Origin of the sequence: Kitasatospora sp. NPDC004669 (assembly GCF_040609455.1) — a bacterium.
GTDB lineage: Bacteria > Actinomycetota > Actinomycetes > Streptomycetales > Streptomycetaceae > Kitasatospora.
Genome location: NZ_JBEXKB010000071.1, coordinates 1 through 41,159 on the forward strand (window position 1 = coordinate 1; position 41,159 = coordinate 41,159).

Annotated in this window: 37 protein-coding genes and 2 pseudogenes; 24 read left to right on the forward strand and 15 right to left on the reverse strand. The window is 72.9% G+C overall.

Features of this window, described 5'->3' with window-relative positions:
- From ABZW30_RS37930 to ABZW30_RS37940, 3 genes are all read left to right on the forward strand, one after another.
- Nucleotides 1-83: acyl-CoA dehydrogenase family protein (locus ABZW30_RS37930; protein WP_157882129.1), on the forward strand; the 83-nt coding region annotated here is incomplete at its 5' end.
- A gap of 154 nt (nucleotides 84-237) precedes the next feature.
- Nucleotides 238-1,095 carry an oxidoreductase gene (locus ABZW30_RS37935; protein WP_355675838.1) on the forward strand — a complete coding sequence of 286 codons (858 nt, stop codon included), beginning with the start codon at nucleotides 238-240 and terminating at the stop codon, nucleotides 1,093-1,095.
- A gap of 69 nt (nucleotides 1,096-1,164) precedes the next feature.
- Nucleotides 1,165-1,632, forward strand: coding sequence for a GNAT family N-acetyltransferase (locus tag ABZW30_RS37940; protein WP_355675839.1), 468 nt, complete (start codon nucleotides 1,165-1,167; stop codon nucleotides 1,630-1,632).
- Between the two features lie 15 nt (nucleotides 1,633-1,647).
- On the opposite strand, the gene ABZW30_RS37945 is transcribed toward ABZW30_RS37940, so the two are convergent.
- Both ABZW30_RS37945 and ABZW30_RS37950 read right to left on the reverse strand, forming a co-directional pair.
- On the reverse strand, nucleotides 1,648-2,244 hold the full coding sequence (locus ABZW30_RS37945; RefSeq protein WP_355675840.1) for an NAD(P)H-dependent oxidoreductase: 597 nt from the start codon (nucleotides 2,242-2,244) through the stop codon (nucleotides 1,648-1,650).
- A 282-nt stretch (nucleotides 2,245-2,526) separates the two neighbouring features.
- A pseudogene (locus tag ABZW30_RS37950) lies at nucleotides 2,527-2,868 on the reverse strand (MerR family transcriptional regulator).
- On the opposite strand from ABZW30_RS37950, the pseudogene ABZW30_RS37955 reads away from it, so the two are divergent.
- The 3 genes and pseudogenes from ABZW30_RS37955 to ABZW30_RS37965 form a co-directional block, all read left to right on the forward strand.
- Nucleotides 2,840-3,424 (forward strand): annotated as a pseudogene (locus tag ABZW30_RS37955) (alkene reductase); the annotation flags it as partial. The pseudogenes ABZW30_RS37950 and ABZW30_RS37955 sit on opposite strands and share 29 nt — an antisense overlap.
- A gap of 70 nt (nucleotides 3,425-3,494) precedes the next feature.
- Complete coding sequence (locus ABZW30_RS37960; RefSeq protein WP_355675841.1) at nucleotides 3,495-3,989, forward strand: peptidylprolyl isomerase; 495 nt, start codon at nucleotides 3,495-3,497, stop codon at nucleotides 3,987-3,989.
- 154 nt (nucleotides 3,990-4,143) lie between these two features.
- The gene (locus ABZW30_RS37965; protein WP_355675842.1) at nucleotides 4,144-4,947 is read left to right on the forward strand and encodes an arylamine N-acetyltransferase; all 804 of its coding nucleotides are present in this window, start codon (nucleotides 4,144-4,146) and stop codon (nucleotides 4,945-4,947) included.
- Nucleotides 4,948-5,013: 66 nt separating this feature from the next.
- Here ABZW30_RS37965 and ABZW30_RS37970 read toward each other — a convergent pair whose 3' ends face one another.
- Together ABZW30_RS37970 and ABZW30_RS37975 are read right to left on the reverse strand one after the other, a co-directional pair.
- Nucleotides 5,014-5,478 (reverse strand): hypothetical protein, encoded by a 465-nt coding sequence (locus ABZW30_RS37970; protein ID WP_355675843.1) that lies wholly within the window; start codon nucleotides 5,476-5,478, stop codon nucleotides 5,014-5,016.
- 38 nt (nucleotides 5,479-5,516) lie between these two features.
- Entirely contained in the window at nucleotides 5,517-6,776 is a 1,260-nt protein-coding gene (locus tag ABZW30_RS37975) for an LCP family protein (RefSeq protein ID WP_355675844.1), read from the reverse strand.
- A gap of 370 nt (nucleotides 6,777-7,146) precedes the next feature.
- Here ABZW30_RS37975 and ssuE point away from each other — a divergent pair, with 370 nt between their 5' ends.
- The 5 genes from ssuE to ABZW30_RS38000 all read left to right on the forward strand — a co-directional run bounded on the left by ssuE (nucleotide 7,147) and on the right by ABZW30_RS38000 (nucleotide 12,865).
- Nucleotides 7,147-7,701: an NADPH-dependent FMN reductase gene (gene ssuE, locus ABZW30_RS37980; protein WP_355675845.1), complete on the forward strand. Its 555-nt coding sequence runs from the start codon at nucleotides 7,147-7,149 to the stop codon at nucleotides 7,699-7,701.
- A gap of 255 nt (nucleotides 7,702-7,956) precedes the next feature.
- Entirely contained in the window at nucleotides 7,957-8,742 is a 786-nt protein-coding gene (locus ABZW30_RS37985; RefSeq protein WP_355675846.1) for an ABC transporter ATP-binding protein, read from the forward strand.
- A 19-nt stretch (nucleotides 8,743-8,761) separates the two neighbouring features.
- Nucleotides 8,762-11,329 (forward strand): ABC transporter permease, encoded by a 2,568-nt coding sequence (locus ABZW30_RS37990; RefSeq protein WP_355675847.1) that lies wholly within the window; start codon nucleotides 8,762-8,764, stop codon nucleotides 11,327-11,329.
- 157 nt (nucleotides 11,330-11,486) lie between these two features.
- Nucleotides 11,487-11,663 (forward strand): hypothetical protein, encoded by a 177-nt coding sequence (locus ABZW30_RS37995; RefSeq protein ID WP_355675848.1) that lies wholly within the window; start codon nucleotides 11,487-11,489, stop codon nucleotides 11,661-11,663.
- Between the two features lie 161 nt (nucleotides 11,664-11,824).
- Nucleotides 11,825-12,865, forward strand: a complete 1,041-nt coding sequence (locus tag ABZW30_RS38000; RefSeq protein WP_355675849.1) for a glycosyltransferase family 2 protein — start codon at nucleotides 11,825-11,827, stop codon at nucleotides 12,863-12,865.
- Between the two features lie 130 nt (nucleotides 12,866-12,995).
- On the opposite strand, the gene ABZW30_RS38005 is transcribed toward ABZW30_RS38000, so the two are convergent.
- The 3 genes from ABZW30_RS38005 to ABZW30_RS38015 form a co-directional block, all read right to left on the reverse strand.
- A complete protein-coding gene (locus ABZW30_RS38005) occupies nucleotides 12,996-14,567 on the reverse strand; it encodes an LCP family protein (RefSeq protein WP_355675850.1) in 1,572 nt (523 codons plus the stop codon).
- 208 nt (nucleotides 14,568-14,775) lie between these two features.
- Entirely contained in the window at nucleotides 14,776-16,008 is a 1,233-nt protein-coding gene (locus ABZW30_RS38010) for an LCP family protein (protein WP_355675851.1), read from the reverse strand.
- Between the two features lie 36 nt (nucleotides 16,009-16,044).
- Nucleotides 16,045-16,836: a TIGR03089 family protein gene (locus ABZW30_RS38015; protein ID WP_355675852.1), complete on the reverse strand. Its 792-nt coding sequence runs from the start codon at nucleotides 16,834-16,836 to the stop codon at nucleotides 16,045-16,047.
- A 188-nt stretch (nucleotides 16,837-17,024) separates the two neighbouring features.
- On the opposite strand from ABZW30_RS38015, the gene ABZW30_RS38020 reads away from it, so the two are divergent.
- Nucleotides 17,025-18,188, forward strand: coding sequence for a peptidoglycan recognition protein (locus ABZW30_RS38020; protein ID WP_355675853.1), 1,164 nt, complete (start codon nucleotides 17,025-17,027; stop codon nucleotides 18,186-18,188).
- Nucleotides 18,189-18,352: 164 nt separating this feature from the next.
- Nucleotides 18,353-19,273, forward strand: a complete 921-nt coding sequence (locus tag ABZW30_RS38025; RefSeq protein ID WP_355675854.1) for a DNA-3-methyladenine glycosylase 2 family protein — start codon at nucleotides 18,353-18,355, stop codon at nucleotides 19,271-19,273.
- A 16-nt stretch (nucleotides 19,274-19,289) separates the two neighbouring features.
- Here ABZW30_RS38025 and ABZW30_RS38030 read toward each other — a convergent pair whose 3' ends face one another.
- The 3 genes from ABZW30_RS38030 to ABZW30_RS38040 are packed head-to-tail and all read right to left on the reverse strand — an operon-like array spanning nucleotide 19,290 to nucleotide 22,320.
- Complete coding sequence (locus ABZW30_RS38030) at nucleotides 19,290-20,588, reverse strand: coenzyme F420-0:L-glutamate ligase (protein WP_355675855.1); 1,299 nt, start codon at nucleotides 20,586-20,588, stop codon at nucleotides 19,290-19,292.
- Nucleotides 20,585-21,595, reverse strand: coding sequence for a 2-phospho-L-lactate transferase (gene cofD, locus ABZW30_RS38035; RefSeq protein ID WP_355675856.1), 1,011 nt, complete (start codon nucleotides 21,593-21,595; stop codon nucleotides 20,585-20,587). Before cofD ends, ABZW30_RS38030 begins: the two co-directional genes overlap by 4 nt.
- A gap of 41 nt (nucleotides 21,596-21,636) precedes the next feature.
- The gene (locus ABZW30_RS38040; protein WP_355675857.1) at nucleotides 21,637-22,320 is read right to left on the reverse strand and encodes a cysteine dioxygenase; all 684 of its coding nucleotides are present in this window, start codon (nucleotides 22,318-22,320) and stop codon (nucleotides 21,637-21,639) included.
- Between the two features lie 623 nt (nucleotides 22,321-22,943).
- Between ABZW30_RS38040 and ABZW30_RS38045 the strand changes: the two genes are divergently transcribed.
- The 3 genes from ABZW30_RS38045 (at nucleotide 22,944) to ABZW30_RS38055 (ending at nucleotide 29,057) form a co-directional block, all read left to right on the forward strand.
- Complete coding sequence (locus ABZW30_RS38045) at nucleotides 22,944-23,216, forward strand: WhiB family transcriptional regulator (protein ID WP_030062195.1); 273 nt, start codon at nucleotides 22,944-22,946, stop codon at nucleotides 23,214-23,216.
- Between the two features lie 240 nt (nucleotides 23,217-23,456).
- Nucleotides 23,457-27,317, forward strand: a complete 3,861-nt coding sequence (locus ABZW30_RS38050) for a glycosyltransferase (protein WP_355675858.1) — start codon at nucleotides 23,457-23,459, stop codon at nucleotides 27,315-27,317.
- A gap of 6 nt (nucleotides 27,318-27,323) precedes the next feature.
- The gene (locus ABZW30_RS38055) at nucleotides 27,324-29,057 is read left to right on the forward strand and encodes a DUF5719 family protein (RefSeq protein ID WP_355675859.1); all 1,734 of its coding nucleotides are present in this window, start codon (nucleotides 27,324-27,326) and stop codon (nucleotides 29,055-29,057) included.
- Between the two features lie 87 nt (nucleotides 29,058-29,144).
- Here ABZW30_RS38055 and ABZW30_RS38060 read toward each other — a convergent pair whose 3' ends face one another.
- Nucleotides 29,145-29,597 carry a metallopeptidase family protein gene (locus ABZW30_RS38060; protein ID WP_355675860.1) on the reverse strand — a complete coding sequence of 151 codons (453 nt, stop codon included), beginning with the start codon at nucleotides 29,595-29,597 and terminating at the stop codon, nucleotides 29,145-29,147.
- Between the two features lie 162 nt (nucleotides 29,598-29,759).
- Here ABZW30_RS38060 and ABZW30_RS38065 point away from each other — a divergent pair, with 162 nt between their 5' ends.
- The 6 genes from ABZW30_RS38065 to ahcY all read left to right on the forward strand — a co-directional run bounded on the left by ABZW30_RS38065 (nucleotide 29,760) and on the right by ahcY (nucleotide 36,100).
- The gene (locus ABZW30_RS38065) at nucleotides 29,760-30,125 is read left to right on the forward strand and encodes a DUF3499 domain-containing protein (protein ID WP_355675861.1); all 366 of its coding nucleotides are present in this window, start codon (nucleotides 29,760-29,762) and stop codon (nucleotides 30,123-30,125) included.
- 128 nt (nucleotides 30,126-30,253) lie between these two features.
- Nucleotides 30,254-31,639, forward strand: coding sequence for a phosphomannomutase/phosphoglucomutase (locus ABZW30_RS38070; protein ID WP_355675862.1), 1,386 nt, complete (start codon nucleotides 30,254-30,256; stop codon nucleotides 31,637-31,639).
- 111 nt (nucleotides 31,640-31,750) lie between these two features.
- Nucleotides 31,751-31,933 carry a Trm112 family protein gene (locus tag ABZW30_RS38075; protein ID WP_355675863.1) on the forward strand — a complete coding sequence of 61 codons (183 nt, stop codon included), beginning with the start codon at nucleotides 31,751-31,753 and terminating at the stop codon, nucleotides 31,931-31,933.
- Nucleotides 31,934-31,992: 59 nt separating this feature from the next.
- Nucleotides 31,993-33,237 carry an SIS domain-containing protein gene (locus ABZW30_RS38080; RefSeq protein WP_355675864.1) on the forward strand — a complete coding sequence of 415 codons (1,245 nt, stop codon included), beginning with the start codon at nucleotides 31,993-31,995 and terminating at the stop codon, nucleotides 33,235-33,237.
- A gap of 101 nt (nucleotides 33,238-33,338) precedes the next feature.
- Nucleotides 33,339-34,316, forward strand: coding sequence for a cation diffusion facilitator family transporter (locus ABZW30_RS38085; RefSeq protein WP_355675865.1), 978 nt, complete (start codon nucleotides 33,339-33,341; stop codon nucleotides 34,314-34,316).
- A gap of 335 nt (nucleotides 34,317-34,651) precedes the next feature.
- The gene (ahcY, locus tag ABZW30_RS38090) at nucleotides 34,652-36,100 is read left to right on the forward strand and encodes an adenosylhomocysteinase (RefSeq protein ID WP_355675866.1); all 1,449 of its coding nucleotides are present in this window, start codon (nucleotides 34,652-34,654) and stop codon (nucleotides 36,098-36,100) included.
- An 87-nt stretch (nucleotides 36,101-36,187) separates the two neighbouring features.
- Here ahcY and ABZW30_RS38095 read toward each other — a convergent pair whose 3' ends face one another.
- On the reverse strand, nucleotides 36,188-37,222 hold the full coding sequence (locus ABZW30_RS38095) for a hypothetical protein (RefSeq protein WP_355675867.1): 1,035 nt from the start codon (nucleotides 37,220-37,222) through the stop codon (nucleotides 36,188-36,190).
- The gene (locus ABZW30_RS38100; RefSeq protein ID WP_355675868.1) at nucleotides 37,219-37,731 is read right to left on the reverse strand and encodes a SigE family RNA polymerase sigma factor; all 513 of its coding nucleotides are present in this window, start codon (nucleotides 37,729-37,731) and stop codon (nucleotides 37,219-37,221) included. Before ABZW30_RS38100 ends, ABZW30_RS38095 begins: the two co-directional genes overlap by 4 nt.
- Nucleotides 37,732-37,840: 109 nt before the next feature.
- On the opposite strand from ABZW30_RS38100, the gene ABZW30_RS38105 reads away from it, so the two are divergent.
- Nucleotides 37,841-38,479, forward strand: a complete 639-nt coding sequence (locus ABZW30_RS38105) for a hypothetical protein (protein ID WP_355675869.1) — start codon at nucleotides 37,841-37,843, stop codon at nucleotides 38,477-38,479.
- Between the two features lie 14 nt (nucleotides 38,480-38,493).
- On the opposite strand, the gene ABZW30_RS38110 is transcribed toward ABZW30_RS38105, so the two are convergent.
- Nucleotides 38,494-39,507, reverse strand: coding sequence for an RDD family protein (locus ABZW30_RS38110; protein WP_355675870.1), 1,014 nt, complete (start codon nucleotides 39,505-39,507; stop codon nucleotides 38,494-38,496).
- Between the two features lie 243 nt (nucleotides 39,508-39,750).
- Here ABZW30_RS38110 and ABZW30_RS38115 point away from each other — a divergent pair, with 243 nt between their 5' ends.
- Entirely contained in the window at nucleotides 39,751-40,755 is a 1,005-nt protein-coding gene (locus ABZW30_RS38115; protein ID WP_355675871.1) for a stage II sporulation protein M, read from the forward strand.
- A 167-nt stretch (nucleotides 40,756-40,922) separates the two neighbouring features.
- Here the strand turns inward: ABZW30_RS38115 and ABZW30_RS38120 are convergent.
- A partial coding sequence (locus ABZW30_RS38120; protein WP_355675872.1) for a hypothetical protein occupies nucleotides 40,923-41,159 on the reverse strand: 237 nt, incomplete at its 5' end.

A 41,159-nucleotide genomic window follows, 5' to 3' on the forward strand; every position in this document is an offset into this window, starting at 1 on the left:
TGATGCGCGACGCGAAGATCACCCAGATCTACGAGGGCACCAACCAGGTCCAGCGCATCGTCATGGCCCGCAACCTGCCGTAACGACGCTCTGACCGCTCGAGTCCCGGAGCCCCCGGCCGATTCCGATCGGCCGGGGGCTCCGGCGTTCCCGGACGGCCCTGATCGCCGGCTGTGGCGGTGTCGTATAAATGATCGTCAACTTTCCTGCAGTGCAGCCGAGTACGGAGGAATACAGATGACCGCCCACGAGACCACCGGCAAGGTCTGGCTGATCACCGGCGCCAACTCCGGCTTCGGCCGGGCCATCGCCGAGGCCGCCGTCGCCGCCGGCGACACCGTGGTCGCCGCCGCCCGCCGGCCCGAGGCGCTGGCCGAGCTGGAGGCAGCCCACCCCGGCCGGGTCGTCCCGGTCCGGCTGGACGTCACCGACCACGACCAGATCTCCGCCGCCGTCGAGGAGGCCCTGTCCCGGCTCGGCCGGATCGACGTCCTGGTGAACAACGCCGGGCGCGGCCTGATCGGCGCCGTCGAGGAGTCCACCGACCGCGAACTGCGGGACCTCATGGACCTGCACTTCTTCGGCCCGGCCGCGCTCACCCGGGCCGTGCTGCCGCACATGCGGGCCCGGGGCAGCGGCGCCGTGGTGCAGATGAGCAGCATGGGCGGCCGGTTCTCCTTCCCCGGTGTGGGCGCCTACTCGGCCACCAAGTTCGCGCTGGAGGGCCTGTCCGAGGCGCTGGCGCAGGAGGTGGCCGGCTTCGGGATCAAGGTGCTGATCGTCGAGCCGGGCGCGTTCCGGACCGGCTTCGCGGGCGGCGACGCGCTCGCCCACTCCACCCCGATCGCCGCGTACGACCCGCTGGTCGGTCCGGTCCGCACCGGCCTGCCGGACTCCGACGGCAAGCAGCCCGGCGACCCGGCGAAGGCCGCCGAGGCGATCCTGGCCGCCCTGGACGCCGAGCGGACCCCGCTGCGGCTCGCCCTCGGCAGTGACGCCGTGGACGCGGTCCTCGGCCACCTGGACGGCGCCCGCAGCGAGGCCGAGACCTGGGAGTCGGTCGGCCGCGGCACCGACTACCCGGCCGGCGCCTGAGCGCCCTCCTGGTCGCACTCCCGGGAAACCGGGCGACGGCGGGCAGCCCGGTTCCCTAGGCTGCCCGCCATGTCCGACACACTCAGCCTGGCCGCCCTCACCCCCGACAACATCGACGCCGCCCTGGCCCTGCGGGTGCGCCCCGACCAGGAGGGCCTGGTCGCGCCGGTGGCGAAGTCGCTGGCCGAGGCGTACGTGCACGGGGAGACGGCCTGGCCCCGGCTGATCCTGGACGGTGGGCGGCCGGTCGGCTTCGTGATGGCCTTCTTCGACGTGACCTTCCACCCCGAGCGGCCCGAGGACCGCCCCCGCTCCGGCCTGTGGCGCCTGTTGATCGACGCCGAGCGGCAGGGCGGCGGCTACGGGCGCTTCGCCGTCGAGCAGGTCTGCGCGGAGATCCGCCGCCGCGGCGGCACCCGTGCGACCGTCACCTACGAGCCCGGCCCGGCCGGCCCGGCCGGCTTCTACGCCAGGCTGGGCTTCCGTCCGACCGGCGAGCTGAGCGGCGGACAGGCCGTCGCCGAACTGGACCTGTAGGGCTCGCCCGACCGCTCAGTCGAGCAGCGCGGCCGCCTGCTCCCGTGCCTGCCGCAGCCACTCGGCCCGCTCGGCGGCGGGGGAGTCGGTGACCGTCCGGAAGACCGTCCGCCGGACCTCGGTGACGCCGACGTACGGCAGCACACAGGCCGCCCAGATCCGCTCCAGCGGATCGCCGAACTCCTCGCGCTCCCGGTCCTCGGGGGTGTCCGAGGTGTTCAGCACCAGGGCCCGCCCGGCCCGCAGCAGTCCGGCGGGCTCGCCGTCGGCGGTGCCGAGCTTGTACGCGACGCCGGGGGCCAGCACCCGCTGGACCCAGCCGGTCAGTACGGCGGGCGGCATGCCCCACCAGTTGGGATGGATCAGCACCAGCGCGTCCAGGGTGGCCACCTCGGCACGGTGCGTGGCGATTTGCGGGTCGGCGGTGGCCCCGGCGTCGGCCACCGTGCCGGTCTCCTCGGCGGTGAGCAGCGGCGCGAACCCGTCGGCGTACAGGTCGTGCGCCCGTACCTCGCAGCCGCGCCCGCGCAGTTCGTCCACCACGGCCTCGTACAGCGCGTGGTTGAAGCTGCCCGGCCGCGGATGCGCCAGATAGACCCCGATTCGGTTCATGTCCCGCCCCCCTCATGGTGGTTGGAGGCAGATGCTACTGGTGTCGCCGCGGTGACGGCCGTGCGGTGTGCCGGCGCCTCCTCGGAGGGGACCGCGGCGAAGGGCTGTCGCGCGTGCGCCCACACGAGACGCTCTGGCGCAAGCTGAAGGCGTGAAGGCCCAGGCCTAGGAGTCTGATGAAGATCTTGAAAATGCGCCCGGCTTGCACCAGTTCGACCTGATTGACATTTACTGGCAATCTGGGGCGAACTGGGCGACCGAACCAAGATCTTCAGGAGACTCCTAGGCCGCCTCGGGCTTCCCGGCGGCGGTGGCGATCACCTCGTCCAGCACCTCGCGCGAGCGCAGCAGATCGGTGATCGTCCGGTCGATCCGGTCGCGCTCCGAGGTGAGCTCCTCGACCAGCTTGGGCGTGGCGATCTCGTTGGGGCCGCCGTCCGAGTCCCGCATGCACGGGAGGACCTTGTAGATGGTGCGGCTGTGCAGTCCGGCCGCGAACAGCTCCTGGATGTGGACCACCCGGTCCACCGCCGTCTCCGGGTACTCCCGATGGCCGCCGCCGGTGCGCCGGGCGGTCAGCAGGCCCTGCTACTGCTTCGCCGGGGTCGAGGTGCACGGGGCCAACGGCTACCTGCTGCACCAGTTCCTCGCCCGGGGTACCAACCGGCGCACCGATGCCTATGGCGGCCCGGTGGCCCACCGGATCCGCTTCGTCGTCGAGGTGGTCCGGGCGGTCGCGGCCGAGATCGGCCCCGAACGGGTCGGTCTGCGGCTCTCGCCCGGGTTCACCGGCCAGGGCATGGCCGAGGGCGACACCGCCGAGATCCACCGCGCGCTGGTCGGCGAGCTCGCCGAGGACGGCCTCGCCTACCTGGACGTGGTCTTCGCCGACCCGGAGGACGCCGTCTTCCAGGAGATCCGCAAGACCTGGGCGGGCACCCTGATCGCCAACCCGGTGCTCGGCTGGGGGCAGCCGCTGCCCGAGGACGGCGGCCGCGCCGCCGCCGAGGCGCTGCTCGCGGCCGGCGCCGACCTGATCTCCTTCGGCCGCGGCTTCCTCGCCAACCCCGACCTGGTCGAGCGCCTGCGCACCGGCGCCGCGCTCAACCCCGTCCGGGACGGGCTGATGTACACCGGCGGATCCGAGGGGTACACCGACTACCCGACGCTGGCCGGATAACACGCCGCTGTGACCTCGCGCCCTCCGGGGGTGGCGAGCGACGCCCGGCCGCTCGTGCCATGATCCCTGCATGGGTTCCAACGTTTTCTTCGACATCACCATCAACGACGAGCCGGCGGGCCGCATCGTCTTCAAGCTCTTTGACGAGGACGTCCCGAAGACCGCCCGCAACTTCCGTGAGCTGGCCACCGGCCAGAACGGTTTCGGCTACGAGGGCTCCGGCTTCCACCGCGTGATCCCGGCCTTCATGCTGCAGGGCGGTGACTTCACCAACCACAACGGCACCGGCGGCAAGAGCATCTACGGCGCGAAGTTCGAGGACGAGAACTTCAAGCTCAAGCACGACCGCCCGGGCCTGCTGTCGATGGCCAACGCCGGCCGCAACACCAACGGTTCGCAGTTCTTCATCACCACCATCGTCACCGACTGGCTGGACGGCAAGCACGTCGTCTTCGGCGAGGTCGTCGAGGGCATGGACCTGGTGAAGAAGATCGAGGGCCTCGGCTCGCAGAGCGGCCGCACCTCGGCCAAGATCACCATCGCCAAGTCCGGCGTGGTCGAGTAATCACCGCCCTCCGGGACCGGTGACGAACCACCGCCCCGGAGCGGGAAGTCGGACTCGCCGACCTCCCGCTCCGGGGCGGTGGTGTTCCCGCCGGGCGGCGTCCTAGGTCGAAGGACCGATGGCCGAGCGCCCACGACCGGGGTGGAATGGGCGGGTGGATCACGAGAAGGCGTACGAGGGGCTGGCACCGGCCGTCCGGGCGGCGTACCTGGAGCGGATCGGGCTGGCCGAGCCCGGGCCGCCGTCGGCGGAGGGCCTGGCGCGGCTGCAGCGCGCCCACCTGCACGCGGTGCCGTTCGAGAACCTGAGCATCCACCTCGGCGAGCCCGTGGTGCTGGAGCCGGCGGCGCTGGTGGCGAAGCTGGTGGACCGGCGACGCGGCGGCTTCTGCTACGAACTCAACGGCGCCTTCGCCGAGTTGCTGCGCTCACTGGGCTACCGGGTGAGCCTGCTGGCCGCCCGGGTCCTCGACGGGGAGCGCCCCGGGCCGCCGTTCGACCACCTGGCGCTGCGGGTCGACCTGGACGAACCGTGGCTGGTCGACGTGGGTTTCGGCCGCTTCAGCCTGCTCCCGCTGCGCCTGGACGAGCGCGGCCCGCAGTCCGACCCGCACGGCACGGTCGTGATCAGCCCGTACGGCGACCACGGCGAGCTGGACGTACGACTGGACGGCGCGCCGCAGTACCGGCTCGACCCGCGCCCGTACCGGCTGGCCGACTTCGGGCCGACCTGCTGGTGGCAGGCCACCTCGCCGCAGTCCCACTTCACCCGATCGGCCACCTGCTCGCTCCTCGCCCCGGACGGCGGCCGGACCACCCTCAGCGGCACCCGACTGATCCGGACCGCCCCCGACGGCGCCCGCACCGAGGAGCAACTCACCGACGCCGGGGCGCTGTCCGCGTACCGCGAGCACTTCGGCATCGCGCTGGACCGGCTGCCGGCCGCCCCGTCGGCCTGATTCCGGGGCGGTGGGCGTTCCGTCAGGCGGTCCTCGGCGGGCGCCCGCTCGTCAGGCGCCCGCTCGTCAGGTACGAGCCGCGGCGGGTGCCCAAGTGCCCTCCCGCATCCCGACCTTGCGGGCGGGTACCCCGGCCCAGATCTCGCCCGGTCCGGTCGAGCGGGTGAGTACGGCGTTGGCGCCGACGACGGTCCCCGCGCCGACGGTCAGCACGCCCTCCTTGCACACCACCTTGGCGCCCGCGCACAGCACCGCGCAGTCCTCGACCACCACCCGCCGCATCGCGCTGCGCTCCTGGGGTACCCACGGATCGGCGCGGCCGACGGTCACGCCGTTGTAGAGCGTCACGTTCGCGCCGAGCGTGGTGTACGGGTGCAGCACGGTGCCGAAGCCGCGGTGGAACACGGTGAGTCCGGGGCCGATCTCGCAGGCGGCCGGCACCTCCATGCCGTAGAGCGCGAGCGCCTCCTGGACCAGGCGGCCCAGGAGGCGGTGGCGTCGGCGGTAGACGAGTGCGGTGACGAGTGACATCCACCCATTGTGACGTTTCGGTCACTCGAAGTCGCCGGCTACTTGAAGTCCGGCACTGCGCTGTCGTTCTTGAAGGCGTCGAAGACCTGCTTGGACTTGTTGGCGTCCCACTGCACCGCGGACTCGCCGGTCTTGGTGTGGAAGTCCGCGTTGCCGATCGGGACGGTCACGGTCTTGCCGCCGCCGCCGTTGACGTCCTTCATGGCGAGGAAGAGCGAGCCCAGGTCGGTCAGCCCGCAGTCGTCGTCGACGATCAGGGTGCCGAGCGCCGAGTCGACCAGCGGGTAGAAGGTGAACGGGTTGAGCACGTTGCCCGGGGAGGCGGCCTGGTGGGCGAGGGCGCCGAGGAACTTCTGCTGGTTGCGCATCCGGCCGAGGTCCTGGTCGGCCATCTGGTGGCGCTGGCGGACGAAGGCGAGGGCCTGCTTCCCGTTGAGGGTCTGGTCGCCGGCCTTGAGGTCGAGGCCGGAGTCCTTGTCCTTGACGTCCTGGTCGATGTGCATCTCGACGCCGCCGATGGAGTCGACGATGCCGACGAAGCCGGTGAAGCCGATCTCGGCGTAGTGGTCGATGTGGATGCCGGTGTTCATCTCGACGGTCTGCGCCAGGAGGCGGCCGTTGCCGTTGGCGAACGCCGAGTTGATCTTCGAGGTGGTGGCCTTGACGGTCTTCCCGCTGCTCGTCTTGAACTCGGGGATCGGCACCCAGGAGTCGCGCGGGATGCTCATCAGGGTGTTCCCGTGGTCCCCGATGTGCAGGATCATCATCGAGTCGCTGCGCTTGCCCTCGACGTCGTGGCCGGTGTGCATGTCCTCCATCTGGGCGTCGGTGAGGCCCTCGCGGCTGTCCGAGCCGACGATCAGCCAGTTGGTGCCCTTGCCCGCCGCCGGGCGGCCCGGGTAGTCGGCCAGCACGTTCTCGTGGTTGAGCTTGGAGTCCGCCCAGAAGTAGGTGGACACGGCGGTCACCATGACGGCGATCAGCAGGCCGAAGACCGACCACTTGATGATCCGGCGCCGCGGCCAGCGCTTGGCCTGCGCACCGGCCGACCGCACACCGCCCGGGCCGCCGGGACCACCAGGGCCGCCGGGCCGGCCGGGACCGCCCGGACCGCCGGGTGAGCCCTGCGGAGGGACGCCGCCGTACCGGGAGGGCTCGGGCTGCCGCGGCGCGGGCGCCCCCGGCCCACGCGGGTTCAGCGAGGTCGGCAGCGGCGGCTCGGCTGCCGCCCCGCCTCCGCCGTTGCCGCCGTACGGGTTCCCACCGCCGCCCGGGCGGCCCTCCTGCCACGTGTTCATGCCGTCGAGGATGCCCGACCCCGGCCGCGCTGACTCCCCCCGGGGGCCCCACCGGGCCTCTTGTAGCAGTTTTGATGCACGTACCGGATCGTTCCGCCGAAACGTCCCGTCACCCGTGTTCCAGCTGCCGAAACGATTCTTGACCGCCTCGAACACAGCGTGTTTGCATTTCAGGCATGGATCAGCGTTGGGCACTCACGCGTCGGCGGTACGTCGACCTGCGGCGTGGGGTGGCCTGCTCGCTCTGTCGCGGCTGACGCCCGCGCCTCGCGCCCGTCGAGACGCCCCCTTCCGAGCACCGAACCGCAGCGCCCTGCCCGCTGCGGCGCCGTTTCGCAGAGCCGCCCCCGCTTCCAGCCAGAGGTGAACCATGGCCACCGTCCTGTCCGTTTCCGGCTCCCCGTCCGCCACCTCCCGCACCACCCGCCTGCTGCGCCACGTCGACGCCCGTCTCGTCGACCGCGGCCACCGCGTCATCCCCTTCGAGGCCCGCAGCCTGCCCGCGCACGCGCTGCTCTCCGGCGACTTCGACCACCCCGAGATCGTCGCCGTCACCGAGCTGTTCGCCCGCGCTGACGGCGTGGTCATCGGCACCCCCGTCTACAAGGCCGCCTACTCGGGCCTGCTGAAGGCCCTGCTGGACGTGCTCCCGCAGTACGCCCTGGCCGGCAAGGCCGTCCTGCCGCTGGCCACCGGCGGCTCGCCCGCGCACGTCCTCGCGGTGGACTACGCGCTGCGCCCGGTGCTCAGCTCGATGGGCGCCGGCCACATCACCCAGGGGTGGTTCGTGCTCGACCGCCACATCACCGCCAGGGAGGACGGCACCACCCTGGTCGAGCGCGAGACCGACATCCTGCTGGCCCCCGTCGTGGCGGGCTTCGCCGAGGCCCTGGAGCGGCCGGCCGTACCCGCGCTGACCGGCTGAGCGACGGCCGGCGCGGCCCCGTACGGGGCGACCCCGAGAAGGCCCGCGGCGCCCCCTAGGGGGAGGGGCGCCGCACCCCGTAGAACCTTGGTTGCAGCGCTTCATTCCGACGGAGGACGAGCCGCCCGCAACCGACTCCTAACGTGGATCTCACGTCCCCGCCCGCCCGAACGCGGCCCGATTCCGTCGGGTCCGCAGCCGACCGCGTCGGCAGGGTGGGGGCCAACGGGTGGGCCCACTTCTTAGGAGACTCCAGTGACGACGGCAGCAGCCGTGTACGACCCCCAGCTTCCCGGCGGACCGTCCGCCGTCGCCGCGTCGGCCCGTCAGGTCACCAAGGCGTACGGCTCGGGCGAGACCAAGGTGACCGCCCTCGACGCGGTCGACGTGGACATCCAGCGTGGTCGGTTCACCGCGATCATGGGTCCCTCCGGCTCCGGCAAGTCGACCCTGATGCACTGCCTGGCCGGCCTGGACACGGTCAGCGGCGGTCGGATCTGGATCGGCGACACGGAGATCACCGGTCTCAAGGACAAGCAGCTCACCAGGCTGCGCCGCGACAAGATCGGCTTCATCTTCCAGGCGTTCAACCTGCTGCCGACCCTGAACGCGCTGGAGAACATCACGCTCCCGATGGACATCGCCGGTCGCAAGCCCGACCCGGCCTGGCTGGACCAGGTGGTGGAGACCGTCGGCCTGGCCGGCCGGCTCAAGCACCGCCCCACCCAGCTCTCCGGCGGCCAGCAGCAGCGCGTCGCGGTGGCCCGGGCCCTGGCCGCCCGACCCGAGATCATCTTCGGCGACGAGCCCACCGGCAACCTGGACTCCCGGGCCGGCGCCGAGGTGCTGACCTTCCTGCGCCGCTCGGTGGACGAGCTGGGCCAGACGATGGTCATGGTCACCCACGACCCGGTCGCCGCCGGCTACGCGGACCGCGTGCTCTTCCTCGCCGACGGCGTGATCGTCGACGAGATGCACTCGCCCACCGCCGACTCCGTCCTCGAACGCATGCGCCGTTTCGACGGCAAGCGCACCAGCTGAGCGACGGGACGACCTCACCATGCTGCTCAAGACCTCACTGCGGAGCTTCTTCGCCCACAAGGGCCGGATGGCGCTCTCGCTCATCGCCGTCGTGCTGTCGGTCGCCTTCGTGTCCGGCACCCTGGTGTTCTCCAACACCGCCACCAGCACCTTCTCCAAGCTCTTCGCCGCGACCGCCTCGGACATCTCGGTCCAGCCGCCCAAGCCGGCCGACGACGACCAGCCTGCCAGCGACAAGCCGCCGACGATCCCGGTCTCGCTGGCCCAGCAGGTCGCCGCGGTGCCCGGCGTGAAGACGGCCGTCGGCCAGGTCATGGTCGGCAACGCGATCCTGGTCAACCCGGCCACCAACAAGCTGGTCGGTCCGACCACCGGCGCGCCCACCCTGCTCGGCAACTGGACCGACACCCCGCGCAACCCGGTGAAGATCACCTCCGGGCACGTCCCGCAGAACTCCGGCGAGCTGGTGCTGGACGCGGACACCGCCAAGAAGGCCAAGCTCGGCCTCGGCGACAAGCTCCGGGTCGACAACGCCGGCGGCCGGCACCCGTACACGATCGTCGGCATCGCCACCTTCACCACCACCAACCCGGGCGCGGCGCTGGCCTTCCTGGACACCCCGACCGCCCAGCAGGTGCTGCTCGGCGAGCAGGCCTACACCTCCGTCGAGGCCTTCGGCGACGGCAGCCGCAGCGACGACCAGCTCAAGGCCGACGCCCTCGCCAAGGTCGGCGCCGGCTACGAGGTCAAGACCGCGGCCGAGCAGAAGGACGAGAACACCAAGGCGATCGGCAGCGGCCTCGACTTCATGAAGTACGCGATGCTCGGCTTCGCCGGCATCTCGCTGATCGTCGGCGGCTTCCTGATCATCAACACCTTCTCGATGCTGGTCGCCCAGCGCACCCGCGAGATCGGCCTGCTGCGCGCCATCGGCGGCAGCCGCCGACAGGTGAACGGCTCGGTGCTGGTCGAGGCGCTGATCCTGGGCGTGCTCGGCTCGACCCTCGGGGTGGCGGTCGGCCTGGGCGTCGCGGTCGGCCTGATCAAGCTGATGAACGCGATCGGCATGGACCTCAACGCGGGCGACCTGGAGATCGGGCCGGACGTGTTCGTGGCCGGCTACGCGGTGGGCATCCTGATCACCGTCATCGCGGCCTGGATCCCGGCCCGCCGGGCCAGCAGGATCGCGCCGATGGCCGCCCTGCGCGACCACGGCACCCCGGCCGAGGCCCGCTCCAACATCGTCCGGACCGTCATCGGCCTGCTGCTGACCGCAGGTGGCGCCGGCCTGCTGGTGCTCGCCGGCACCGCCGAGAAGGCCTCCACCGGAGGCCAGTACCTGGGCCTGGGCCTGGTGCTCACCCTGATCGGCTTCGTGGTGCTCGGCCCGCTGCTGGCCACCGTCGTCATCAAGGTGCTCGGGGCCCTGCTCCCGGCCCTGTTCGGTCCCTCCGGCAAGCTCGCCCAGCGCAACGCGATGCGCAACCCGCGCCGCACCGGCGCCACCGCCGCCGCGCTGATGATCGGCCTGGCGCTGGTGATCGGCTCCTCGGTCTTCAGCTCCTCGGCCGTCAGCTCGGCCAGCGCGCAGATCGACAAGTCGGTGGGCGTGGACTACATCATCGCGGGCGGTCGCACCCCGGTCACCACGGACATGATGGACGCGGTGCGCCACACCCCGGGCATCGACCACGTCACCACCCAGGAGGAGTTCAAGCGCACGAAGGTCCAACTGCCCGACGGACAGAGCGCCAAGACGGACCTGACCGCCGTGCCGACCAGCTTCTTCGGCACCGACTTCCACCCCACGGTCACCGCCGGCGCGGTGGACTCGGTCGGGCACGGCTCGCTCGGGATCGGCGAGACCTTCGCCAAGGACCACAACCTGAAGGTCGGCGACCATCTGACCGTCGACTACGGCAAGGGCCGCACCCAGACCCTGCCGGTGGGCGTGGTCTTCCAGAAGGGCGGGCTGCTGGGCGACGGCAGCTTCGTCGGCCTCGACACCGTGACCGAGGTCGTTCCGGCCGCCGAGCAGCCGCCGGTCTGGACCTTCTTCGCCAAGGCCTCCTCCGGCACCGACGTCGCCAAGACGCTCACCGCCCTGGAGGACGCGCTCAAGCAGTACCCGCAGCTGACCGTCAAGGACCAGGCCGGCTACAAGGAGCTGGTGCAGTCCCAGATCAACACCCTGCTCTACCTGATCTACGGACTGGTCGGCCTGTCGATCACCGTCGCGGTGCTCGGCGTGGTCAACACCCTGGCGCTGTCGGTGGTCGAGCGGACCCGCGAGATCGGCCTGCTGCGGGCGATCGGGCTCTCCCGCCGCCAGCTGCGCCGGATGATCCGGCTGGAGTCCGTGGTGATCGCGGTGTTCGGTGCCGTCCTCGGCACCGGGCTGGGCCTGGCCTGGGGCATCACCGCCCAGCGGGTGCTGCGGGACCAGGGCCTCGGGACGCTCTCCGTCCCGACCACCACGATCGCGGTGACGCTGGTCTCCTCGGTGGTGATCGGTCTGGTCGCCGCCCTCGTCCCGGCTTTCCGGGCCGGACGCATGAACGTCCTCGCGGCCATCGCGACGGACTGACCCGGCGACGGGGGACGTCGGGTCGAACCCCCACGGGGGAACGGGGGAAACCGGGGGAACGGGGGTCAGGGGCCGGGCGCGCACAGCGCCCGGCCCCTGCGGCACGGACGGCCACCGGACGGCTGAGCCGATCGGCCGATGCCGAGCCGATCGCCGAATGCCGCCCTCGGACGCCCCGCCCCTGCCCAGGGCCGCGCCCTTCGCCGCCGCCCACCGCCCCGACCTGCGCCCGGACCGGGCGCTGCCGGACCGGCCGGGTCGCCCCCAGCGCCTGGTGAACTCCCTCCCGCCGGCCGGCTTCATGCTGTTCACCGTCGTTCACCACTGGCTTTGAACCTGCCCCGAACCTGCACCGTTCCCACTCCGATTCGGGTCCTGGGGAGCGGGGCGGTACGGTGGGCGTGATCACAGCGCCGGTACCGCCCTTCGGGGTGCCCGGAGCCGCCCAGACCGGGACAAGACGGAGACGCGTCGGCACCGGTACGGTTGGCCCCGATGAACACCAAGGCTGCTGAGGAGCTGCCGGCTGTTTCCGTGATCATGCCGGTGCTCAATGAGGAACGACACCTGCGCACGGCGGTCCGGCGCATCCTGGACCAGGAGTACCCCGGGCCGATGGAAGTGGTGATCGCCCTCGGCCCTTCCACCGACCGCACCGCCGAGATCGCGGCCGAGCTGGTGGCCGAGGATCCGCGGGTGCGCACGGTGGAGAACCCCACCGGCCGGACCCCCGCGGGGCTGAACGCCGCCATCCGGGGCTCGCAGTACCCGATAGTGGTGCGCGTGGACGGCCACGGCCTGCTCACCCCCGGCTACATCACCACGGCGGTCCGGCTGCTCGGCGAGATGGACGCGGCCAACGTCGGCGGCATCATGCACGCCGAGGGCGAGACCGAGTGGGAGAACGCGGTCGCGGCCGCGATGACCTCCAAGCTCGGTGTCGGCAACGCGGCCTTCCACACCGGCGGCCTGGCCGGCCCGGCGGACACCGTCTACCTCGGGGTGTTCCGGCGGGAGGTGCTGGAGAAGCTCGGCGGCTACAACGAGGAGTTCATCCGCGCCCAGGACTGGGAGCTGAACTACCGGATCCGCCAGGACGGCGGGCTGGTCTGGTTCACCCCGCAGCTCAAGGTGACCTACCGGCCCCGGCCGTCGGTCCGGGCGCTGGCCAAGCAGTACAAGGACTACGGCCGCTGGCGCCGGGTGGTCACCCGCTACCACCGCGGCTCGGTCAACCTGCGCTACCTCGCCCCGCCGTCCGCGCTGCTCGCGGTCGTGCTCGGCCTGGTGCTGGGGGTCGCCGTCCACCCGGCCTTCCTCGCGGTGCCCGGCGCCTACCTGCTGGGCATCCTGGGCGGCGCGGTGGTCGAGGGCCGCGGCCTGTCCTTCAAGGCGAGGTCGCTGCTGCCGGTGGCGTTCGCGACCATGCACCTCAGCTGGGGCTTCGGCTTCATCACCTCGCCCCGCTCACTGGCCCGCCGGGTGATCAGGAGCGTCAGCCCGTCCCCGAAGGACGTGCTCTCCCGGGCGCGGTGAGCGGCGGCACCGGCCACCGTCGGTAGGTACTCGGTAGGTACGAGGACGATCGAGGGCGGGCCGGGCTCGGATCGAGCCGAGCCCGGCCGCCGTCCTCGCCGGTGACGCCGGAACTCCCGCCCCCTGTCGGCTACTTGGCGCAGATGTCGGTGTCGTCCGCCTGCACCCGCTGGAGGTCCTTCGGCGCCTCCGTCGGCGCCTGGGTGGGGGGCGCGAGGACGTCCTTGCCGAGCACCAGCACCAGCGCGCCCTTCGGGTCCGCCTTCGGGTCCGGCCGTACGGCGTCGGCGGGCAGCCCGAGGGCGCCGGCCAGGGCGGCGGCCTCGGCCTCCTGGCCGGCCGGATACGACACGGTGGTGGTCGCCGTGACCGCCGCGTCGGAGGCGACCGCGGCCTTGGCGAAACCCTTGGCCTTCAGTTTCTCCACCGTCGGACCGGACTGCCCGCGCGTCCCGCTGCCGTTGCGCACCGTCACCCGGACGTCCTTGGCGTCCACCGCCGGGGCGGTGGTGGCCGGGGCGGCGGAGGGGGTGGCCGGGGCAGGGGTCCCGGCGGCCGGCGGGGCGTCCGCCCCGGTCAGCGAGCGGTCGCCCGCGATCATCGAGAACACCTGCCCGGCGTCGGGCTGCTTGAGGATGAGCCGGTCGTTGTCCTTGGGGTCGTCCAGGACCGGCACGGTGGTGAAGGTGATGTTCTTGGTGTCCACCTTGCTGATGTCCTGCGCCAGGTCCTTGAGCTTGTCGACGCTGCCGATGCCGGAGTCCACCGTGAGCGCCTTGGTGGCGGCGTCCGCGAGCTTGTAGAGCTTGGCGGGACTGGTCAGGGTGTCGTCGCTCTTGATCTTGCGGATCATCGAGCCGATGAACTGCTGCTGGAGCGGGATCCGGGTGAGGTCGCCGCCGAAGCCGACCGCGTGCCGGGTGCGGACGAAGGCCAGCGCCTCCTCGCCCTGGACCGTGTGGCGGCCCTTGGACATCTTCAGGTGCGAGTCCTTGTCGTCGATGTCCTTGCCCGCGCAGACCTCCACTCCGCCGACGGCGGTGGACAGGGTCTTCACCGCTTCGAAGTTGACCTGCACGAAGTGGTCGACCCGGATCCCGGTCATCTTCTCGACGGTCTTCCAGGTGCAGCCGGCGTCGCGCCCGTCCTGGCCGAGGCTCCTGTTGAACATCTCCCGCGCCAGGCCGGGGATCTTCTTCCCCTGGTCGGTCCGGCACTCCGGGATCGGCACCATCAGGTCGCGCGGGATGCTGACCACGGTCGCGTTGGAGCGGTCCTTGGCGATGTGGAACAGCAGCGTCGTGTCGGCGTGCCCGGTGCTGCCCTCGTCGCCGTACTCGCGCCCGAGGCCCTCCCGGCTGTCCGTGCCGATCACCAGGATGTTCAGCGCGTCCCCGGCGGCCCGGGGCCGCTCGGCCTCGTCGCCCAACTGGACCTTGACCGAGGTCAGGTTGTTGTTGAAGTGCTGGTACAGGTAGTACGCCCCGCCGCAGCCCGCGACCGTCACCAGCGCGCCGGTGCCGGCCGTCCACTTGAGTATCCGTCGGCGCCGGTTCCGCTTGGCCATTGCGGCCGCCCGCCGTCGGCTGTCCCGGCGGCCCTCCCCGGCCGGTGCCGCCTCGGCTCCCCGTCGGCGCTGCCGGGGGACGCCGGTGGCCGGGTCCACCCGGTACCGACCGGTTTCCGGTTGCTCCTCGTACACGGGGGTTCCCTATCTTCGGACCGGTCGCGGCTCCGGCCCGCCCGTACCGACGGGCCGATCCGGACACACTAAACGAGTCGAACGGGGGAATCGCTCCGGGTGTGACTTGAGTCATGCGAAGGCAAGGGGTCGGTAAAGTCGCCGAACGGGCCTCGTATTTCCGGGGCGGTACCCGCCCCGGCCGTGCCGACCTGCGGCGTCGCCCCGGTCAGTGCGGAGCGCAGGGGTCCACGTCGGCCGTGCGTCCCTCGAAAGTCGGCGAGGCGTTCGCCGAGGGTGACGCCGTCGCCTGGTTCGCCCCCGCCCAGGTGGCCGCCCCCGGTCCGGCGCCGGCATCCGCCGTGGGCGCCGGACCGGGCGCTCGGACGGCGATCGGCCGGTCGTCCCGCAGCACGGTGAACAGCTGGGTGGTCTGTGGCTGCACGAACTCGTCCCGGTCCGAGTCGTAGCGGTACGGGCGGCGCGGCACGGTCAGGAGCGCCATGTCCGGCGAGGGGATGCCGCGCAGGTCCTGGGTGAGGTCGTACAGCGCGCCGAGCGAGGACAGGCCGCCGTCCGCCTTGATCGAGGAGGTGGCCGCGTCCAGCACCGGCCAGAGCCGCGCCGGGTTCAGCAGCACCCCCTGCGACTGCACCTTGCGGATCAGCGAGGCCAGGAACTGCTGCTGACGACCCATCCGCTGGGTGTCGCTGCCGTCGCCCAGGCTCTCCCGGGCCCGGACGTAGCCGAGCGACTGCTCGCCGTGCAGCACCTGGCGGCCGGCCTGCAGGTCCAGCTTGGCGTCCTTGTCGTGGATCGGCTGCGGCACGCAGACCTCCACCCCGCCGATCGCGTCCACCATCGTCTTGAAGCCGTTGAAGTCGAGGATCACGTAGTGGTCGAGCCGGATGCCGCTGAGCTGCTCGACGGTGCGGATCGAGCAGGCCGGGCCGCCCAGTTCGAAGGCCCAGTTGAACTGCATCAGTCCCGGCTTGCTGCGGGTGCCGTCCGGCTTCTCGCACGCGGGGACGGTGACCATGACGTCGCGTGGGATGGAGACCGCCGTCGCGCGCCGCCGGTCGGCGGCCAGGTGCAGCAGGATCGTGGTGTCCGAGCGCTGGGTGCCCGGCTCGCCGCCGTAGGAGGAGTTGGCGCCGGAGCGGTCGTCGCTGCCGATCAGAAGGATGTTCTCGGCGCCCTTGGCGCCGGCCGACCGGTTCGGGCGTTCGGCCTCCAGCTCGGCCAGCAGTTCGTCGGTGGCCGAGTCGGTCTGGATGTTGCCGTCCAGCTTCCGGTAGGCGATCCAGAACAGCACCCCGGTGGCGACCATGAGGAACGCGACGACGCCGGCGGTGATCATCAGCCACCGCCGGCGCCTGCGCGGGCGTCCGGGTCCACCCGGGGGAGCGTCCGTCGGGGGAGTGTCGTCGGTCGGGGGGTGCGCGGTGTCATCCTCGGCCATGGCAGGGATCCCTACCCACCGGGCCTTCGCCGGGGGTCAGCCGAGGCGCAGTGTCACCCGTTCGGATTCGACCCGCTTCTCCCACTGCTCGGCGCTCAGGTCCTCGGAGTTGCGGCACAGCACCACCGAGGCACCGGCCGCCAGCGGGGCCAGCAGGCCGGCCTCCAGGCCCGCCCAGTCGTCGTAGGAGAACGTGGACAGCACCCGCGCCCCGGGCTCCAGCCCGAGACGGACGGCGCCCTCCCGGGCCAGTGCGACGGTCTGCTCGCCGGTCAGCTTGAGCGGCAGCCCTTCCACCGAGGTCTCCAGCGACTGCCCGTCCGGGGGCACCGGGGAGTACGGCGCGAAGCGGTCGCCCTGGCCGGGCACCTCTGCGGCGTAGTCGAGGAAGCCGTCCGGGCGCTGCGGGAAACGGCCGCCGAGCGGGCGCAGCGCGAGGGCGACGCGCTCGCCCTCACAGGCCTGGGCGGCCTCCAGGCCCTCCGGGCCGCTCACCACCAGGTCGGCGGCGGCCGGGTCGCCGCCCGGCACCGCCGTCACCCCGACCGACCAGCAGGCCAGCAGCCAGACGGCGCTCTGCCAGTGGGCGGGCAGGAGGAGCGCGGCGCGGTCGCCCGGACCGGCGTTCAGTTCGTCCTGGAGGAGGTTGGCGGTCTTGGCGACCCAGTTGTCGAAGGTCCGGGCGGACAGTTCCACCCGTTCGCCGGTGGCGTCGTCGTAGAAGGTGACCAGCGGGGCCGCGGGATCGACCGAAGGGGTGCCGCCGCGCAGGTATGCGTGCAGCAGCTCGACGGGGGTGCGGGCATCGGCAGCGAATGGCGCAGTCATGGTGCGCCCCAGCCTACGGCCTTCGTGTGGGAGGCAGGGAGGGGCGGCCGAGTGGGCGCGGGGCGGCGTGGCGGGTCGTCCGGTTTACGGCGACGATCCCCTTTATGAGCCGTTCAAGCAAGGCTGTGCGTCTTTCAAGCAAGGCTGTGCGTCTTTCAAGCAAGGCTGTGTGCCGTTCAAGCAAGGCTGTGCGCCTCTCGACCCGGGCTGCGCGCCGCCCGATCCAGGCCGCGCGCCGCTCGCTCCCGGCAGCGCTGCTCGCCGGATGCACCGTCGCGCTGCTGCTCCAGCCCGCTTCCACCGCCTCCGCCTCGCCTCTTGCCCCCGCCGCCGAGCGTCGTGACGTCCCGGCCGGCGGCAGCACCGTCTCGCTGCCGCTGGCCGACTCCGGCCACCGGCTCGCGCCGCGCGTCACCCGACCGTTCGAACTGCTCGGCGTGGGCTGGGACGGCCCGGCGGCGGCGATGGCCGGTGCCACTGTCCGGGTCCGCACCCGCGACGCCGCCACCGGCCACTGGGGCGACTGGCACACCCTGGAGGCCGACACCGAGGACGGCCCCGACCACGCCCCGCGCGGTGCCACCGCCCCGCTGTGGACCGGCCGCAGCGACGGCGTCGCGGTCGAGGTCGTACCGGGCCCGGCTGGCCCGCCGCCCGGACTGCGGCTCGACCTGGTGGACCCCGGCCCCGGCTCCGGCGCCGCGACCGCGACCCGTACCCTGCCCGCCGCCCCCGCCGACGGGGACCGGGCCCCGCGACCGGCCATCGTCACCAGGGCCGGCTGGGGCGCCGACGAATCGCTGCGCGACCCGGGCCCCGAGTACACCGGCCCGGTCCGTGAGGTCTTCGTCCACCACACCGCGACCGCCACCGACTACGCCTGCTCCGACGCCCCCCGGGTGATCAGGTCGATCCACCAGTACCACGTCAAGACCAGCGGCTGGCGGGACATCGGCTACAACTTCCTGGTCGACCGCTGCGGGACGGTCTACGAGGGCCGCGCCGGTGGCGTCGACCGGCCCGTCCACGGTGCCCACACCCTCGGGTTCAACACCGACTCCGCCGGCGTCGCCGCCATCGGCACCTACGTCGGCGACACCCCGCCCCAACCCCTCCTCGACGGCCTCGCCGCCCTCGCCGCCTGGAAACTCGGCCTCACCGGCCAAGCCGCCGACGGCCACACCGAACTCACCTCCACCTCCGACACCAGCCGCTACCCCGAGGGCACGGTGGTGGACTTCGACAGCATCTCCGGCCACCGCGACGCCTTCACCACCGAATGCCCCGGTGCCGCGCTCTACGCCCGTCTCCCCGAGCTCCGGGCGGCCGCGGCGCGGCTGCAGGCGCAGTGACGGGGGCGGCCCACCGGGCCGCTCCCGGCCCCACGGCCCCGCTTCCCCGTCTCCGACCGTGCGCAGTGGAAGGGCACTCGGGCCACCGGGTGATCCGGCCCCGGGGAAGCGTTCCAACCGCCGCGTATCGTTCATAGCCCCAGGCAGCACAGGAGGCGACGGCAGTGACGGGCGGCGAGGCGGTACGGCGCTGGCGGCCGGGCTTCCCGCTCGATACGGCCCGGACGCTGCTGCCCCTGCGCCGGGGCCCCGCCGACCCCTGCTACCGCACCACCGGCGACGGCGCCGTCTGGCGTGCCTCCCGCACCCCGGCCGGTGTCGGCACCCTCCGGGTGCTGCCGCATCCGGCCGCGGGCGAGGTCGAGGCGAACGCCTGGGGCCCGGGCGCGCAGTGGCTGCTCGACCGGCTGCCCGCACTGCTCGGCGCGGAGGACCGTCCGGAGACGCTGGTGCTGCCGCCCGGCCCGCTGCGGGACGCCCAGCGCCGTACCGCCGGGGTGCGGCTGACCCGTACCGGGCTGGTCATGGAGTCGCTGGTCCCGGCGATCCTGGAGCAGAAGGTCACCACCGACGAGGCCTACCGCGCCTGGCGCACCCTGCTGCGGGACTTCGGCACTGCGGCGCCGGGCCCGGCCGAGGGCATGCGGGTGGCGCCGTCGGCCCGGGAGTGGGCGATGGTCCCGAGCTGGGAGTGGCACCGGGCGGGTGTGGACCCCAAGCGCTCGGCGACGGTGATGCGCGCGGTCCGGCTGGCGCCCCGACTGGAGGAGGCCTCGGCGATGGGCCACGAGGAGTCCTTCGCCCGGCTGACGGCCGTTCCGGGCATCGGCGTCTGGACGGCCGCCGAGACCCTGCAGCGCAGCAACGGCGACCCGGACGCGGTGTCGGTCGGCGACTTCCACCTCCCCAACCTGGTCGGCTGGGCCCTGGCCGGGCGTCCCCGCAGCGACGACGCCCAGATGCTCGCCCTTCTGGAGCCCTACCGTCCCCACCGCTACCGGGTCTGCCGTCTCCTGATGGCCACCGGCGCCCGGGCCCCCCGCTACGGCCCCCGGCTCACTCCGAACGACCACCGCCACCGCTGAGCCGCCCGGGCGGCCGCTACCGCACCTCGATGAAGGCGTCCGCGCCGCGCTCCGGACGTTCGCGCGGCGGCTCGGCCGGGCGGCCGACGGCGACGGCGCCCATCGGGTCCCAGCCGTCCGGGAGGTCCAGCGTGGCCCGGACGGTGTCGCGGCAGAACATCGTGGACGACACCCAGGCGGTGCCGTAGCCCTCGCCGGTCAGCGCGACCAGCAGGTTCTGCACGGCCGCGCCGGCGGCGACGGTGAACATCTCCCGTTCGGCGGTGGCCCGGCGCCGGTCGGGGTAGGCGTGGGAGCCGTCCATCACCAGGCAGGGGACCACCAGGTACGGCGCGTCGCGCAGGACGTCGCCGCGGGCGGTGCGGCGGGCGATCCTGGCGTCGTCCCAGCCGTCGAGTTCGCGCAGGTCGCGCTGCCAGGCGGCGAGCATCGCGTCGAGCAGCCGGGTGCGGGTCTCGGCGGACTCCAGCAGGACGAACCGCCACGGGGTGGTGTGGTGCGGGGCGGGCGCGGTGACGGCGGCGGCGACGGCGCGCCGGACGGCGGCCGGGTCGACCGGGTCGGCGGTGAAGGAGCGGACGGTGCGCCGCAGGGTGACGGCCTGGCGCAGCGCCTCGGAGGTGCCGAGCCGGAACATGTCGTCCACGGCGGGCCGCACCAGCGGCCGGGTGCCGGCGCCGTCCTCGACGGTGACCAGGTGCCCGAGCCCGCGCACGATCGCGACCGGGACGCCGCTGGCCTTGCCCTTCACCAGGTCGGCGGCGGCGGCGAGTTCGTCGGCGGTGGCGGTGACGGTGAGCGCCAGCTCGTTGCCGTGGCTGTCGGCGCGGCCCCGGTGGTCCTCCAGGACGGACAGTCCGGCGGCGCCGATCGCGACATCGGTGAGCCCGTTGCGCCAGGGCCGTCCGAAGGTGTCGGTGACGATGACGGCGAGGCGGCGGCCGGTGAGCTGCTGGAGCCGGGCGCGCAGCGCGCGGGCCGAGGCGTCCGGGTCCTCGGGCAGCAGCAGCACGGTGCCGGGGGCGGTGTTGGAGGCGTCGACCCCGGCGGCGGCCATGACGAAGCCGTTGCGGTTCTCGACGATCCGGGCCGGTCCGCGCCGGGCGACCACCCGGACGGTCTCGGCGTCGATCGCGGCCTCGCGGTCGGCGGCGTGCAGCAGCCGGCCCTCGGCCTTGCTGACGATCTTCGAGGTGACCAGCAGGATGTCGCCGTCCCGGTACGTCCCGGCCTTGGCGATCAGCCCGGCGAGGTCCGTCCCCGCGTCGATCTCGGGGATGCCCTCGACGCCGAGGACCTCCAGCGGGGCCGTCACGTCCGTACCTGCTCCGCCAGCGCCAGTGCCGCCCTGGCCATCTCGGCGGTGGTCTCGACGTCGGTCATCAGCAGCGGGACGGCCCGGCAGGCGATCCCGGCGGCCTCCACGGCGGCGACGGCGCCCTCGTCGGCGGTGTCCACCAGCCAGCCGTCGATCAGGCCTGCCCCGCGCCCGCCACCACCCTCGCTCGAACTGCTTCGCAGTGCCGCCCTGCTGCCGTAGTGGAGCGCGACCGCCTCGGCGGTGGCCTCGACGCCGACGGCGGCGAGCACCTTGTCGGCCATGCCCCGCACCGGCGCCCCGCCGATGATCGGGGAGAGCCCGACCACCGGGGCCGGGGCGGCCGCGACGGCCTCCCGGATGCCGGGGACGGCCAGGATGCTGCCGATCGAGACGACCGGGTTGGACGGCGGGAAGAGGATGACGTCGGCCTCGGCGATCGCCTCCAGCACGCCGGGCGCGGGCTCGGCGGTGTCCGCGCCGACCGGGATGATCGCCTCGGCGTCGACGGCGGCGTGCAGCTTGACCCAGTACTCCTGGAAGTGGACCGCCCGGGTGCCCTGCTCGTCGGTGATCCGCACGTGGGTCTCGACCCGGTCGTCGCTCATCGGCAGCAGTCGCACGCCCGGCTTCCAGCGCACGCACAGTGCCTCGGTGACCTGGCTGAGGCTGTACCCGGCGGTGAGCATCTGGCTGCGGACGAGGTGGGTGGCGAAGTCCCGGTCGCCGAGCCCGAACCACTCGGGGCCGACGCCGTACTCCTTCATCTCGGCCTTGATCGACCAGGTCTCGTCGGTCCGGCCCCAGCCCTGCTCCTCGTGGATGCCGCCGCCGAGGGTGTACATCACGGTGTCGAGGTCGGGACAGACCTTGAGGCCGTAGAGGTGGATGTCGTCGCCGGTGTTCCCGATGACGGTGATCTCGTCCTGCGGTCCGACCGCTGCGAGGAGTCCGCGCAGGAAGCGCGCCCCGCCGATTCCGCCTGCCAGTGCCACGATGCGCATGGGGTCATCCTGCCACGGTCGGACTCTTCGTCAGTCCGCGCTCAATGCCTCTCGGCCTGCGCCCGCCGGTGCCGCTCCGGGTGGTGGTCCGGGTGCTGCTCCGGGACGGCGGTGGCGGCGCCGTACTGGTTCATCTCGGTCAGGCCCGGCGTGTAGAGGTGGATGGAGACGGCGGGTTCGAGCGCGCCGTTGACCACCTCGTGCAGGTACCCGGAGGAGAACACCCTCCCCCAGCCTCCGGCCGGGGGGACCCCCATGCCACCGGGCCGCAGGATTCGGGAGGTCTCGCCCGCGCGGGTGAGGGAGCGCTCGATCAGCTCGCCCCGGACGACGGTCATCACGCCGGAGGACTCGCCGTGGTCGTGGAAGCCGCTGCTCTGGCCGGGCAGCCAGCTGAGCAGCCAGATCTCGTAGCCGGGGCCGGTCTCCAGCCGGGCGTACCAGCGGGTGAGCGCGTCGTAGCGGACCAGCGGCTCCCAGCGGGCGCGGTCGGCGGCGATCTCGCGCACCAGCCGGGCGTGCTCGGCGACGGTGGTGGGGCGCCCGGGCAGGTCGGTGCGGGCGAGGTGCGGGAAGGCGAGCGGGTCGCCGGCGATGGAGACGTCGCTGAGCCCGTCCGCCCAGCGGTGCCCGTCCGTCGGACGGGGGGAGTGGGTGGGGGTGAGGCCAAGGCGGGCGAGCTTGTTGCGATCGCGGTTCCGCCTGCGGATGCGGATCATGCGCACGGGAGTCGTCCTCGGAGGAGTCGGCTGGTTCGTCGGGATCAGCCGGATCCGGGATGTCCTGGGACGGGAATCGCGGGCGGCCTCTGTGTTTCCTGGGGCGGCGCGCGGTGGGACGCGGGCGCCTAGATACAGCAGGAACAGAGGCGACAACAAGAGTTCACGGCACGGCGGAGGGTGGAACCGCTCCGGGGGCTGGCGAACTCTGACATAGGGGCAAGGACACCGCATGCGCGGGGTCGGTGTCAAACCGTAAGGATGTGGCATTCGAGTGGGTTAGGTCTGGATCTTGCCCGGATGGGGTGATTCATCACTCTCTATGTTTCGATGAGAAGATCGCCGGGAAAGCAGCCCGATGGCCGACCTGTGATGGTGACCGGGCGTCATTCCGCTGATGGTTGTGGACGGTTCGATGTCGTCCAGGGCTTTCAGACTGAAAGTCTGATGTGTCCGAATATGTACACTATTCGTAACGGCTTGGTGCCAGGGAGTGAATCCCGGCCTCAATACCAGAGCTCGGCTTGACTGGGCCAGAGTGACGCAACTGTAATTTCACTCGTGTCGTCAGCCGCACGAGGCAACGGCAACCACGGGGACGCCAAGTAGGGGCAGAGGAGGCGCGCCACATGAGCGAGCTCTTTGAGCTGTTGATCGGGGACGGCATCGCGGAGGACGAGGAGGAACTCGGTTGGCAGGAGCGCGCGTTGTGTGCCCAGACCGACCCCGAGTCCTTCTTCCCCGAGAAGGGCGGCTCTACCCGCGAGGCCAAGAAGGTCTGCCTCGCCTGCGAGGTCCGCTCGGAGTGCCTGGAGTACGCTCTCGCCAATGACGAGCGCTTCGGCATCTGGGGCGGCCTCTCCGAGCGCGAGCGCCGTCGGCTCAAGAAGAGCGCGGTCTGATGAGGGTGGCCCCTGGCCCCCGTTGACCCTCCGGCATCGACGGACAACCACACAGCTGTACGAGCGCCTCACCGCGGTGGTGGGGCGCTTTCGTGTTCCCGGGCCCTTCACACCCCCCTTACTTCACCGCCTCCGCACCGGCACCGCGCACGAGGCGGCCATCCGGAGCCGTTAGTGTGGTGCGCCATCCGGTTGCCGTTCACCGGCTGTGTCCACCGAGAACTGGGGCCCGCGCACTCGATGACCGTCTACAGCCACCAGAGCGGCTTCACCGCTTCCAGGCCGCCCGCCTACCCGCGTCACCTGGTCACCGCGGTGATCGTCTCGCACGACGGCGCCCGCTGGCTGCCGCAGGCCCTGGCCGGCCTGCTCGGCCAGGACCGCCAGGTCCAGCGGATCCTCGCGGTCGACACCGGATCCACCGACAACTCCCCGGAACTGCTCGCCAGAGCGCTCGACGACTTCGGCCTCGCCGACGGGATGCCCGAGAGCGGCCCGCTGATCCTCGGTCGTCGGGCCGGCTTCGGCACCGCCGTCGCCGAGGCGGTCTTCAACAGCCCGCCGCTGCGCCCGGAGGACCTGCCGTACCGGCTCGACCCCTCCGGCTACGACCCGGTCACCGGCGGCTGGGACGACTTCGGCGACCCGCTCGCCCAGGAGGACGACCTCGGCCGCGGCGGCCCCCGAGAGACCCAGCCGGTCGAGTGGCTCTGGCTGCTGCACGACGACTGCGAGCCACAGACCGACGCGCTGCGCCGCCTCCTCCAGGTCGCCGACTCCACCCCGAGCGCCGGCGTGGTCGGTCCCAAGCTGCGCAGCTGGTACGACCGCCGCCAGCTGCTGGAGGTCGGCGTCACCATCGCCCGCTCCGGCCGCCGCTGGACCGGCCTCGACCGCCGCGAGCAGGACCAGGGCCAGCACGACCAGGTCCGCCCGGTGCTCGCCGTCTCCAGCGCCGGCATGCTGGTGCGCCGGGACGTCTTCGAGGAACTCGGCGGCTTCGACAAGGCCCTCCCGCTGATGCGGGACGACACCGACTTCTGCTGGCGGGTCAACGCCGCCGGCCACCGCGTGGTGGTCGCCCCCGACGCCGTGCTGCGGCACGCCGAGGCGGCCAGCCGTGAGCGCCGCGCCATCGACTGCGGCCCCTCCCACCCGCACCGGGTGGACAAGGCCGGCTCCGTCTACACCCTGCTCGCCAACTGCAAGGGCGCGCTCTTCCCGTACGTGCTGCTGCGCCTGGTGCTCGGCACCCTGCTGCGGGCCGTCACCAACCTGCTCGGCAAGGACCCGCGCCAGGCCGTCGACGAACTGGCCGGCCTCGGCCACGAACTCATCCGCTTCCCGCGGCTGTTGGCCGCGCGCACACGCCGCTCCCGGACCAGGGCCGCGGACGCCCTGGACGACCGCACGCTCTTCCCGGCCCCCGGTGCCACCGCCCGGCTGGCCGTCGAGGGCGTCATCGGCTCGCTCGGGATAGGGGGCGGCGACGACTCCGGCAGCCGGCACGGCACGGTCGAGGCCGGCGGCGACGAGGACTCCGAGGACCTGGTCGTCGAGCAGTTCGCGCTGATCAAGAAGCTGGCCCGGCGCCCCGCGCCGGTGCTCTTCGCCGCGCTGCTGGTGTTCGCCCTGATCGCCTGCCGCAGCCTGTTCGGCGGCGGCGCGCTGTTCGGCGGCGCCCTGCTGCCCGCCTCCGACGGCGCGAGCGGCCTCTGGTCGATGTACGCGGACGCCTGGCACCCGATCGGCACCGGCTCCACCGCCGCCGCACCGCCGTACCTCGGCGTGCTCGCGGTGTTCTCCTGGCTGCTGTTCGGCCACGCCGACCTCGCGCTCACCGTGCTGGTCGTGCTCACCGTCCCGCTCTCCGCGGTCAGCGCCTACCTGGTGTCCCGGCCGCTGCTGGACTCCAAGCTGGTCCGCGCCTGGGCCAGCGCCACCTACGCGCTCCTGCCCGCCGCCACCGGCGCGCTCGCCCAGGGCCGGATCGGCACCGCCGTCCTGGCCGTGCTGCTCCCCCCGCTGGCCCGCGCCGCCGCGATCGCGGCGGGCCTCGGCATCCGCGAGGAGAGCGCCGCCAAGGGCGCCCGCCCCGGCTGGCGGCCGGTCTGGATGACCGTCCTGCTGCTCACCCTGACCACCGCCTTCGTCCCGCTGACCTGGGCACTCGCCGTTCCGCTGTGCCTGGCCACGCTGGTCGTCGCGGTGCTGCGCGGCGGCGCCTTCGGCTCCGGCGGTACGGCGCTGCGGCTGCTCGGCCTGCGCGTGCTGGTGATCCTCGCGGTGCCGGTCGGCGTGCTGGCCCCCTGGTCGCTGAAGGTGCTGTCGCACCCGCAGTGGCTGCTGCTGGAGGCCGGCCTGCCCGGCCTGCACGGCGCCGGGGCGAGCGCGGCCGGTCTGCTGCTGGTCAACCCGGGCGGCGCCGGGGTGCCGCCGGTCTGGCTCTCCGTCGGTGTCGTGCTCGCCGCGCTCGCCGCGCTGCTGCGCGCCGACCGCCGCCGCGCGGTGCTCGCCGCCTGGGGCGCGGCCGGCGCCGGCCTGGTCTTCGCGGTCGCGGTGGCGGGCACCTCCGTCACTCCGGCCTCCGGCGGCCCGGCGGTGCCCGCCTGGGCCGGCCCGGCCACCCTGATCGCCGGGATCGCCCTGCTCGCCGCCGCCGCGATCGGCGCCGACGGCGCCAACGCCCGCGTCGCCGGGATCGCCTTCGGCTGGCGCCAGCCGGTCGCCGCCCTGGTGGTGGCCGCCGCGGTGCTGGCCCCGCTGGGCACCGGCCTGTGGTGGGCGCTGACCGGCGCCGGTGGCCCGCTGCACCGCGCCGACGCCGGCCAGGTGCCCGCCTTCATCGCCGAGGAGGCCGGCACCACCGACCGGGCCCGCACCCTCGTCGTCACCGGGGAGAAGGGCGCCGTGAGCTACACCGTGGTGCGCGGCGCGGGCCTGACGCTCGGCCAGGCCGAGTCCACCGTCGACCCGGCCACCGGCACGCAGGACGGCCTGAACAAGATGGTCGGCAGCCTGCTGGCCGGCTCCGGCGCCGACCAGGCGAACGCCCTCTCCGGCTACGGCATCGCCTACGTGCTGGTCCAGCGCCCGGTGATCGACGCCTTCAAGAACGTCCTGGACGCCACTCCCGGCCTGGTCAAGGCCAACCAGGACGGCGACGCCGCGCTCTGGCAGGTCAACGGCGCCCCGGCCGTCCGCGCGGTGATCACCGCCCCGGGCGCGAACCCGGTGGTCGTCCCGGCCGGTGTCCGCGACCTCGACACCACCGTCCCGGCCGGCCCGGACGGCCGAGTGCTGCGCCTGGCAGAGTCCGCCGCCCCCGAGTGGAAGGCCACCGTGGACGGCACCGCCCTGGAGCCCACCACGGTGGACGGCTGGGCGCAGGGCTTCAAGCTCCCGGCCGCCGGCGGCAAGCTGGCCGTCACCCGTGAGGGCAGCCTCGCCCACACCGGGTGGATCTGGGCCCAGGTGCTGCTCGGCCTCACCGTCCTGGTGCTGGCCCTGCCCGGCCGCCGCAGCCACAAGGACGACGACCTGCCCGAGGAGGTGGTGGCCGCCGCCGCGCTGGCCGCCGCCGCCCAGGCGCAGGCCCCAGCCCCCGGCAGCCGCCGGGCCCGCCGGATGGCCGAGCGCGGCGAGGGCGGCGAGGGCGGCGAGCCCGTCGGCGAGGAGCCCGGGGTGTACGAGGGCCGGCCGGGCGCGGTCCCGGCCCAGCCGGCCGGCGAACCGGTGACCGAGGCGGTCCAGGCGGCCGCCGCCGTCCAGGAGGCCGAGCCGTACACCGACCCGTACCAGACCTACCAGCAGGCCGACCCGTACAGCTACGACCAGTACACGGCCCAGCAGCCGGCGGCCGCGCCGTACGGCGGCCAGGGGTACGACACCCACGGGTACGACGGCGGCCAGCAGGGCTACCCGCAGCAGGGCTACGAGCAGCCGTACCAACAGGAGCAGTACGGCTACGACCCGTACCAGCAGCCCGAGCAGCACCAGCAGCCGTGGCTGCCGGGGCAGCAGCACGGCGAGCCCTACTACGACCCGAACGACCCAGGCGGCACCGGCGGGTACCCGCACCAGCACGGATCGGGGAGCTGACCCGCGATGAAGAAGCCCGCTTTCAGGAAGAAGTCCGGCGGCCGGGCCGAGGACGCCCTCGAGCCCGCCGAGGCCTTCGAGCCGACGGAGTCCGCCGAGCCGATGGAGTCCGCCGAGACCGCCCGCCCGGAGGGCAAGGCCCCCGGCCGGTCCGCGGGGAAGACCACCCAGTCCCTGCTGGCCGCGGCCGTGGTGCTCGCGGCGGTGTTCGGGATCGCCCAGGTCCGCCAGCCGGCCGGCCAGGCCAAGGCGGCCGACGGCGTCGCCCCGACCACCGCGCAGGTCGAGCGGACCTCGGCGGTCTGCCCGCAGCCGCTGCAGGGTCTGACCGGCTCGACCACGCTCACCGCCTACACCCCGCCCGGGACCGGCTCGGCCACCGGCGGCGCCGGCTGGCTCTCCGACCAGGCCGCCCCCGCCACCCCGCCGACCGCCGCGCCCTCGGCCGCCCCGACCCAGGCGCCGAGTGCGACCCCGGCCCCGAGCGGCTCGGGCACCCCGGCCGCCCCGGCCCCGGACAAGAACGCCGCGCCCGCCGACGCCAAACTGACCGTCACCAAGCCCGGCACCCCGGCCACCGGCCCGGCCACCAACGGCGACACCGCGCCCGGCACCGGAGCCGTCGCCACCGGAGCGCTCGCCCCCGGCTTCACCGTCGGCCAGACCACCGTGGTCACCGAGCAGCGCGGCCTGGGCCTGTCCGGCCTCACCTGCACCCCGGCCGGCACCGATTTCTGGTTCGCCGGGGCCAGCACGGCCGGCGACCGGGTCGACTACCTCAGCCTGGTCAACCCCGAGTCCTCCGCCGCGGTGGTCGACATCAAGCTGTACGGCGACAAGGGCCTGATCGACAACGACGCCGCCAACGGCATCGCCGTCGCCCCCGGCAGCTCGCAGTCCGTGCTGCTGTCCACCATCAGCAAGGGCGCCGTCACCGACCTCGCCGTGCACGTGGTGGTCCGCTCCGGGCGGATCGGCGCCGCGCTGCACGCCGCCGACGGCAACAAGGGCGCCGACTGGATCCCCGCCTCCGCCGAGCCGGCCGCCACCCAGGTGCTGCCCGGCCTGCCCGCCGACACCTCCGCCGCCCGCCTGGTGGTCTGGGCGCCGCCGGAGGACGACGCCGACCTGAAGATCCAGCTCTCCGGCAAGAACGGCTGGTTCACCCCGGCCGGCAACGAGTCGATCCACGTCAAGGCGGGCATGGTGGCCGCCGTCGACCTCGGCAAGATCACCCGCGACGAGGTCGCCGGACTGCGGCTGTCGCCCAACGACGACAAGCACCCCACCGCGATCGTGGCCGGCCTGCGGGTCGACCGCGCGGGGAACAACGGCAAGAGCGACGCGGCCTGGCTCACCGGCAGCAACCCGATCGGCGCCCGCGCCACCGTCGCCGACAACCGGGCCGGCGACTCCACGCTGTTCCTGACCTCCACCGGCGACGCCGCCACCGTCAAGGTCACCGGCTCGGCCGGCAGCGGCGGCGGCACCCCGGCGACCAAGGAGGTCCAGGTCCCGGCCGGCGGCACGGTAGCCATCCCGGCGCCCGAGCCCGCCGGGCTGAACGGCGTCTTCGCGGTCACCGTGGAGACCGAGTCCGGCGGCCCGGTGGTCGCCGCCCGGATGCTCGCCATCCCCACCAAGGACGTGCCGATGTTCACCGTCCAGGCGCTGCGCGACGACCACAGCACCGTCAAGGTCCCGCAGGCCGCCCAGGACCCGGGCGTCGTCCTGCGCTGACCGGGCGTCCCGGGGGCCTGCGGGCTCCCGGGACTGTTACTCCTCGCTCGCCTCCGGGCGCTCCGGATTCGCCCTTCTCCCGAGGGGTCAGTCCTCGTCGTAGCGCGGGTCGATCGCGTCCGGCGACAGACCCAGCAGCTCGGCCACCTGCTCGATCAGGATCTCGTGCACCAGCGCCGCCCGGTCCTCCCGGGTCTTCGCCCGGATCTCCACCGGCCGCCGGTACACCACGATCTGGCTCTTGCGGCCCTTCTCGCCCGGCGACACCCGGCCCAGCGGCACACCGTCCTCGGTGTCGGCGCCGTCCGCCTCGTGCAGCGGCACCTCCTGGACGGCGAACTCCACCTCGATCAGCTGCGGCCAACGCCGCTCCAGCCGCTCCACCGACTCGCGCACGTAGTCGTCGAACAGTTCGGAGCGGGTGAGCGAGATCGGCACCTGGGGCGGCGCCAGCGGGCCGCGCAGCCCTCTGCCGTGCCGGTCGCGGTGCCGGGGGCGGCGCGAGGGCTCTGTCGATGACTGCGGTGCGGAGCTGTCCATATCACTGCCGAGGGTAGTCCTTGGACGGTCGGAAGTGGGCCACTCCGGCGGGGAAACGCCCGGGGGATCGGCGCACTGACGAGTGCGCGCCGGGCGACACGGCACCGCCTCCGGGCAGGCGGTCTTCGCTCCCCGGCGGGGAGTGCGGTACCGTCCACCCTCGTGAGCTCTGTACGTCGTTGTTCGCGGACCGCGTGCGGCCGACCGGCCGTCGCGACGCTGACGTACGTCTACGCGGACTCCACCGCCGTACTGGGCCCGCTCGCCACCTACGCCGAGCCCCACTGCTACGACCTGTGCGCCGAGCACGCCGAGCGGCTCACCGCCCCGCGCGGCTGGGAGGTCGTCCGGCTCGCCGCCGAGGCCGGGCCGCTGCGCCGCAGCAGCGACGACCTGGAGGCCCTCGCCAACGCCGTCCGCGAGGCCGCCCGCCCGCAGACCCCCCGTCAGGGCCGTGTCCCCGAGGGCGATTCCACCGAGGGCAGCCGCCGCGGCCACCTCCGGGTGCTCCGCTCGCCCGACAACTGACGCCTCACCCGGCACAGAGCGTTCGCCCGGCCCGGGTACGCTGCCCGTCTGACGTCACCGCGACCCGTCGACCGGACGGGGCCGGTGGCCCGACGTATCGATCAGCAAAGACACAGGGTGGAGCCGCAGTGCGCGACCTCAAGCAGCTCGTGAAGGCGTACGACGTCCGAGGTGTCGTCCCGGACCAGTGGGACGAGGGCCTGTCCCGGGCCTTCGGTGCCGCCTTCGTGCAGGTCACCGGCGCGACCGCGATCGTGGTCGGCCACGACATGCGCCCCTCCTCCCCGTCGCTCAGCCGTGCCTTCGCCGAGGGCGCCGCGGCCTACGGCGCCGACGTGGTCGAGATCGGCCTCTGCTCGACCGACCAGCTCTACTACGCCAGCGGCAAGCTCGACCTGCCCGGCGCGATGTTCACCGCCAGCCACAACCCGGCCCAGTACAACGGCATCAAGCTCTGCCGGGCCGGCGCCGCCCCGGTCGGCCAGGACACCGGTCTGTCCGAGATCCGCGAGCTGGTCGAGTCCTGGACCGGCGATGACGACACCGTCACCGTCCCGGCCAAGGACGTCAAGCCCGGCGCGCTCTCCGAGCAGGAGACCCTGCGCGGCTACGCCGACCACCTGCTGGGCCTGGTCGACCTGACCGGCATCCGCCCGCTCAAGGTCGCGGTGGACGCCGGCAACGGCATGGGCGGCCACACCGTGCCGACCGTCTTCGACGGCCTGCCGATCGAGCTCGTCCCGATGTACTTCGAGCTGGACGGCACCTTCCCCAACCACGAGGCCAACCCGCTCGACCCGAAGAACCTGGTCGACCTGCAGGCCAAGGTCCGCGAGGTCGGCGCCGACGTGGGCCTGGCCTTCGACGGCGACGCCGACCGCTGCTTCGTCGTGGACGAGCGCGGCGAGCCGGTCTCCCCGTCCGCGATCACCGCCCTGGTCGCCGTCCGCGAGATCGCCCGCGCCAAGGCCGCCGGCGAGGCCGAGCCGACCGTCATCCACAACCTGATCACCTCCTGGACCGTCCCCGAGGTGGTCCGCGAGCTCGGCGCCACCCCGGTGCGCACCCGGGTCGGCCACTCCTTCATCAAGCAGGAGATGGCCGTCACCGACGCCGTCTTCGGCGGTGAGCACTCCGCGCACTACTACTTCCGCGACTTCTGGCGCGCCGACACCGGCATGCTGGCCGCGCTGCACGTGCTGGCCGCGCTCGGCGGCCAGGAGGGCACGCTCTCCGCGCTGACCGCCGAGTACGACCGCTACGCCGCCTCCGGCGAGATCAACAGCACCGTCGCCGACCAGGCCGCCAGCACCGCCGCCGTCCGCGCCGCCTACGCCGGCCTGGAGGGCACCACCGTGGACGAGCTGGACGGCCTCACCGTGGCCGGCCCGGACTGGTGGTTCAACCTGCGCGCCTCCAACACCGAGCCGCTGCTGCGTCTCAACGTCGAGGCCAAGGACCCGGCGAAGATGGCCGAGCTGCGCGACGGGGTGCTCGCCGTCGTCCGCGCCTGAGCGGGCGCATCCGAGCGGAGCGCGCCTGACAACGGGCCGCAGTGCCCCGGCCGGTAGGGTTGCTCATCGGCCGGGGCACCTCCGTGCCACCCCCGAACTTTGGAGAGCCCCATGAAGCTCGAATCCTTCCTGCTGGAGATCCTGGTCTGCCCGCAGTGCCGGGCCGCGCTCGCCGAGGGCGGCACCGAGGAGCAGCCCGAGCTGCTCTGCACCGGCGCGGACTGCGGCCTCGCATACCCGGTCCGGGACGGCATCCCGGTCCTCCTGGTGGACGAGGCCCGCCGCCCGGCCTGATCCTGGGGGCGAAGCCCCACCCGCGCCCGCCGACCACAGGACAGCCGGAGGCCCGCCGCATGCTCGACGACACCCTGCTCGACGACCCGGCCGCCCTCCAGCGCGCCGACCACGACCGCGCCCTGCTGGCCCTGGCCGGCGCCGGCGCCCGGGTCCGCACCGCGCTGCGGCAGGCCGAGGCGGCCGGCCTCGACCGGCTGCGCCCGGACGGCCGCCCGCGGGCCGTCGTGGTCGCCGGGCACGGCAGCGCCCTGACGGCGGGCGAGATCCTGGCCGCGCTGGCCGGGACCGCCAGCCTGGTCACCCCGCTGCCGCCGACCGAGGCCGTCGCCCCGCGCAGCGACCGGGCCGGCACGCCGGCCGCCTTCACCGCCGGGCTCGGCTGGCAGCTGCCCGGCTGGGCCGGCCCGCTCGACCTGCTGGTGATCAGCTCCGCCGACGGCGGCGAACAGGGCCTGATCAGCCTCGCCGAGCAGGCGTACGCGCGCGGCTGCGCCATCGTCGTCACCGCCCCCGCCGGCAGCCCGCTGGCCGAGGCCGCGCTCCAGGTGCGCGCGCTGCCGCTGCCGTACACGGCCTCGGTGCTGCCCGACGAGGGCCTGCCCGCCGTACCGGCCGCCGAGCCGGACCTGCCGCCCGAGGACCCGGCCGCGCTCTGGTCCCACCTGACCCCGATGCTGGCGCTCGCCCAGAAGCTCGGCCTCACCCAGCTGCCGTACGACGCGCTGTCGGCCGTCGCCGACCTGCTGGACGCCGCCGCCGTGCGCTGTCGGCCGGACGCCGCCGCGTACACCAACCCGGCGAAGGGGCTGGCCGCGCGGCTGGCCGGGACCGTCCCGCTGCTGTGGGCCGAAGGCCCGATCGCCGGGGCGGCCGGCGTCAGGTTCGCCGCCCAGCTGGCCGACCGGGCCGGCCGCCCGGCGCTGGCCGGGCCGCTGCCGCAGGTGCTCACCGCCCACCGCGGCATGTTCACCGGCCAGTTGGGCGCAGGCGCGGATCCGGACGACTTCTTCCGCGACCGGGTCGAGGAGCCCGACCCGCTGCACCTGCAGGTCCTGCTGCTGCGGCACGTCCCCGGCACCGGCTCGGCGGAGGAGCAGGACGGTCCGGCCGAGGTGCCGGAGGGCGACGAGCGCCCGCGCAGCTTCGGCGTCGGTCGCGCGCACCGGCTGGCAGCCGCGCACGACGTCCGGCTGACCGAGTACGCGAGCACCCTGGCGGACCCGCTGCAGGCGTTGGCCGACCTGATCGCGCTGACCGACTTCGCCGCCGTCTACCTGGGGCTCGCCGCTGCGCAGTCCTGAGTCGGCTGCCGCTACTCTCGGCGCGTGAGCGAGCGAAGTGAGCGAACCATCGACAGGTGCGTACGGGCGAATGCCCCTGCCGAGCGCAGCGAGGTGGGCGCATGAGTACAGAGGGCGGGACGAAGGCGCTGGTGGCGGCGCTGTCCGCGAACCTGGCGATCGCGGCGGCCAAGTTCACCGCCTTCGGCTTCACCGGCTCCTCCTCGATGCTGGCCGAGGGCGTGCACTCGGTGGCCGACTCCGGCAACCAGGTGCTGCTGCTGGTCGGCGGCAAGCGGGCGCGCCGGGCGGCGGACGAGGAGCACCCGTTCGGGTACGGCCGCGAGCGCTACATCTACGGCTTCCTGGTGGCCATCGTGCTGTTCAGCGTCGGCGGCCTGTTCGCGGTCTACGAGGGCTGGCACAAGGTCAGCCACCCGGAGGCGCTGGACTCCTGGGGCTGGGCGGTCGGCGTGCTGGTCTTCGCCCTCGGGATGGAGGGCTGGTCCTTCCTCACCGCGATGCGGGAGTCCGCCAAGGCCAAGGGCGGGCAGGGCTGGGTGCAGTTCATCCGCACCGCCAAGGCGCCGGAGCTGCCGGTGGTGCTGCTGGAGGACACCGGGGCGCTGATCGGCCTGGTGCTCGCGCTGTTCGGGGTCTCGCTCACCGTGATCACCGGCAACGGCGTCTGGGACGGCGTCGGCACCCTGTGCATCGGCGTCCTGCTGGTGGTGATCGCCGTGGTGCTCGCCCTGGAGACCAAGTCGCTGTTGCTCGGCGAGTCCGCCGACAAGGAGTCGGTGCGGCGGATCCGTTCCGCGCTGGTGGACGGCGAGGCGGTCACCGGGGTGATCCACATGCGTACCCTGCACCTCGGCCCGGAGGAGCTGCTGGTCGCCGCCAAGATCTCCGTCAACGCGGAGGACAGCGCCGCCCGGGTGGCGCAGGCGATTGACGCGGCCGAGGAGCGGGTCCGCGCCGCCGTCCCGATCGCCCGGGCGATCTACCTGGAGCCGGACGTCTACAGCGCCGAGAAGGCCGCCGCGGGCGAGGACCCGGCCGCCACCCCGGGTGGTCCCGGCCCCGGCGCGGCGCACTGACGGACCGTCCTCGCCCGGCTGGTGTCCGGGTCGAGCGGCGGTCGGATCCGGGACCGAAATCGGTCATCGGCGGACGACCGGTGGGGCCGCCGGTGTAGATTCGTCACCAGAGCCAGAACGTCGCTGCTGATGGCGGTCGATCGGCGGTCCGCACCCGTAGGGTGTGCGCCGGTCGAGGGAGAGAGGTCCTCCGACGGTTTGTGCTGCGCAGCAGGGAGTCGGTCCGCCACCACGGGATCCGGCAGCCCCGGCGTAGCCGTGCGTCCGTACGGCCCGCCATGCGCGACACATCCGGACCTTGGCCGTGCCCCACCCCATCAGCGAGGAGCAGACGCATGTCGACCGACATCACCGGTGACTTCAAGGTCGCCGACCTTTCCCTGGCGCCGTTCGGCCGCAAGGAGATCCAGCTGGCCGAGCACGAGATGCCCGGCCTGATGGCGATCCGCGCCGAGTTCGCCGAGTCGCAGCCGCTGGCCGGCGCCCGGATCACCGGCTCGCTGCACATGACCATCCAGACCGCCGTGCTGATCGAGACCCTGACGGCGCTCGGTGCCGAGGTCCGCTGGTGCTCCTGCAACATCTTCTCCACCCAGGACCACGCGGCCGCCGCCATCGCCGTCGGCCCGGAGGGCACCCCGGAGAACCCGCAGGGCGTGCCGGTCTTCGCCTGGAAGGGCGAGACCCTGGACGAGTACTGGTGGTGCACCGAGCAGGCGCTGACCTGGCCGGACGGCAAGACCCCGAACATGATCCTGGACGACGGCGGCGACGCCACCCTGCTGATCCACAAGGGTGTCGAGTTCGAGAAGGCCGGTGCCGCTCCGGACCCGTCCACCGCGGACAACGACGAGTTCCGGATCATCCTGGAGCTGCTCAACCGCACCCTCAAGGACACCCCGAACAAGTGGACCGAGGTCGCCGCCACCATCAAGGGCGTGACCGAGGAGACCACCACCGGTGTCCACCGCCTGTACGAGATGCACCGTGACGGCCAGCTGCTGTTCCCGGCGATCAACGTCAACGACTCGGTCACCAAGTCGAAGTTCGACAACAAGTACGGCTGCCGCCACTCGCTCATCGACGGCATCAACCGCGCCACCGACGTCCTGATCGGCGGCAAGGTCGCGGTCGTCTGCGGCTACGGCGACGTCGGCAAGGGCTGCGCCGAGTCGCTGCGCGGCCAGGGCGCCCGCGTCATCGTCACCGAGATCGACCCGATCTGCGCGCTCCAGGCGGCGATGGACGGCTACCAGGTCGCCACCCTGGACGACGTCGTCGAGATCGCCGACATCTTCATCACCACCACGGGCAACAAGGACATCATCATGGCCTCCCACATGGCCCGGATGAAGCACCAGGCCATCGTGGGCAACATCGGCCACTTCGACAACGAGATCGACATGGCCGGCCTGGCCAAGCTCGACGGCGTCGTGAAGACCGAGATCAAGCCGCAGGTCCACGAGTGGCGCAAGGCCGACGGCCGCACCATCATCGTCCTCTCCGAGGGCCGCCTGCTGAACCTGGGCAACGCGACCGGGCACCCGTCCTTCGTGATGTCCAACTCCTTCGCGAACCAGACGATCGCCCAGATCGAGCTGTTCACGAAGACCGAGCAGTACCCGATCGGCGTCTACGTGCTGCCGAAGCACCTGGACGAGAAGGTCGCCCGTCTGCACCTGGACGCGCTGGGCGTGAAGCTGACCACCCTGACCCAGGAGCAGGCCGACTACATCGGCGTTCCGGTCGAGGGCCCGTACAAGCCGGAGCAGTACCGCTACTGATGCGGTGAGCCGCCGCTGACGCGGTGACAGGCGAACGCCGGTGGCCGGCACCCCCCGTGGGTGCCGGCCACCGGCGTTCGTTCGGCCTCAGCGCAGGTTGCTGGTCGTCCAGGTGCTCTCGTCCGCGCCGGTGACATGCACCAGGTTCAACAGGCCCGCCAGGCCGCCGACCCGGTCGACCAGGGGCACGATGTCGGGAAGCGTGGACGCGCAGATCTGCAGGCCACCCTCGTGCCGGCACTGCGAGACGGGCGCAAGGTTCCACAGGCGGCCCTCCGGGGCCACTGTGATGGTGACCATCTTGCCCTCGATCGCCAGGACGACCCTCGCCTCCCAGGGCACCGTACCGATGGATCGGTCCACGGTGGCCGAGTCCGGCCGGACGGACGCCGGCAGCCCGCTCAGCCAGAGCGGCATCGGCATGTCCCGGCTGCCGCCCGTGACGGACTCCGCGATCCGGATCAGGTCCTCGTCGGGGATGACCGCGGACTCGGGATGCGTCGCGAAGATCTGCGCCCACCGGCCGTCGGCGGTCTGCCATCGAAGGACCCGGCTGCTGCTGTCGTAGCGGGGCTGGGACGGATGCTCGACCCAGTACGCCGTCCGGCCGTTGATCGGTGCGGCCGCGACCTTCGCCTCGTCCGGATGGGTTTCGAGGACTGGCTCCGGGCCGGGGGCGCGCAGGACGATCTGGAGGCGTCGCTGGCCCGGTTTCGGTTCGACGGCGATGATGTTGGAACCGAAGGTGCCCGCGGTGTAGCTGATGCCGTGTTCGCGGTCCACCCAGTCGGGCAGCCAGCCGACCTTGAGTTCGGAGGTCAGCACGGGGGTGCCGTCGACGGCCGTTCCGCTGGGGGAGGGCGCCGGGGTGACCGCTGCGGTGGCGGAGGCCGCAGGTGCGGTGGGAGCCGCGTTCCCGCCCCCGGGTTGCAGCAGCGCGGTGAAGCCGACCGTGAGGGCGGTCACGGCGGCCACCCCGACGATCGCGACCCGCTGCCGGGTGCGCAGGCGGGCCCGTCCGCGGGCGATGGACGTGGTGGCGTCGAAGGCGGCGGGCGGGGCCGGCTCGTCGGCCAGGGCCGACAGAGCGGCGCTCAGCTCGTGGTGATCGGTGGCGGTCATGATGTCCTCTCTGCGAGGGCCGGGACGAGAACGAGAGTGCGGCGGAGGGTCTCCAGGGCGCGCGCGCTCTGGCTCTTCACGTTGCCGGAGGAGCAGTTCAGCGCCTCGGCCGCCTGATCGATCGACAGATCGCAGTAGTACCGGAGCACGACCGTCGCGCGCTGGCGCGGCGGGAGCGCCGCCAGGGCCTTGCGCAGGTCGAGCGAGACGTCCAGGTCGATGCTCGCGGCCGCGATGTCCGGCTCGGTGCCGGTCCGTACCGTCCTGCGCCACCAGGAGGTGCGCTGCTCGGCGAGGAACGTGTTCACCAGCGTCCGGCGGGCGTAGCCGTCCACGTTCTTCGCGCGGCTCGCCTTCGCCCAGTGCACGTACAGCTTGGTGATGGTCTCCTGCACCAGGTCGTCGGCCCGGTGCCAGTCCCCGCACAGCAGATAGGCGACCTTCCGCAGCCAGCCGCTCCGGGAGGCCACGTACTCCGTGAACTCCGCGTCGCGTGTCTGCTTCGCCATCCGCACCCCCTCTCGTCGTGGCGGCGGCGCGTCTTCCGCACCGTCCGCCTCCCTAATGCGGGCACCGGCCCGGAACGTTGCATGCGTCGTCGCACGTAGGCTTTCGGGCATGCCCAATGGCCGGTACTCGCTCCACGACACCCACGACCACCTGCTGCTCGGCGAGGAGCGCTTCAGCTGCGCGCCCGGGGCGGCCGGGTGGCGGTACGTCTCCAAGACCTATGCGCCGGACGGCCGGGTGATCGGCAGCGTCGACCTCACGCTGGACTCGCGGGCCCGGCCGCTGCGGATGGAGCTGCGGGCCGGCGGCTGGCAGGTGCGCGGCGGCGCGGTGGACGGGGTGGCCTGGGTCCGTACCGACGCGGCGGACCCGGGCGGCGCGTCGGCGGTGGAGGGGCACGACCGGGCGCACGGCTTCACCGGGCGCTCGCCGGGCTTCCTGGTCGCCACCGCCCGGATGCTGCGGCTGCGGGAGGGGGCGAGCGCGCGGGTGCGGCTGGTGGCGTTCACCGAGCCGGTGCTGGCGCCGCGCACCTTCGACCAGGGGTGGCTGCTGGAGGGCGTCGACACCCACGAGACGGACTCGGGGCCGCTGTCGGTCGAGCGGTACCAGGTGGCGGACCTGGAGACGGGGGAGCAGCAGGTCGTGCACCTGGCGGGGGACGTGGTGCTGGCGGCGGAGGGGATCGAGCTGGAGGAGCTGGAGTCGCCGCCGAACGCCTGGCCGGTGGGGGACGTAGGGGAGTAGCCGGGCGGACGGGCTCAGGCGGGCGGGGCGAAGCCGGTGTCGGTGACGGCGGGTTTGTCGAGCGACGGGGCCGGCGCGGACATCGGGGCCGCGGGGACCGGCGCGGGCGCGAGGGGCGCCTCGGGCGCGGGCATCCCGAGGACACGGTGGGGCCGTCCGTCGACCGGTGCCACCGGTGCCACCGGTGCCACCGGAGCCGCGGGGGCCGTCGGGGCGGTGGCCGGGTGCGGGGCGGTCATCTGGACGGCCGCCTGCGCCGCGAACCGCTGCTGGGCGCGCATCCACTCCCGGCGCTGGCGCTCGGTGAGCACCGCGCCCAGGTAGGCGACCGGGTGCAGCCCCGGCGGTGTCGGGTGGCCGATGCGGGCGGACAGGTCCTCGGCCAGGCCGACGGCCATCCTGAACGCCACCGACGGCTCCAACTGACCTATCCGGCCGAGCAGTCGGCGGACCGCGAGCCAGAGCGGCTCGGGCACCGCGGACAGATCCATCGCGACCAGCTCGCGGCCCATGTCGTGGAGGAGCTGAGGGTGCACCGGCGGCAGCGGGGTGGTCGGCCCGCCCACGCCCGGGGTGCGTTCGCGGACGACCACCGTTCCGGCGAAGATGTCGCCGAGCCGCTTGCCGTCCGAGTTCACCGCCGAGGTGATCACGGCCGCGGAACCGGTCACCGCGATCAGCTCGATGAAGCCGACCAGCCCGCGCACCAACGAGTGCCGGAACCGGACCGGGCCGCCGTCGGTGCGGACCACCCGCAGGCCGAGCGCGGCCTTGCCGAGCGAGCGGCCGTGGCTGAGGGTCTCGACCATCACCGGCACGGCGACCAGGAAGAACACCGTCAGGCCGAGCAGCGTCGCTGCCGCCGCCGCGCCGTCGAGGTCGATCAGGGCGACGCTCAGCACCAGCGAGACGATGAACAGGGCGGCGAACTCGACGAGCAGGTCGAGCACGATCGCCAGCGCCCTGCTCGGAAGCTTCGCCGTCTGCAGGTCGAGGACGACTGCCTCACCCGTCACCAGGTCGCTCAAGACACCTGTCCGTTCACGCTCATGCGGGGAGGGGGGAGTTCGAATGGATCGGCCCCCCACGACCCGCTCTCCGCAGTCCGATCCGCAGCCGCAAACATACGGCGCCCGGTGGGCGCACGGGAAGTGAGATCCCGACGGCTGCGGCGGCAACGGTTCCTGGCATGCTGGGCCGGACGTGTCCGTACGTACCTGCCCGACCGCGCACGCGCGCCACGCGCCCACCGCCGACCATGGAGCCGCCGAATGGACCTGGACGTCTTCGTCGCCACCCACCAGGGGGAGTGGGCCCGGCTGGACGCCCTCGCCCGCAGGCGCCGCCTCAACGGTGAGGAGGCCGACGAACTCGTCACCCTCTACCAACGCGCCACCGGCCACCTGGCCAAAGTCCAGGCGGCCGCGCCGGACCCCGCCCTGGTCAGCCGACTGACCGGCCTGGTCTCGCGGGCCCGCAGCGCGGTGACCGGCGCCCGCACCAACGGCTGGCAGGACGTCGCCCGCTACTACGTGGTGAGCTTCCCGGCCGCGCTGTACCGTGCCCGCCGCTGGTGGGTGCCGGTGGCGGTCGTGTCGATGATCGCCACCGCGCTGCTGGCCTGGTGGATGGCGACCCACCCGGAGGTCCGCAACAGCCTCATCTCCCCCGACGAGCTGCGGGAGATGACCCGCCCCGGAGGTCAGTACGAGGCGTACTACTCGGACCGGCCGGCCAGTTCCTTCGCGGCGCAGGTCTGGACGAACAACGCCTGGATCGCGGTGCAGTGCCTGCTGTACGGAATCGCGCTGGGCGTTCCGGTCCTGTGGGTGATGTGGACCAACGTGGTCAACCTCGGCATCGGCGTGGGACTGATGGCCTCGGCGGGCCGGCTCGACGTCTTCCTCGGTCTGCTCATTCCGCACGGGCTGCTGGAGCTGACCGCGGTCTTCGTGGCCGGTGGCCTCGGTCTGCGGCTCGGCTGGACCGTCATCGACCCCGGCCCGCGCACCCGGGCCGTCGCGTTGGCGGAACAGGGCCGCTCGATCATCGGGATGTCGATGGGCCTGGCGACCGTGTTGGCGGTCTCCGGTGTCCTCGAAGCCTTTGTGACCCCGTCCGGCCTGCCGACCTGGGCGCGGATTTCGATCGGCGTGCTGGCCGAGGTGGCCTTCCTTCTGTATGCCCTGGTGTTGGGCCGAAGGGCCGCCGAGGGCGGAGAGTCCGGCGACGTGGACGAGGCCGACCGGGCGGACCTGCAGCCCGTCGCGGGCTGAGTCGATGTGATCAACAGGCCCCTGACCTGCTACTCTTCTCGCATCCAGGCCAAACCATTGACGTGGTGAGGATGGGCTAGTAGGTTTGAACGGTTGGGACTGACTGGACAACGGTCGGGCCCAGGCGCTAGTGTCTACGACACCGCCGAAATCGAGGCGAGCGCGTTTCACGAAATGCGCGCCCTCCGACGAAGCAAATCCTGCGGACTGAGCACACCGAAAGCTTTGATAAGCTTCGGAGCGAAGTTTGAAGGAAATCCCGCCAGCGGGAATTCAGAGAAAACGAAGCCGGTAAAAATGGCCGAGAAGATCTGATAAGCTGGAAACACGAAAGAACGAAGCGCCCGGAGGGCCCGCTGGAAGGCGGTCCGAAGGAAGTGTCCGTTCCTTGAGAACTCAACAGC

What these genes read in the sequence shown, in the direction of transcription:
- ABZW30_RS37935 (WP_355675838.1), top strand. Translation starts at nt 238, where the DNA reads ATGACCGCCCACGAGACCACCGGCAAGGTCTGGCTGATCACCGGCGCC.
- ABZW30_RS38010 (WP_355675851.1), bottom strand. Translation starts at nt 16,008, where the DNA reads ATGGCCGAGGATGACACCGCGCACCCCCCGACCGACGACACTCCCCCG.
- ABZW30_RS38000 (WP_355675849.1), top strand. Translation starts at nt 11,825, where the DNA reads ATGAACACCAAGGCTGCTGAGGAGCTGCCGGCTGTTTCCGTGATCATG.
- ahcY (WP_355675866.1), top strand. Translation starts at nt 34,652, where the DNA reads ATGTCGACCGACATCACCGGTGACTTCAAGGTCGCCGACCTTTCCCTG.
- ABZW30_RS37945 (WP_355675840.1), bottom strand. Translation starts at nt 2,244, where the DNA reads ATGAACCGAATCGGGGTCTATCTGGCGCATCCGCGGCCGGGCAGCTTC.
- ABZW30_RS38080 (WP_355675864.1), top strand. Translation starts at nt 31,993, where the DNA reads ATGCTCGACGACACCCTGCTCGACGACCCGGCCGCCCTCCAGCGCGCC.
- cofD (WP_355675856.1), bottom strand. Translation starts at nt 21,595, where the DNA reads ATGCGCATCGTGGCACTGGCAGGCGGAATCGGCGGGGCGCGCTTCCTG.
- ABZW30_RS38095 (WP_355675867.1), bottom strand. Translation starts at nt 37,222, where the DNA reads ATGACCGCCACCGATCACCACGAGCTGAGCGCCGCTCTGTCGGCCCTG.
- ABZW30_RS38075 (WP_355675863.1), top strand. Translation starts at nt 31,751, where the DNA reads ATGAAGCTCGAATCCTTCCTGCTGGAGATCCTGGTCTGCCCGCAGTGC.
- ABZW30_RS38105 (WP_355675869.1), top strand. Translation starts at nt 37,841, where the DNA reads ATGCCCAATGGCCGGTACTCGCTCCACGACACCCACGACCACCTGCTG.
- ABZW30_RS38100 (WP_355675868.1), bottom strand. Translation starts at nt 37,731, where the DNA reads ATGGCGAAGCAGACACGCGACGCGGAGTTCACGGAGTACGTGGCCTCC.
- ABZW30_RS38060 (WP_355675860.1), bottom strand. Translation starts at nt 29,597, where the DNA reads ATGGACAGCTCCGCACCGCAGTCATCGACAGAGCCCTCGCGCCGCCCC.
- ABZW30_RS38115 (WP_355675871.1), top strand. Translation starts at nt 39,751, where the DNA reads ATGGACCTGGACGTCTTCGTCGCCACCCACCAGGGGGAGTGGGCCCGG.
- ABZW30_RS38055 (WP_355675859.1), top strand. Translation starts at nt 27,324, where the DNA reads ATGAAGAAGCCCGCTTTCAGGAAGAAGTCCGGCGGCCGGGCCGAGGAC.
- ABZW30_RS37960 (WP_355675841.1), top strand. Translation starts at nt 3,495, where the DNA reads ATGGGTTCCAACGTTTTCTTCGACATCACCATCAACGACGAGCCGGCG.
- ABZW30_RS37975 (WP_355675844.1), bottom strand. Translation starts at nt 6,776, where the DNA reads ATGAACACGTGGCAGGAGGGCCGCCCGGGCGGCGGTGGGAACCCGTAC.
- ABZW30_RS38085 (WP_355675865.1), top strand. Translation starts at nt 33,339, where the DNA reads ATGAGTACAGAGGGCGGGACGAAGGCGCTGGTGGCGGCGCTGTCCGCG.
- ABZW30_RS37995 (WP_355675848.1), top strand. Translation starts at nt 11,487, where the DNA reads ATGCCGCCCTCGGACGCCCCGCCCCTGCCCAGGGCCGCGCCCTTCGCC.
- ABZW30_RS37940 (WP_355675839.1), top strand. Translation starts at nt 1,165, where the DNA reads ATGTCCGACACACTCAGCCTGGCCGCCCTCACCCCCGACAACATCGAC.
- ABZW30_RS38050 (WP_355675858.1), top strand. Translation starts at nt 23,457, where the DNA reads ATGACCGTCTACAGCCACCAGAGCGGCTTCACCGCTTCCAGGCCGCCC.
- ssuE (WP_355675845.1), top strand. Translation starts at nt 7,147, where the DNA reads ATGGCCACCGTCCTGTCCGTTTCCGGCTCCCCGTCCGCCACCTCCCGC.
- ABZW30_RS38015 (WP_355675852.1), bottom strand. Translation starts at nt 16,836, where the DNA reads ATGACTGCGCCATTCGCTGCCGATGCCCGCACCCCCGTCGAGCTGCTG.
- ABZW30_RS38045 (WP_030062195.1), top strand. Translation starts at nt 22,944, where the DNA reads ATGAGCGAGCTCTTTGAGCTGTTGATCGGGGACGGCATCGCGGAGGAC.
- ABZW30_RS37990 (WP_355675847.1), top strand. Translation starts at nt 8,762, where the DNA reads ATGCTGCTCAAGACCTCACTGCGGAGCTTCTTCGCCCACAAGGGCCGG.
- ABZW30_RS37970 (WP_355675843.1), bottom strand. Translation starts at nt 5,478, where the DNA reads ATGTCACTCGTCACCGCACTCGTCTACCGCCGACGCCACCGCCTCCTG.